The organism is uncultured Turicibacter sp., from assembly GCF_938044715.1.
Lineage (GTDB): Bacteria > Bacillota_I > Bacilli_A > MOL361 > Turicibacteraceae > Turicibacter > Turicibacter sanguinis.
Window position 1 is genome coordinate 1 of the sequence record NZ_CALIOS010000055.1, and the last position, 57,671, is coordinate 57,671.

The following is a 57,671-nucleotide window of genomic DNA, read 5'->3' on the forward strand; positions in this document are numbered from 1 at the left end:
CATAACCCCAAACTTTTTCGCTATAAAATGGATTTAATTTTATAATTTTTGTCATTTCTTCATCCTCCTAGCTCCCATTAGAGTTTCAAAAGGGAGATTTTTATCTCCCTTTAGTTATAACTTATTTTTTCACTAATTCATATAAATTAATGAATTCTTCTGCCATATCTAAAACTGTCATTCCGTTCATTAAATGGTCTTGTGAGTGAATTAATAAAACTGAAATTTCATTTTTTGAACCATTTGCTTCAGCTTGAATTAAATTTGTTTGGAAACGATGAGCTTTATTCACTTCAGCACGAGCTTCCGCTAATAATTCTTTTGCTTCTTCAAATTTTGCTTCTTTAGCTAATGAAATAGATTCCATGGCCATGCTACGTGCATTCCCTGCATACATAATAATTTGAAAACAAACTTCTAAAATTTCTTCTGCATTCATATCTCTTTCTCCTATCTAATCTAATTTATATTGTGTAATAAAATTGCAATAGCTTCCCATTAATCCAGCATCATTTAAAAACTTACATCGATCAATTTTCACATAGTCTGTTAAATCTGATGAGAAACTTGGTGTGTAGGAGCTAACCCTTTTCGTAATTTCTTTAATCAATCCATCTTGTTGAGAAATTGCACCACCAATTAAAACTTTATCTGGATTTAGAATATAACAAATATTATAAATCGCCATTGCTAAACTATCATAAAACTTATCAATGTTATGTTGGCATATTTCATTTCCAAGCGCTGCGCGTTTGAAAAGTTCAACTCCATCAATTTCTTCACCTAACTCATTTACTGTTTTCTCAATTAACGCTCGAGTTGATGCATAGTTACTTAAGATATCATTTTCTGGCATTGAAGATTTGATTCCATGAATAAACATGAAACCAAACTCTCCCGCCATAAAACGATTTCCATTATAAATTTTATTATTAATAATAATTCCGCCGCCAACACCTGTTCCAATTGTTAAACAAACAATATTATCGTATCCTTTTCCATTACCGAGTGTATGTTCCGCAATTGTTGCACAATTTGCATCATTTTCAACTGTTACGAAAAGATTATACTTTTCTTCAAAATATTTCTTTATGTTTAGACCATTGAATCCATCAATAATATTGCCTGACTCGATCACACCTAACTTTGTATTTACAAATCCAGGACTACTAATCGTAACACCTATAATGTCATAACGCATTTTATAATCCTCAATGACACGGCACATTTCCTTCAAAACATCTTGTCCATTATGAATATTTGTTTTAAAGTAACTCTTTTCTAGAATTTGTTTGTCGATACTTAAAACGGCGTATTTAACATTGGTTCCTCCGATATCAAAACAAACAATTGATTTCAAGATTTAGAATCCTCCTTGCTCTGATAATTCTTTAAACCAACGACCACTTTTCTTAATTGTACGTTTTTGTGTTGCTAAATCTAATGCAATTAATCCATAGCGATTTTTGTAAGAATTCGTCCAAGACCAGCAATCAATGAATGTCCATAAATGGTATCCACGGCAGTTAGCCCCTTCTTCAATGCCTTTATGTAACCATGCTAAATGATCTTTAATGAATTCGATACGATAATCATCTTCAATAACACCTTCAGCATTAATATATTGTTCTTCTCCTTCGACACCCATTCCATTTTCTGAAATATAGAATTCAATATTTCCATAATTATCTCTTAAATTGATACAGATATCATAGATTCCTTTTTCGTAAATTTCCCATCCACGGTATGGATTCATTTTACGACCTGGCATTTCATAGTTATCAAAGAACCAGTCTGGCATGAATACATCTTTATTAACTTCTGTTTCTTTTGCTTTAATACGACGTGGTTGATAATAGTTAACACCTAAGAAATCAATGGTATTATTTTTAATGATTTCTAAATCATTTGCTTCGTAAGTTGGTAATACATCATTTTCTTTTAATAACTCAACTAAGTCACTTGGGAATTCACCTTTTACTGAAGGATCTAAGAAGCTACGATTAAAGAATAAATCAGCAATATGAGCTGCTTTTACATCTTCAGCATTTTCAGTTGAACGTGGATAAGATGGCGTTAAGTTTAAGACGATTCCGATTTTTCCATCTTGTCCTAAAGCTTTATACGCTTCAATAGCTTTCGCACTTGCTAACATTGTATTAAATCCAACTTGTGCAGCACGTTTTCCATCGATTACATTTGGATAGTGGAAATCATATAAATATCCACCTTCTACTGGTACGATTGGTTCATTGAATGTTGTCCAATGTTTAACACGGTCTCCAAATAACTCAAAACATTTTTTCGCAAATGCTGCATAAGCATCAACTACTTCACGGCTTTCCCATCCACCAATTTCTTGCATGCACATTGGCATATCAAAATGGAATAAGTTCATAATTGGCATGATTCCTTCTTCTAATAAGGCATCAATCACATTATTATAGAATTCTACTGCTTTTGGATTAACTTCACCTACACCATTTGGAATTAAACGTGCCCATTGAATAGATGTTCTAAATGAATTGTGTCCTGTTTCTTTTAATAATTTGATATCTTCTTTATAGTTTGAATAGAATGTTGATGTATGTTCTGGTCCTACACCATTATGGAAACGTTCTGGTTGAATTTCAAACCAATGATCCCAAATTGTTTTACTCTTTCCATCAACATCTGCACTACCTTCACTTTGTGGTCCTGATGTCGCAGTTCCCCACCAAAATCCTTTTGGAAATTCATATTTTAAAGTCATAATAATACTCCTCTTCCTTATCAATTTTAATCTAATTAAATCAATTAAATCCTTAATCTTAGACTAAGGACTTAATTGATTTTTATTTTTTATTCTTCTGTTTCAAAGCTTTTTTCTTCTATAACATTACGTTTATCTAACGCTTTTAAGAATGGGAACCATACGACACCCACGATAAGCATTTGAACGATTTGTAATAATCCACCACGTAAAGAGTTTGTTGCTAGCATTCCACTGATAAATACTGGTGTTGTCCAAGGAACAGCTACACCTGTTGTCGATGGAACTAATCCACTAGACATTGCAAAGTAAGCAACTGATGTTGCAATAATTGGCGCTAAAATCCAAGGAATTGCAATAATCGGATTTAATACAATAGGTAATCCAAAGATAGTTGGTTCATTAACATTGAAGATTCCTGCTGGTAATGCTAATTTACCTACTTCACGTAACTGGCGGCTCTTCATGAATGCTAAAATCATAATTAATACGATTAATGTCATTCCTGTTCCACCTAAACCAACTGTGAATGTTTCCATGAATTGTTTTGTAACAACATTCGGTACCTCTAATCCCGCTTGGAATGCATTAAAGTTTTCAAGTGATAATGTATTCCAAATTGGGTCGATCACTGAGTTAACAATAATTTGTCCATGTAATCCAAAGAACCATAAAACTTGAATGGCAAATACTGCGATTAAAGTCGCTGCCAATCCTTTACCTAAACTTGTTAAAGGTATTTGAATAATTTCATAAATGAAATCATGCACATTTCCCCATGGTGTAAATGTAAATCCAATACGAATTAATAAGAAAACAGATAACGTCACAACAGCAGGGATTAAAGCAGCAAATGATTTTGAAACGGCTGTCGGTACTGATGGTGGCATTTTAATGATCCAGTTTTTCTTAACGACTTTAGCATATAACCAAGCAGCGAAGAATGAACCGAACATTCCAACGAACATTCCCTTCGCACCAAGGCGATCAATATTGAATACACCATTTAACATTTCACCTGTATCTCCAATTGGAGCATCAAATGGTGTTAATAAGAAGAAGGCTGTTAAAGAAATTGCAGCACCGAAAATCGGATCTACGTCTTCTTCTTTACTAAAGTAATAACCAATACCTAAACAAATGAAGATTGTTGCAATTGACATTGTCGCTGTTGATGCTGGAATTAACGCATTTTGTACAGCGGCTAATCCTGCATCTCCCAATAATTTATTTAAATACGGGAAGTTAGCAATGATTAACATAATTGAACCAAAAATAGTCATAGGAAATGCTAACATGAATGCATCACGTAAAATTTTTAATGCCTTATTGTTATTTAATTTTTCACCTATAACCATAATGGGTTGTTCAATTTTTTCAAAAAGATTCATAGTCTTTCCCCCTATAAGTTATTTCAGATGGTGTTTATTATTTATTATTAATTAAATCCATTGCTTGTTTTAAAACTGCTTTTCCATCGCAACGTCCATAACTTACTGGAGCAATAACTTCAACCGGGATATTTAATTCTTGCCCTTTTGGCGCATATTTAGATTTTAAGAAACGCATTTGAGGACCAAATAATAAAACATCTGCTTTTTGCATTTCAGCATCTACTTCACTTTGTCCAACTGCCCAAATTTCAGCTTCAATTCCTTGTGCTTGCGCAGCTTCTTTCATCTTGTTTACTAAAAGACTAGTTGACATTCCTGATGAACATGCTAATAAAATTTTCATATTTATCTTCCTCTCCTTGATAGGTGGCTATAATTAATATTTGTACCTACCTATTTGTTTTATGTCTATATTATAGCACTTTCATTTTGTTTTGCAAGTGTTTTCTTTTGGTTTTTTTATAAAAATAAAGCTGTTTCATCTTTAGTTTACCCAAATAGGCTTATAACTATATTTATATTTTGTTGTGAACTACTTCTAAAAAATAAAAAAAAACGCTAGTTTAACTAGCGTTTTTCACCTAAAAAAGCTGCACCGATAATTCCCGCATCATTTCCAAGCGTTGCAACTACGATATCTGCAAATTTTTCATTTTTATATAAAATATGTTTTCTAATTTCAGTGTCTAAGCCATCCAAAATAATATCGCTTGATTTAGAAACTCCTCCACCAATTGCAATAATGTGAGGATCAAGGGTATTGATTATACCCGCAATCCCAATAGCTAAATATGACTTAAATCGTTGAATAATTTGTTTAGCTATTTTATCTTCCTCTCGATAAGCATCAAATACCATTTTTGCTGTAATAGTCTCTAGTTTCCCCTCACATTTAGCATAAATTGAGGTATTCTTATTTTCCGCTAATAAATGTTGGGCATATTTAATAATAGCTGTCGCTGAACAGAAAGTTTCAAAGCACCCGTTATTTCCACAATTACAATTAAAATAATTTTCTCCAATCACAACATGCCCAATTTCTGAGGCCATTCCATGAGCTCCTGTAAATGGAATTCCATTAATAATAATTCCTCCACCAACACCAGTTCCAAGTGTTAGCATAACAGCGATAGGATGTCCTTTCATACTTCCAAAATGACTTTCTGCAATAGCTGCTACTGTTGCATCATTTTCAACATAAGTATTAACAGTTGGGAACATTTCTTTTAGCTTATCCACAATATTAACCTGGTGCCATCCAAGGTTAACACATGTTACTTCACCCTTTTGATTGATAAAACTAGGAATTCCAACACCAATCGATCCAATTTCTTGCATCGTTAAATGAGATTCATCTAATAAACTCATGACAAGATTAAAAATATCTTGCATAACCTTATCAAAACCAGCCTCAGAATCTGTCATACAATCTCTTTTCACTATAATTTCGCCAAATTCATTGACGATTCCTGCTTTAATTCCTGTTCCTCCGATATCAATTCCAACAAACTTCATTCTCAAACACACCCCTATTAGAAATTAGCTAATTTTAATAATTTTGTATTTTTATAATTATGAATGACCTTAGATACCTCAAATACAGTTCCATTCGTTAAAAATACTGTATTTTCAATTACTAAAGTCGGATCATTTTCTGATAATTGTAATAACTGTGCCGATTCACTATCCAACTTATCAGCATAAATAATCTTATCTGCAAATCCAATGCTCAATTTTAAATCATTGATAATAAAACTATAAATAGACCTATGAGCAATTTCTTCGCTCATATAAGGAATCACATTTTTATTTAAATAAGTATATTCAACCGCAAATGGCTCCTCGTTAACATATCTTAATCGTTCTAAGAAATAAATATCCGTTCCAACATCACACTTCATCTGTTTAGCTAAATCTTCATCTGCATTAATGACCATGAGATTTATTAATTTGCTTTCAATTTTTTTATCAGGAAAATCTCTCGTAAGTCCTTTTAAATTTTCTAAACTCACATAATCTTGTAATGAAGCCTCTCTAATAAAAATACCACTACCTTGCACTTGGTAAACATAACCTTTATTAACAAGCATCGCAATGGCCTTTCTAATTGTTGTTCGACTTACCTGATATTTTTCAATTAAATCTTCTTCACGAGGTAATTTTTTCACTTCATTATACTTCCCCGAAAGTAAATCCGCTTCAAGTTCTGATACTATTTGCTTATATTTTGTACTCATAAAATAACACCTTCTGCCTCAAATATCTTAAATACATTATAACAAATCAAATATAGGTTTACAAATTATAATCAGAAAACACTTTTAAATTAAATGATATAGATCCTATTTCATCTGTTATAAAACGAAAAGCTGGATAAACTTATCCAGCTTTTCGTTTTATAATAAATCTAGTAAATTATTTTCTAAAATATATTCCTCTAAAATCCAGCCATTCTCATAAATTTCAGTCGCAGCATCAATTCCGACATAGCGTAAATGCCAAGGTTCATATTGATAACCCGTTAATAACGTTTTATCCTCTGGATATCTAATAATAAAACCAAATCGATGTGCATTCTCAGCTACCCATTTCCCTTCTTCTGTTTCACCAAACTCAACCGTTAACTCTTCATTAACAGAATCCGATGTAATATCAACTGCGAGTCCCGTTTGATGTTCACTATGACCGGCTCTTGCACTATAGGTATCAGCTGCTTCTCCACCATCTGTAAAAACATATCGATCATATAAGGCAACTTGAGTTACATATGAACGATATCCACTGCGGGCTGTTAAATTATAACCATATGATTTGGCGACAATAAACATTTGCTTCAGTGCATCCGCTGCAGATTTTCGTAAGTAATTAGACTCATTAGTGCTATCCCTATTATAAAGAGGAACTTCTAGTAACACTAAATCATCTGGTTCATACTCATCAGATAAGCGATAATTCTTATTGACTAAAACCGTTAAATTTTCTGGATTGTTAACCCAGACAATTTTTTCATAGAAATTTCCCATCACAAAGGCATGTAATTCTTCCTTTTTATGATTAAAGTAATTCACAACACTTAATCCTACTACAAAAAATAAGACAGTTGAAATTACCATGAGTCTAAGTTGTTTTTTCGAACAATATTGATAAGCCAATTTAATCACCTACCTCAATTCAAATTTTTTAATTGATTTATTATGGACCATTTATTTACCTTTATTTCAACTTTTTAAAAATTCGTGTCACAAAAATCACCTTTTGAGCGTTATAAGATTGTAAAGAAAATTTATTCATTTAATGCTACACTTAAATTTAACGTATGACGAAAGGGGAATGAATGGTGACTCATGAACAATTAAATGCTTCATTCTCAGATGGGGGAGAAATCGAGTTAAATGAAGCAATCACCCTATATGGCCAAAATCTCATGAGATATTGTCACAATATTTTGTGTGATTATCATGAAGCTGAAGATGTCGTACAAATGACATTTGTTAAAGCTTATCAAAAAAGGCATCAATTTAGGAGCGGTAGTTCATTATCTGCTTGGCTTTATCGTATTGCTTATCATCACTGCATGGATATTCTTAGAAAGCGAAAGCTTCTCTTCTTTCTCCCAAAGCAAGAAAATGATCATCACATGAGTGAAGAAGTTAAAGAGGCATTAGCAAAGTTATCCACAATGGAGCGCGCGTTAATTTTCAACCGCATTATCGAGGAGCGTGACTACAAAGAGCTTGAAGTTATTTACAATCTGCCCGCTGCCACGCTTCGTAAACGATATGAACGTGCAAGGAAAAAGTTATCTGAACAATTAATTGAAACTTTACCAAATGGGAGCGTGATGATGAATGAAATTTAATACCCAAGAACAACAACTAAGACAATTACTTGAGCAGATTGATACACCAAAGGTCGACAACTTACACGAAAAGGTTCACCAAAGACTGACTCAAAAATCACCTTTTTCTAAAGGACTAAAAATGACATTAGCCACTTGTCTTTGTCTATTTTTAGCACTTCCTGTTGCTGCCTCAACTCCAACTTTTCAAAAGCTCGTCTATCTTATCAGCTCTGAAATGATTGATGCCCTTCAACCGATTAATTTAGTGAGCGAAGATAATGACATCAGACTCGAAGTATTAGGCGCGTTAAATGATGAGGAACAAGTCGTTATCTACCTCACACTACAAGATTTAAACGGAGATATCTTAGACGAAACACTCGACATTTACAATTACACACTTGATGGAGTCAGTATTTTAAATATACAAACCATTGATTACAATAAGGAAACAAAAACAGCAACCCTTCGCTTACAAGGTAACGGTGGAAAACACCTAAACGGAAAAAGCATCCGTTTTGGAATTCAATCATTCTTAACCAATAAAAAATTCTATGATAACATGGATGTTCCTTTAGATTGGAATGAACTGTTATCCACAACTCCCGAAATTATCACGTTGGGTGAGCATGATTCCTCAGGTGGTAGTGGTCTGATTACAGTGAATGACACAGCTATTCAAGTGTTAAAACCTAATCAAATGGACATTAAAATTCCAGGTCTTGATTTCGTAACCATTACAAATGTTGGTTATGTCAATAATCGCCTTCATATCCAAACAAGATGGCTAGAAGATAACATCGATGATCATGGTTATTTCTATTTCACTGATTCATCTAATCGTAGAGTCAATAATAAAAGTTGGAGCATTAGCTATGGTGTTAATGAAAACAATGAAACTGAATATGGGCGTATCATGACAGAATATATATTCGAAATCTCTCCAGAAGAACTTTCCACTTTCAATCTCCACGGAGATTTTGTTTCAAATGATACTTATACTGAAGGAAATTGGAATGTGAAATTCAAACTAGACTCAACAACTGAGATGTTTACTCAAAAAACAGATATTAAACAAGGGAGCACCACAGTGGCTGAAGTAAAAATTTCTCCTCTTGGAATCACGTTAAATATCGTAGGAGAATTAATACCTGAAGATTGGCAAGTTTCTTTAATTTTAAAAGATGGCGCTAGAAAAACACTTTCTTCAAGAACTTCGATGACCATTCAAGATGAAACAACATTAAAGTTTTCTGACCCAACCTTATTAAAGCTTGAAAATATTGAAGCTATCCAAATCAATGACACGATAATCCCCCTACCAGAATAGGAGAACATCATGCTAACTATCTTTTATACCTTTATCGGATTATTCATCCCCTGTCTCCTACTTGGAACACTACTCTACTTACTTGTCGTTCTTTGCCTATGGTTCACTAAAAAACGACAATACTTTACCTTCAAAAGATGCCTTATCGAATTTACATTTTGTTGTTATTTGATTGCCCTCGCTAATCTAACTGGACTTTTTAACATTAGACTTTCTTATTTCTTCAGTTTTCATGCCACACCTAACCTAATCCCAATCCTCAATACACTACGTGAAGTTTTTGAGTACGGACCTTACGTTTTAAAACAAGTTTTCTTAAATGTTGCCCTATATGTTCCATTTGGAATATTAGTTTCACTATTACTAAGAAAACCTACATTACTTCAACTCCTACTATTAGCTGGATGCACATCCTTACTAATAGAAACTCTACAATATTTTGGAGGACGATTTGCTGATATCGATGATTTACTTTCTAATATAATAGGAGCCTTACTCGGATATCTTCTGATCAAACTCATCAAAAAAGCCATTGACTAATCAACGGCTTTTTCTTTTAAGCAATATATTGTTCAATATAATTAGGAATCTCTTCAGGATTTAAATCCAAGATAAATCCTAATTCTTCATTCAATAACTTTTCGGCTATTTCAAAAACTTCATCATCACTTTTATTTAATCGTGTTCCTTTAAAATCTTCTAAAGTTCGATATGAGTAAATTGTCTTGACAATCGTGATTAAGTCACTACAATTTCCTTGCTTCACCATACATCGGAATTTCTGGTTTCGTTCTCGATCATCTTTTATCCATAATAATTCTAAATCAGGAATTCCTTGAATTAATTGATTTACTTCATCCTTTGAATGAACCATTCTGATAGTCTCATTACCGTGCGCAACAGAAACTTTAATTGTCATTTCCGGTGAAGAAATAGGACTTAAAATATAAAAGGACTGTGCCGGATAATTTAGAAAACATTCTTCCTTAATTCCTTTTACCTTACATACCCCTGTTAATCCATATACAATATAGTCATCAATTCTGAACATTTTAATCACGTCACCTTTCTCACAACTTATCATTGCTTTAACATTCTTAAAACCGAACTTGACTGTATTTAGTTGGCTATTTCATTACTTTAAAAAAAATAGAATGTAAGAAAAGTTTTCTAAAGTAAATTGCACCTCTTATCTATTATATACCATTGGCTCTATAAAAAATGCCTATTTTCGTAATTACTAGGGAAAAAAAGTTATTATACGTCACATGATTTAATAAATTGTTCTCATAGAAAACTCTAAATAATACATTCTCCAATATAAGTGGGAACATCATCTGGATTTATATTTAAAACAAATCCAAACTCTTCATTTAGTAATTTTTCAGCTATTTTAAAAATTTCATCATCATTTTTATTTAATCTTTTTCCTTTATAGTTATCTAAATATTTATAGGAATAAATGGTTTTAATAACAATAATCCACTCATCACAATTTGCATTTCGTAACATCTGACGAAATAGATTGTTTCGTTCACGTTCATCAAAAATCCATAATAACTCTAAATCAGGTATTTTCTGAATTAACTCTTTAACTTCATCCGTAGAGTGAATAGGTCTAATATTTTTAATCGTATTTAAAACTGGAATCTTAATCGTCATTTGAGGTGAAAAAACAGGCTATAATACATAAAATGATTGCTGAGGATAATCTAAGAATTTTTCTTCTTCAATTCCAATCACTTTACAAACTCCCGTTAGCCCATACATAATATAGTCATTCATTCTAAACATTTTTAATCACGTCTTCCTTTCTGACTGTATCTCGTAATGATGTCACTTCTATTTTATCAGTTTTTCAAAATTGGATGTAAGCAATAAATTTTCTACTCTTCCTCTTTTTCTACTTCATTAGACATCAAACACAATCCAAACAATACATTTTCGACTTTAATTGACAGAAACACTATCATCCTAAATCGAAAAATGTCTGCCGAGATAAATTTCTTAAACATATAAAAAATGAACCCTATGGGATGGGTTCATTTTTTATATGTTTATTTCAGCTTAGGGGAATAAATTTATTCTCTTATCATCAGGATAAGAAGAATTTAGGTCGAGAGTTTTTTCTCAATAGATAGTGTCTTCCTCACAAGGGATGTGAGGAAATAAACGACTTCATTACAAAATTAAACATTTTATCTACTCCAATCATGATTCAAAAAATTGATTAATTCCATTTACCATTCCTGTTACAAGTTTATATTGGTAAGCATCACTTTGAAGAAGTGATAACTCTGATTTATTGGTCATATACCCTAACTCAACTAAGCAAGCCGGCATTTCTGTTTTTCTGGTCACCACTAATTCATCATAAGCACGAATTCCTCTATCTCTTGCACCTGTAGTTTCAACTAATTCAGTTTGAATGAATTGAGCTAATACCTCATCTGACTCTGTTTTAGTACTTTCATTATAATAAACTTCAATTCCACTAACCGTTGAATCATCGATATATGAATTTTGATGGATACTAATAAATAAATCTGCCTCTACTTCATTAGCAAACTCTGCTCTTTCAGTTAGCGTTAAATACGTATCATCACTTCGCGTCATCATCACTTCATATCCTTCTTCTTCTAAAGCACTCTTTAGTTTTAACGCAATCTGTAAGTTAAGATCTTTTTCATCAACATTTGAAATGCTACTCCCTGGATCTTCATCTCCATGACCCGCATCAATGACAATCAATTTTTGTTTCTCTTCTTCTATACTTCGTGCGAAAACTTGTATCTCTGATGTAGCAGGCTCTATCAAGTCTTCCTTTTTTAATTTTATATTCGTCAATACACCTATAGCTGTTAAGAGTAAAATAAATAAACTCATTTTTATATATTTAAATCGGGGTTTTTGTTTGCTATTTCTATATCGCATTTTCATCCCTCTTTTCGTCAATCTCTAACATATTGAGACAATTATGTCGATTGCATCTATGAAAGATTTAAAAAAGTTATATAGAAGTTGTAAAGTTTTAAAAAGATGCATCCTAAGATGCGTCTTTTTTTAATTTAACGTCGACCAAAACCCAAGTGAACATCTCACGATACGTAATGTATAAGGATTTACTTCTAATAAAAAAGATTGTTCTTTTGTTTGCTTATCATAATACGTTAACTCATAATTATTAGAAAAATCAGAGCTTCCAATCTCAAAGCTAAGGGTATCAGGATTAATTCCCATAACCATCTCAATATAATTTTGACACATAGCTATCACTTCCTCTACCTCAACTTTATCACCATCAGAGAATCGAGTTCCTTTTGAACAATCATCAATCTCTAATAGTTGACCACTACTAGCCGTTAAAATGACTTGATAATCATAAGTTTCACCTTTCATTTCAACAATAAAAATTCCTTCACTCAATTCATCATTTAAACTATCAATCACTTCTTCTGAAAAAGAAAAGAGGTACGGCTTATGTTTCCATTCTAAAATGAGATTTTCCATTGTTTCAGATTCATAAAACTGAACAGCGATAGCAACATTATCAAGTTGTAAACTTTTTTGAAGGTAGCTATTCACAGCTTTAATACTAATATCTTTAATCGTATCAACTGAAACAATTCCATTGTAATTAGAACTAATATCTAACGCATTTGTTTCAATCTTTTGACTCATCAAAGTATCAAGTTGAATCGTATTAAAGAGCCGAGAACATCCACTAAGAAATAAACATCCTAAAATAAAGATTATTTTTCTCATAATGCTTCCCCTCCTATCTTTAGAAACTTGACCATTATTTTTGTGCCTTGATCAATCTGACTTTCAATTATTAATTCTCCCTGATGTAACTGAATAATTTTTTTACAAATTGCTAACCCAAGACCTAATCCATTATTTCTCGTCGTTCTGACTTCATCTACCATATAAAAGGGTTGCGTTATTTTATCAAGATGTTGCGGTGAAATCCCGCATCCCTCATCTTCAACGATTAATAAAATTTCATTCTGTAGCGACTCACAACGAATCGAAATGTTATGGTCTTCTTGAGATGCTTTTATCGCATTTTCAACTAAATTAATAATCAGAGATTTCATTAAATCTACATCCATTAAAAACTCACCATCTTCACAATTAACAATCAAATTCAAATGATACGCTGAGGTCTTCATTTCAAGAATAGGTAAAATGGATTCAATGACATCTTTTAAATTTCCTCTTTGAAGTGGAAGATTTTCCTTCTCAAGTAATACTAAATTCATCAATTTAACTGAGATTGTTTCCAATCGTTTTCCTTCATTATAAATAGTATCTAATGCTTCTAAAAATAACTCTTCATTGTATGGCGATTTTCTTAAAAAATCAGTATACCCAAGAATTGAAGTTAATGGTGTTCTCAGTTCATGGGTAAAGTCATTAATAAAATTTTGTTTATCTTCGTTACTTTTAGCAAGCTCGTTAATTTTAATTTCAATTGCTTGAGCCATCTCATTAAAATCGTGAGCTAAACGTCCCATTTCGTCATGAGTACGAATCTGAAGTCGTTCGTTATAATGGCCACTTGCAATAACTTTCGTCGAATGAACCATTCGTTCAATCGGTTTTGTAATAGATTTGCTCACTGCAAACATTGAAATAAAATAGATTACTAACGCTAGGGCATCAAGTAAGATAAAAAACTGATATTCCTGAATTCTATTTATATATAAATGAGTTAAATCTCTTACATAAGAAATTCGATAAATCGTCTGTTCTACTGGAACTGAAATGGATGAAAACAAATAAGTTTTCCCCTCAATTTCCCTTAATATATAATTAATTTCATCTGTCTTAATTTGATCATATTCAATACGTCTATCAGGCAATTTAAAATCAATATTCGTATAAATCATCTCATTACTATCATTAATAATTTCTATGTAATTTATTTCTTTGCCACTCCCATAAACAACATTTTGAGCATATGACTTTAATAACTCTTTGGTATAACTTTCATCATTATAAATCTTAAAAACAGGCCCCATCGCGACAATGCCTTTATAAATAGAATCCGTCTGACTAAGCGTACTTTCAACTTCTTGATTTAGCATATTAGAATGATTCTCTTCAATAATGAGCACCCCAGATATATTAAAAATAATCGTAAAGACAATCATCGAATACAATGTAATCTTAATCCAAATCTTCACGATTAATCCTCCAAACGATATCCAATTTTATAGACTGTTTTAATCTCCTCTTGTAACCCTAACTTTTTACGTAGCGCATTAATATGCATATCAACTGTCCGAGTTTCACCATAATAATCAATTCCCCATACTTTTTCAATTAACTGTTCACGGGATAAGGCAATATTCTTATTTTTTAACAGTGTTAAAAACAAATCATATTCTTTCACTGTGAGATACACGACGTTACCATTTAGCTCAACTTCACGCTTTTCATCATTCACCGTAATATTTTTATATGTTAACAATTTATGAACTTTACCATATCTTCTTAAAACTGCTTCAATACGAGCTAATAACTCTATCGCTTCAAAAGGCTTGACCATATAATCATCTGCCCCTAAACGTAGACCGTCTACCTTATCCATCGTCGACGTCTTTGCTGTTAAAAAAATAACCGGAATATTTAAGGGACGTATTTTTTCCATTAACTTAAATCCATCCATTCCTGGAATCATCACATCAAGTAAAATAAGATCAAACTTTTCTTTTTGAATTCACTCAAAAGCTAATAAACCATCCTCAACTGATTCCGTTAAATAGCCCGCTAAATTCAAATTTAATTTAATTAAACGCGCAATGCTCAAATCATCTTCTACAATTAAAACCTTATGTTCCATATGATTACTCCTTTCTCCTTTGATAATTATACTTCTTTTTGTTACCTGGGAAATAAATTTCCTGTCGAATTTAATCGTAATATGAAGTATACTTTCAGCTAACTCATCAATACTATGAGTAGGCGTATGCCTAATTTTTAAGATGGGGTGAAATACTATGCTCAGAAAACTCGATCATCAGTTCATGGGTGGTGCAGTTTACGATTGGCTTGAGTCAACATACCACTTTTCCTATGCTGATTACTTCGATCAAGCGAATCTTAATTTCGGTGTCTTACGTGTTTTAAATGATAATATGATTGCACCACATAGTGGATTTGAAGCTTGTCCCCATAAAGATATGGAGATTTTAACATACGTCATCTCTGGAACGTTAACTCATACTGATAGTATGGGCAATACCACTCACTTAACTCGTGGACAAATGCAATACTTAAGCGCTGGTACCGGTACAACACATCGTGAGTACAACGATCAAGATGAACCGCTTCGACTTCTTGAAATGTGGATTACTCCAGATAAAAAAGGACATCAACCAACATATGGAGTCTATCACTTTGATTGGGATGCACGTCATAATGAATGGTTACATATGGCATCTGATTTAACAGATGATGCCCCTATTACCCTAAATCAAGACGTTAATATCTATACGATTCTTTTAGACGAACATAATACGGCTGATATAAATGTTGGGGTGAATCGTCAAGCTTACCTTCTTCAAATCGAAGGCTTCTCAGAAGTGAACGGGATTGCATTAAAAGAGAAAGATTCTCTTGAAATTATAGAAGATCATGTTCATATTGAGGCGACACATGACTCACATTTTATTGTCATTGAAATGAAAAAAACAGATCATCCATATATGTAAAAAAGGCTTGAACAAAATGTTCAAGCCTTTTAATTTTTATTACATAAAGATTGAGATTCCAGGTCCTAATGGTAAGTTGAATACGAACCAGATAATTAATAACAGTGTCCATCCAATTAATAAAGAGATTGAATAAGGAACCATTGTTGAAATTAAAGTACCAATTCCTGAATCTTTATCATATTTATGAGCGAATGTTACGATTAATGCGAAGTAGCTCATTAATGGAGAGATTAAGTTAGTTGTAGAATCTCCGATACGATAAGCCATTTGCGTAAATTCTGGTGTGAATCCAACTTTCATTAACATTGGAACGAATACTGGAGCTAAGATAGCCCATTTAGCAGAAGCTGATCCCATGAAGATGTTGATAAATGCTACTACTAAGATAAATAAGATAACTAATGGAATACCTTGTAATCCGATTGCTTGTAACATATCAGCACCTTTAACCGCGATGATTGTTCCTAAGTTAGTATAACTGAAGTAAGCAACGAATTGAGCAGCGAAGAATACTAACACAATGTATGATCCCATTGAAGCCATACTTTTACCCATTAAGTTCATAACGTCTTTATCATTCTTAACTGTTTTAGCACCAACACCATAAGCGATACCAACTAATCCGAAGTATAATGCAATGATGAATACTAATGAATCCATAAATGGTGATTTTAAGATTCCTTGTACACCTGGATCAGTTCCGCGTAATAATCCATTTGCTGGACCCACTAAAGCAATAATTCCTACTAGGATAACTAATGCTGCGATACCAGCGAATTTTAATCCGCGTTTTTCTTCTTTTGTTACAGTCATTGAATTTTCTTCGACTGTTGCATCACCTTTATAAGCTCCTAAACGTGGTTCAACGATTTTCTCAGTCACGAATGTTCCGATAACTGTGATTAATACTGTTGAAGCAATTAAGAACCACCAGTTCGCTTCCATCCCAACTACATAGTTTGGATCAAATAACTTAGCTCCTTCAGTTGTTAATCCTCCAAGTAATGAATCAGTAGGACCAACCATAACGTTAGCACTGAATCCTCCAGATACCCCAGCGAATGCCGCTGCAAGACCTGCCATTGGATGACGTCCAACACTTAAGAAAATAATAGCTCCAAGAGGAATTAATACTACGTATCCAGCATCAGATGCGATACTTGATAAAACCCCTGCAAGTACAACAACTACCGTAATTAAACGTTTTGGTGTACTCATAACTAATTTCTTTAATAAAGCTGAAATGAATCCAGTTCCTTCAGCAAGACCAACCCCAAGTAATGCTACTAAAACTGTACCAAGTGGGGCGAATCCAGTAAAGTTACTTACTGCTGATTTAAATAAATATTGAACACCTTCTTTTGAAAGAAGACTATTTACTGTTACTGTCATTTCCTCAACAACATTCGTTGTACGATTAATCCCCTCGTACGTTACCGAAACTCCTGATGCTGCTAAGATTGCTGATAATACAACGATTACTCCACATAAAATTAAGAAAATTGTTGCTGGATGCGGTAACGCGTTCCCAATTCTCTCTACTCTATCGAGTATTGTTACTTTTTTCTTGCCGTTTTTCTTACTCATATGCTTACCTCCTTGTAAATTTAGCCCTTCTCCCTATGAGGCGAGGTAGTTTAAATGGTTAAACATAATTAATTATACCCAGAAAAGATTACCACATACTAGCGGAAATATATTCCAAAAAAACATCAATTTTACATCATTTTGATACAAAATAAGCAAGAAAATACCACTAAAAGTACACATTTTTTTATTTTTTCAAACTTTTAACAACTAAAAAACAATGATAATAAACTTTAATTTCTAATTTAAGCCTACAGTGTAACCAATTACGCCATCGCCTAATATATTATTAATAATGCTAAATATAAGGAGATGAAGCGATGAGTTATCAAGAGGACTTAGATATCTTTTACGATAAAATCAACGTTGAATATGCTACCTATGTTGCGACTACCCTCGCCAACTTTGGTTCTAATGAAGAACTTGGTTTTAGAACAGCCGGATCTCAGGCAGAAACTGAGGCCAGCAACTTCATATTTCAAGAATTTATAAATATTGGCCTTCAAAACGTCAGAAAAGAACAAGTTAACATTGATTCCTGGGATTTTAAAAATGCCGCTTTATATTATGTCGATAAATTACAACCTAAAAAAATTACATTAAGTTCTTATGCAAATAACTGTATCATTGCCAACAAAGAATTTGAACTTGTTTATGTTGGACGTGGAACTCGATCTGATTATCAAGATCTCGATGTTAAAGATAAGTTGGTATTAATTGATTTAGATGAATATATCGGATGTCAGGTCGGAGTCTCAGCCTATCAAGCTAAAAAAAATGGAGCTTATGGAATCATTGTTGCTCCATTTGAAAATGACGATAAAATTATTACAGAATCTCTTAACTATGATAATTTTATTGCTCCTGCTAACATCCCTACTTTTTCAATGAGCTTAAAAGATGCTAAAGCGTTGAAAAAACGGCTTGGGAAAAGGGAAAGTTTATCTGTGATTTTAAATTGTTATAATACGGTTACTCCTGATCAGCAGTCGTATAATGTGATTGGGGAAATTCCTGGTGAGCAATCGGATGAGTTAATTTTGGTAATGGCTCACTATGATGGAATTTTTCATAGTTTCCATGATGGAGCGAGCGGTTGCGGATTATTGCTCAGTTTAGCGAGAACTTTAAATTTGAGTGATTATAAGCCTAAAAAGACAATTATCTTTATTGCTCATAGCGCCAGAATTTGGGGGATGACGAATTCTTCGTTTAATTGGTCAGTCGGTAGTTATCAGCAAATAAGGTTTAATCATCCGGAATGGGCTGAAAAAGCTTTTATTGCAATTAATTTAGAAGGATTTGTCGCACAAGATGATTGTGATTCCCATATGATGAAAACAACTTATGAATACCAACGGATCATTCAATCTATTGAAAAGCTTGTCCGGGGATGTCCCTATAAAAAAGGAGCACTCGTTGATGCCCCAACGACTATTTTAAGTGATGATTTTCCTTATTCTCAAAGTGGGGTTCCGACCGTGATTAGTTATCGTCCAGATAGTGAGTACGTCAAAACAACGTATCGAACTAATTACGATTTGATTCAAAATCATTTTAGTCCCGCAGCTTATTTATACTGTCACAAGCTTTATGGAACGCTCATTATCCTCTTCGACCAAATGAAGATTAAGCCTTTTAACTTCGAGGCTTTGTTTGAGGCTCTTGAAAATAGTCTTGATTATGAGACATACCATCAGTATAAATCGCTATATCTTGAGATGCATAAAGCGAGATGGAGTGCTAAGAAATTGTATGACTATTTGAATCAGAACGAGTTTAGCAATCAAGAAATCAATTATTTGAATAAGCAACTTCACTATATTTATCTAGAGATTCAGGAATGTTTTGTGCGCCTTTCATGGAACGGATCCAGTATTTTTCCTCATGAGGCTCATCAAGAGAATATTTTTCAACTTCGTGAAGCAATTCGGTTATTGAAAAATCAAAAAGTTCCTGAAGCTATTATCGAACTATGTAAAATTGATTTAAATTTATTTAATTATTATTACGATAAAGACACATTTGATTTTTATGTGAACCAATCGTTATATGAAGACGAGCGTCATCTTGCTTGGGGGAAAAATCTTTTACTTACCCATCTTGATTTATCAGATATTATTGAAACATTACGTCATAAAAGTAATTGGGAGAACCTCTATCCCGTGATTGAACAACTCAATCAAATTTTAGTTAATGAACAAAATCAACAAGCAAAGGTTGTTAACGAAGAAATTCATCATCTTAAAAAATTAAATAGCTGGATTAAATCCTTATATAAAAAATAATGACCATCTCTGAAGAATTTGATATCATTAAAAACGTACTATTAAAGTGAGGTTATAAAGAGATGCAAGCATTTAATGCAAAAATAATAGAAGCAAAAACAAAGGGTGGAGCTTATATCGAGATTCCATTTAATGTTGAAGAAGTTTATGGCGCTAAACGAGTAAAAGTTATTGCATCATTTGATGGAGTCCAATATCGTGGATCACTTGTAAAAATGGGAACTGATTGTCACATCATTGGGATTAAGAAAGAAATTCGTGAACAAATCGGTAAAACAATCGGTGACACTGTTACGGTGACACTAAAAAAAGATGAACTGCCTCGTATTGTCGAACTACCTGATGAGGTCAAATCGTTCTTTGAACAACATCCACAACATCTAGAATTTTGGAATTCTTTATCTTACTCAGTTCAGAAAAAAAACATTGATTCAATCAACTCAGCAAAAAAAGAAGAAACGCGTGCTAAACGATTAGCCACACTACTTCAAAAAATACAAAATAAAGAAAAGTAAGAGAGCAGATTATTCTGCTCTCTTACTTTTTATGAAATTAATTCTTCTATTTTAAAATTTCATCTAATAATGCCGGATAATCAGTGAAGATTCCATCTACGCCTGCTTGAATTAGCTTTCTCATATAGGAAGGTGAATTCACGGTATACACATTCACGAGAATACCATTAGCATGAGCTTCTTTAATTAAATCTTCAGATACCCATCTCAAATTAGGATGAATAGCATCAGCTTTTAAAACTTTCGCAAACTCAATGACATTTTCAATGGGTTCATCATACAACAGGCCTGTTTTAATCCGTTCATCGAGTTCTTTACAAATACGAATCGATTCAGGATTAAAACTTGAAATCAAAATTTGATCGACTAATCCATATTGATGAATTAATGAGATGACATCCTCTTCAATTCCCACATAGTGAATTTCATCTGTTTTTAATTCAATATTTAAAATCACGCTATGTTGCTTGATTAACTTAAAGACTTTCTCAAGCGTTGGGACATTACAGTTATCCACTGTTTGAAATAATAATTTTCTCGTCTTTAGGGCTTGTAATTCTTCTAACGTAAAATCTTGAACAAGACCTTTTCCTCTAAGTGTTCTCTCAACATCCTCATCATGAATAACGACTAATTGATTATCCTTACTTTTATGAACATCAAGCTCAATTCCTGTCGCTCCTGCTTTAATTCCTTCTAAGAAAGCAAGTAACGTATTTTCAGGAAAATCTCCACTCGCTCCTCGGTGAGCAAAATTAATCATAAACACACCTCACATTTTTAAACTTTACGACGATCCCAATTTAAAAACTATCCTTATAAAATAACACATTGTCTCCTGAAATGAAGTCGTTTTTCTAAATTAATTTCAAATTTTTTAAAGCGTTGTAAATACCATTCTCATGGATGCTATCCGTTACGTAAGTTGCTCTTTCCTTTAATAAATCACAACCATTCCCCATCGCAATTGAATAATCCACCTCAGCAAACATCTCTAAATCATTAAATCCATCCCCAAAAGCATAGTACTCCATCTCCTTACCACTTTGATGTGACTTAAGATAACGAATTGCGCTCCCTTTACTACAATGTTTATTGAAAATATCGTATCCGTCCTCAATATCAATAAGCTTTACAAAACTAAACTGTGGATAAGATTGACGCATCATTTCAATTTCACTATCCTTAATATATGCATTAATTTGAAAGACTTCATACTTTTCAATTTGATTTAAAATATCTTCTTCTAAGTATCCTAACGGCATATTGTATTTAATTGAAAACTCTGCTACCCAGGCCTGATTTAGTTTTCCTTTACTCTCATGAAGAAAATGAATACAATAGGGCGTTTGATTTTTTTCAAAAACCGTTAAAAGATCTCTGACTAACCTTTGATTCATGTATTCTTTATAAATCACTTCATCATTCACAGTAATTAAGGAACCATTAGCAGAAATAATCGTTTTAAACATGTCATAAAAAGATTCTTGTTTAACCATAGCCAAAGATCTTCCTGTTGCTATGGCTATATTAATATTTTTCTTTTTTAAAGATTTAATTGCCTGTATGGTACTTTTTGAAATCATATTTTTTTCTCGACAGACGAGTGTATTATCCACATCAAAGAAAATTGATTTATTCATTTACATTCCCTCATTTTTAATTGTTTGCTTTATTATATTTTTCTAACGCCGTATTAATTGTTTTTGCAATGTTAGAAACTGCTGTCTGTGAATCAATTTCATTATTTAAAACTTTTTCAATATTTTCTTCAATTGAAGCACGAGCTTCTGGGAATACGCCTAAAAGGGCTCCTGATTGATTATTAGATTCTCTTAGTTGATTAATCGCTGTTAAAAATTCAGGATTTTTTTCTAAATGTTCTTGCATTGATTCAATGCCATAAGCGTCTTTAGTAACAGAGAAATATCCTGTTGCAGCTGCCCATTTTGCTTGGCTTTCTGCCGACACCATGAATTTAATGAATTCAAAGGCAGCCTCTTGTTTCACATCGCTTCCTTTATCCATGATCCATAATGAGGCCCCACCAATTGAAACACCACCTTCATCAGTTGAAGAAACTGATGGTAAATAAGCAGTCCCTAAATCAAATGATTCACCTACTTTTGATTTAATATCTGTTAAAGAAGCAGTTGATCCAATAATCATCGCAACCTTCCCAGAGCCAAACGCATCTAAAACAGCATCATCACTACGCCCTAAATTTAAAACATATCCTGAATCAATTAAATTTTTCCATCCCTGAATAATATTGAATGCCCCACCATTTTCATCAAAAACAACCGACGTCGCAATCCCATCACGTCCGTTTCCTTCATTCGCATAATCAAGACCTTGTTTAATTAAGAATTGTTCAAAAAACCATCCATATACTCTCATTGAATACCCATAGCGAGTCTCTGTCTTTAACATTTTAGAAAATTCAAGAATTTCATCGAAGTTTGTTGGTGCTACTTCAGGATCTAATCCTACTTCTTCAAATGCCGTTTTATTATAATAAAGAATTGGTGTCGACGTATTAAATGGCATTGAATATAACGTTCCATCAATTTTATAGTAATCTAAAATATTTTCTTCGAGGGAAGAAATATCATATCCATCACGATCAATCAATTCTTGCATTGGCGTTGCATACCCGCTATCGATCATCCATTTTGTCCCAACTTCATATAACTGCATAATATCTGGTCCTGAGTTTCCTAGAGCAGCACTTTTTAATTTATTAATCGAATCATCATATGAGCCTTGATACTCGGCCACTACTTTAATGTTACTTTGAGAACTATTGAATTCAGATACTAAAGTCTCAATCGCTTCTCCACCTTTCCCCCCCATAGAGTGCCAAAACGTCACCTCAGTTACTTTACTGGTCGATTTCGTCGCATCAGTTGAATTTAATACTTCATTTCTTCCACTACACCCTACTAATAATGATGTTGCTAAAATACTAGCCCCTGCTACTGGTAATAATTTACGTTTCATTATCTATTTCCTCCCTTTTTATCCTTTTACTGATCCCGCTGTCATTCCTTGAACAAGTGATTTTTGTCCTAAAATAAACACTAAAATAGATGGGATTAAAATTAAAACTGCCCCTGCTAATACCACACCATAATTGCTCCCTTCAGCAAACTGAAGCATACTGATTCCGATTTGTACGGTTCGATTATTTCCATTATTAATCGTTAACAATGGCCATAAATATTGATTCCATGTACTAATGAATGTATAAATCGATAAAGAAGCAATCGCTGGTTTTGAAATTGGAATTAAGATTTTGATTAAGAACATGAAGTTACTACACCCATCAATTCTTGCTGCCTCAATTAAATCTTTAGGTAACGTTAAGTAGAACTGGCGAATTAAAAAAATTCCCATCGCTGATGTTAAAAATGGAACAATTAACACCTGTAAACTATCTGTCCATCCCCATGAACTTACCGTTAAAAAATTCGAAATAATCGTTGTTTCCCCTGGAATCATCATTGTTGATAAAACCATTAAGAATAATAATTTCTTTCCTTTGAAATCGTAGAAAGCAAAAGCGAATGATGCTAAACTCGCGGTAAAAACTTGGCCGATTGTAACTAAGATTGAAACAACAAAACTGTTTACAATAAATCTAAATAAAGGAACACTATTGATTGCCGTGTGATAATTTTCAAGTGTAACCTTACTTGGTACTAGCTTAGGTGGATACTGTGAAATCTCTCCCGGTGTCATGAAGCTTAATGACACCGCATATAGAAGTGGTCCAATAATAATTACTCCAACCACAAGATTAACAATCGTTAAAATAACTCGATTTTTTTTAGATGTTTTCATTATTGATAATGCACTCCTTTTTTCTCAAATTTGAATTGTATTAAAGTGACAATCATCATGATGAAGAATAAGACAATGGCTTGCGTACAAGCTGTTTCAAATCGTCCGTTAAAGAATGCTTCTCGATAAATGGAATGAACTAAAACATTCGTTGAATCTCCTGGGCCACCTTGTGTTAATAATTTGATTTGGCCAAAAGCCTGAAAAGCATTGATTAAATTCATGAAAATTACTAAGAACATTTGAGGCGATACCATTGGAATAATGATATTTTTTAATTTTTGAAAAAAATTTGCCCCATCAATTGAAGCACTTTCTAATAGTTCTGCTGGAACATTACGGAGGCCTGTCGTTAAGAAAATAAAGTTGAGTCCAAGATTTAACCAAACCGTGACGACGGCAACTGAGAAAAGAGCATACTTCGGATCAATTAACCAACCGATTTCTTGTCCTAACACAAAATTTAAAATGCCGTTGGTAGGATGGAAAATCATCGTCCATATAGCTGCGGCTGGAGCTGATGCAACCGCCATCGGCAATGAAAATAAAAGTTCATAAACTCGATTTCCTTTTAATTGATTGTTTGTGAGTAAAGCAAGAATAAATCCAAGAATAACGGCTGGTGTTGCGACCATTAAGACAAACTTGAATGTTACCAAAATTGAGTTATAAAACTCTGGTGATGTGAATAACTCAATATAATTTTCTAATCCGACAAATGATTTAATTTCTCCTCTTAAGTTAGTCGTGGATAAACTTAACATAATAGTTTTAAGAAATGGATAAAACACGAAAATCAAAAAGATGATAAAGGCTGGTGCTAAGTAAAAAAATGGCTCCATCTTTTTAATAAGATTCCGTTTGTTTTTAGTTACACTAATCCTTTCTTGCCCTCCCGTTTTAATCTTTGTAGAAATAATTGATTCTAAAAGCATTAATCTTCCTCCCTAGTCACTCTTTTCACACGATACTTAAACTATAGCAGTAGAAATTTAAGAGAAGATGAATGAATCGTTAATAAAAATTAATAATATTAATTTTCTGTGAATTAGACTGTTCAGTGTAAACCATTAGTAAAAAATTGTAAAAATACTATTTTTTCTTTATCCTTCATAAATTTAATTCACTCAAAAAAGACGATTAGTTTTATAACTAATCGTCTTTTTTTGACATCTTCAATTGACTCATCATCCAACTTCTTTTCCTAATGAGACTAAATATTAATGATTTACCTTATTTTCATCAGATAACATATCTTCTTCCGTTAAAATAATTAGATTATTGATTTGATTCGCATTTAAAATAGCTATCTCTCCATACTCTTTAACATATGAAATGAGTGCTTCATCTAACGTACCAAATGAATTTAATAGGTTTGAACTTTGACTCATCTGATAATCGTCTCCGCCTGCTACCATGAAATCATTCATGGCAACCACATATGTTTGGGTTAACTCTAAAGGTTGCTGATTAAACTGAACGGATAAAACTTCATAGCGATCAGGACATCCCGCTTCTTGAACTAATTTAGCTTCAACTAAGAGACCTGCAAAATGAAGAAATCTTCCACTACCTATTACTAATCCTTTATTTAGAATTTCAATAAGTTGTTTCCCAGTCATTTCAACCGTTACGATATGATTACTAAAGGGTAAAACCTTCAATACATCACCTTTCGTAATCATTCCAACATCTATTGAATCACGAATTGTTCCACCATTGATGAGTGAAATATCAGCTTGTGTTTCATTTAACATAGCAGCAGTTAATAAATGACCTAAATTCGTATGGCCATTTAAAACAGAAGAACGACCTCCCTCTAATTTAATAGCCGTTGTGCCAATAACTTCTTCCAAAATTGATTTTTGGTTATTTTTTATCCTATCAATGACTGACTTGACTTCAGTATCCTCTTCACATTTTTCAAGTTGTTTCATCGAGATTTGATGTGGTACTAACTTAATTATTTCATCTGCCATCAAATCATACTGGATAGTAACCACGCCAACATTTTTAAAATGTTCACCCGTTGACGTTAATATGGTCCCATTTACGATTTCATATTGATTTAACTCAGAATGACTATGACCATCGATAATCAAATCAATATCATCAACCTGACTGGCGATTGTTGTCGATTTAATCCTACTATCTGTATCAATTCCCATATGCATTAGGCCAATAATCACATCAACTCCCCTCTCTTGTAACACTTGAACCATTAATTTAGCTTCTGCTACAATCTCTTCCTCTGTCCCAAATGTTAAGCCCACTACATTTTCAGGATTCGTTTTAGTCACCGTTTCAGGTGTCGTCAGCCCAAACAATCCAACACTCATTCCTCCAATCTCTTTGACAAAACAATCCCCGTAGCGTAACTTCCCCTCTATCGTTTTTACATTAGCCGCTAATAATTCAACGTCAGCTACTTTTCCAAGCTCAACTAGTCTATCTTGTCCATAGTTGAAATCATGGTTCCCAGGTGACATCGCATCATATCCAACAACCTTTAATACCTGTGCAACACTTTCCCCTAATTCTACTGTAGCAAATGGCGTTCCATGAAATATATCACCGGCATCAAGAACAAGGTATCCTTCTGCTCTTGTATACTCATTAGCTAGATTGATAAAATGTTTAAATTTTGCAAATCCGATATTTTCATCCACACCTCCATGAATATCATTCGTATGGAAAATATTAAGATCTACAATCGTTTCATCATCTGATCCAACTTCTATCCCATCTAAAGCGCCTAAATCTTGTTGCACTAGCGTCAAAATATAAAGCTCATCCTTAGAGCTACTCATCATGATTAATAATAAAAATATGAAGTTTCCTATACTCAAAAGTTGTTTTCCCATCTTCATTCACATCACCTCTCTAAAATAGATGGTCTACTGTATATAAACAAAAATGTTTTTGACAAGCAGCTGGGGATTATTCTATATGCCAAACACTGGATTACCTACATTTTAGAATTAACCTAATTTTATAAAACTTTTTGATACTAGATTCCTTGCGCTGCATCATAAGCTTGCTAATTCGTAGCTTTCTTTCACTGATAAGTAAAAAGTTTCTCAAGTATTAAAAACTTATCTGAACTTATATATATAAATTACCAAATAGTCAAAGAATTATTAATGAAAAAGGCTATCTATATAGATAGCCTTTTTCATTAACGCTCAGAATATTTCATAACTGTATCATTTAAATATTGTCTAAATATTTTAAAGACATGTAATGAAATGCCTTGTGGATAACTTAAAACCTTTAATTCATGCCCCTTATACTCTAAACGATATGCGGGATGGACATGAGGATAATCATTCAACTTGAATCCCACATTTTCATAAAAATGAAGACGCTTAATTGAAATGTTATCCACAGGTGGATCAATTTCAAGAATAAGAGTCTTTTGAAGCTCCCTTAATTCATGTAATACTTTTGTTCCAATTTTTTGACCCCGAACCTCTGGATGTACGGCTAAATGTTCAATATAAATAAACTGTGGATAAATCCAATATCCTACGATTGCAATAACACGCTCTTCTTCTACAATAGCTATAAAATAAAATTCCTCATCTTTCATTGCTGCTTGCTGATCTCTTAGTAAACGTTGTTCAAAAACCGGAAAACTTTGTTCATAAATCGCCCATGCCTGATTAAAATACTTCTCATCAGATGAACGTAATCGAATCCATTTCATGAAATCCCTCCTTATTACTCCTTATTGTAACAAAAAAAGCAGACTATTCTGCTTTCTCTAACTTAAATACTGAAATTTGTGGCACATTAAATAATCGAAACGGTACTTTTGTATTTCCAATCCCGGTATTTACATAAAGTAATGTCTTTCGATTATTTCCAAAATCATAAAGCCCACGCACATAATCCTCTGCCAAAGCTGTCGTTAATAATGGCCCATAAAATGGAATATAAACTTGTCCTCCATGGCTATGACCAGCTGTTGCTAAATCAATGGGGTAACTGAGGAAATCAGAAATTAAATCTGGTTCATGAATCAGTAGCAAATTCAAGTGATCATTACTGATTCCTTGCATCGTTTTATTTGAATTATAGTACCCAATTAAAGCATCATCAGCACCGAATAAACTGATAGTTGTTCCTTTAACTTCTAAAGTCCGACTGGAATTTACAAGCACTTCAAACCCTGCCGACTCCATTAAATCTTCATAAAAGCGTTCTGCACCGCCTCCGTAATCACGATTTCCAAAAACCGCATATTTACCATTTGTTGCTTTTATTTTAGATAAAATCGTCGCAATCTCATCAATTGACCCATCATACTCCGCTGCATTATCCATTAAATCACCTGTGAACAATACAAGATCCGCCTGTTGTTCGTTAATCTTATCTACAACCTTTTTAAGATCTTCTGTTGTAAAAAAATCACCGACATGAGTATCTGAAAATTGCACAACCGTAATAGGATTGCCCGCTACTTGCTCAAATTTCATATCATATTGCTTCACACGTAATAAATGAGGTTCTACATAAGCAGAATAAAAACCAATCAAAATGCCGACAACCATCAAGATACCAAATAGTTTCGCCATTAATCTCATGTATTACCCCTCTTTTTCTAACTATGTTTACTATGTTAAATGACTCTAACAACACTTTATTCTACTCTTTTCACGCTATAAAGACAAACGAAAAGAATGTCTCATTATTAGATTATTTGACATATCAAAAAAACCTCATGTTAATCATGAGGTTTTAATCGCTCTAAACGATGAACTAATACTTTAAATGTATTATCTTCTTTTATAAAATCATAACATCTATCCATATCTAATGACCTTAAAAGTAATATAGGTAACTGAGACGCAGCGGCACTTTCATGTAAATCCAACAGATTAAAAAATTCAGACTTTCCTTTTTTCTCTGTTGATGATAACTTATCGACTAGCATTCCTAAAAACGATAACGTTTTTTCTTTATTTTTCAATCTTGCATAAAAATTAGCAGCCTCTAGAGCATAACCTAATCCTAATTCTCTTTCTAAATCAAATAAATTTACAAGTTCAGGCTGAATAAGTAATAATTTTTCTGCCAACTCCAAGTTGTCTTCCTTAATGGCTAAATTCTCATAATTAGATAAATATAACGTAATAGATTGAAGTGCTCTCATTATATTAGTTTGAATCATCTTTTTAGCTTCATCGTAACGTTTTTGACGGATATATATTGGAATTAATAAATCATCTCTGTTCAATTCAGATTTTGGGATTTTTAATAATACTTCTTCTGCTTTTTTCTCATCTTCCGTCATGCCATAAAGACTAGCTAAAAGAAAATGAGCCTGTTCTTGTACTTTGATATCTGAACTAGTGGCTGCTTCTTCAAACAGGGCAATTGCTTTATTCATCATTTCTAAAAAATCTGACTCTTCTGTTAAAAAACTAAATGACATCATATATAAAGAACCAATATTCAGCTTTAGTTCTAAACTATTTGGGTACTGATGCAAATACGATTCACATTCTTTGACGATCATCTCAAAAGGTTGAGTCTGTAACATACTTTGACATTTTTTTATAAAGACGTCGATTTCCTCCGTCGATAAGGTCATATCATAACTCATCAGTTCGTCAATACTTGTATTAAAATAGCGAGCAATCGCCGGTAATAGCGTAATATCTGGATAACTCGTGTTATTCTCCCACTTTGAAACAGCAGGTACTGAGACTCCCACAGCATTTGCTAATTGTTCTTGTGTGACCTTAGCTTTCTTTCTTAACTCATAAATAACTTTTCCAATATTCAAATTCATCGTTTTGTCTCCTTAAAATCTTACGACTCGGGCCCTTTAAATTTATTATACGTCCTCGATAAGGAGGAAACAATAACGCGATAATTAAACTTGTAAGCATAAAAATTAACCATACGTTAATATACACGAGCATCATTTAAATCAATTATCCTTTCGTATACTAGTAGGTATGAATCATAAATAGAATTCTTTGGATAAGCTCGTTTTATTAATTCATAATCTATTATATCTTGCCAGTTACGACTTCCCTTTGATTTTTTATCTTCTTTTGGGGAATAAATAATTTTTATATCGGTCTCTTTCTTAGTTTTGTAATCTAATAATCTTATTAGAAGTTAATCAACCTTCTACATGAATCATAATCTGAGTCATATAATTTTCATAACCTTTTACAGAGATTTCATCTAACAGCAACTCTTCATATGCATAACCAATAATTTTCAATTGTTTCTCTTCAATAAAATTCAATAATAATTCGTATGTTTTGTGAATCTGCTCATAACTTCCTTTATGATATCCTACTACATACTTTCCTCTAGGTTTTAAAAATAACATTCGAGCCTGAGTTTTATTAGTTATAGGAGAATAAAAATATGTATACTTAGTGTACTCCTGATTCAATAAATTCTCCTTGCTAATCATCGTGCCAATAGAATACAAAGTCGCATGTCCCAGTTCATCATCCTTAAGAAATTCAACTAATGCATTAAAAAACTTTAAATCATCAGAGATATCTAATTTATTACTTAAAATTAAATAATCTTCTTGATATTCTTTTATCTCAATTTTAGTATGATCAATTAAAGTTGCTTTTTTCGTTAGCTCAATTTTAGTTTTCATTACTTGTTGAATCCGTTTCAAATAGTCAATTTCTCGATTGACTTTAATCACCTGATCTTCAAATAATTCAATTAATCCCTCAGGAGTTCGATTATCGAGATAAATTTTAATCTCATTTAAAGACATTCCCATTTCTTTTAAAACAGATATAACAGCAAAAACCTCAAACTGTTGATAAGTATAGTAACGATATCCATTGCTATCCCTCTTAGCCGGTTGAAAAATACCAATGTCGTCATAATGAAATAGAGTTTGTTTTTTAACTCCCCACAACTTTGCAAATTCTCCTGTTGTAAAATACTTCGATGAAATTCCACTCATATTTATGTGCTCCTCTTGACTGTATGGTTACCGTATACTTTATCATAGTATAGCAAGATACAAAATATTTTTTAAAATAAGGTGGGATTAATCTGAATCAATCAACATTATCTTTTAAATCATTTATGAACTTTACGATTCCAACCATGATTATGATGGTCTTTTTATCACTTTATACCATCATTGATGGAATCTTTGTTTCCCGCTTCGTCGGGCAAGCCGCTTTATCAGCTATTAATATTACACTTCCACTATCTACGCTAACTTGGGGAGTTGCTATCATGTTTGCAACTGGTGGGAGTGCCATCGTGGCAAAAAAATTAGGGGAAGGAAAAACATTAGAAGCCAAACAAAATTTCACACTCATTGTTATCTGCTCAACCATTATTGGAATTGTTTTAATGCTAATAGAACTTATCTTCTTAGATCCGATTATTAAATCATTAGGTGCCACTGATACCCTATTTTCATATTGTAAGGAATATATTTCAATCATAACATTCTTTGCCCCAGTCGCTATTTTAAAATCACTATTTGACTACTTTATGGTAACTGCAAATAATCCGAAATTGGGACTCATCAATACACTAATTGGTGGATTTAGCAACATGATTCTCGATTATGTCTTTATTGTAATTTTAAAAATGGGAATTGCCGGAGCTGCCTTAGCAACCGTTATTGGAATGTTAATTCCTTCAATCATCGGAATTATCTACTTTTTAAATAAAAAGAATTACCTTCACTTTGAAAAGCCTGTATTTGATGCCAAAGTACTTCTTCAGAGTGCTTCAAATGGTTCCTCTGAGATGGTTACCAATCTTTCAAGTGGAGTTACAACCTTACTATTTAATCTTATGATGATTAATTACCTAGGTGAAGATGGAGTAGCAGCCATGACTATCGTGTTATACGCCCAATTTCTTCTCATTTCAATCTATCTTGGATTTTCATCAGGAGCTGCACCTCTTATTAGTTACAGCTACGGAGAACAAAATTCTAATGAATTAAAACAACTCATTCGATATAGCTATGGATTTATCCTTGTCGCATCGATTACAACCTTTATTCTTTCCTTTATCTTAGCCCCATCTATTATCCAAATTTTTACTGGGGATACAGGCGACGTCTATCAAATGACTCTTGATGGATTTAACTTATTTTCTATTAGCTTCTTAACCGTTGGAATTAATACCTTTGCATCTGCTATGTTTACTGCTTTTTCAAATGGTAAAATATCTGTTTTAATTTCAACAATGAGAACATTAGTTTTAGTCATCATCGGGATTACCATATTGCCTTTGTTTTTAGAAGTCAATGGCATCTGGTTAACCATTCCATTTGCTGAGATCATAACACTATTTATCTCTATTTTCTTTACGTTAAGATATCGCCATCAATATCAATATGCTTAGAAAACGCCCTTCTTGATAGTTTTCTAAGCACATTGATACAACCATCATCACTTAACAATCCAAATAAAAAGCTAGCACGTGATGTAGTGCTAGCTTTTTTACATTAGTTAAAATCTAAATATTCATGATAAACGTATCCTGTTTGTCCATCGTATGAAACTTGAACCCATTCATCGCTATAATTACGGTTTAATACTGTGATTTTTTCACCTGAAATTAATTGGCCAATAATGGTTGTTCCTGTTTTTGGTTCCTCACGAACATTAACCCCATCAATATTACAAGTTGCTTCAACTGTTTGGGGTACTTCAACCACTGGTTGTTCTGATTGAGGTATTTCTGGTTGTGTTTCTTCGACCGGAGTTTCAGGTTGAGTAACTTCTTCCTGTGTTACATTTTCTTCTGTTGTCGTATTAGTCACCGATTGGTCTTGTTCATTTGCCTCGGGTGCAACATCTGGTGTCACTTCAGTATCTTCTAATGTTAAATATTCTTGTTCTACTTTTGGAGTTTCAAAAGTTACTGCCTTAACACCTGTATAAGTAATTAATCCTACACCTAACACTGTTAATACTCCAATAATTGAAGCCCCGATTCTCTCACTCCAAGAACTTACTTTATCTTCAAATTCATCTTTATTTCGTCGATTCATCTATAGCCCCTCCTAATAAAAAACATTCTACGTTGTCCTAAAAAGTCTAATTTAGGGTTATTTTGTAGTCTTAGACTATCATATCATAAAATTTAAGAATAAATATGTTTTTTTTGGTGACATTATACGGTAGTTTTATACTTTTTTTAATAAAAAACGAGAACCTAAAATTCTCGCTTCACTACTTCTAATCTACTATTTCATTCCCTAAAAACTCTACTTGATCCCGAATTCCACTTCCATCATATGTAATCACATACTCACAACTTTGACCTTCATAAGTTATCACTACTTTCATCGCGGGAATTCCTTCAGGAACTGGACACTTTAAATAAAGAGCCCCATAATTTTGAACATCATTAATCTCAAGCAAGGCATCACCAGTAGCTAGGTGATTTTCCTCCCAATTAACAGGATACACTGTAATCTGACTTCCGATATATTTTGGAATAAATAAAAATGACTCCTCAACTGGTTCTACCCTAAATTTCGTCAAGGTCATTGTGGTTAACTTACTTTCATCTAAGTTATGCACAACTACCCCCAAATCAGTCTCTCCCATCTGAATCGCAAGACTTTCTCCCCCCTGATTTAGAATATTAACCTCTTGTTCCACACCACAAGCTCCCAAACATAAAACCATTACGATAAATAATAAATACTTTTTCAAACTACCCCTCCTAATATTTCCATTTATTACAATTATATTACAATAATTGATTATTTAATCAGTTATCATGACGAATTAATAGATAATTTCATTTATGAAATCGCTTTATTTAGTTATTTAAACATGATATAGTAAAAATAAAACAATTAATTTTAAGGGGGGACCTCTGATGTCAGTTTTAACTGTCAACTTCATGTCTAAATGTTTAAATCGAAATGTAACTTATAAAGCCATTATTCCAATTGAAAGTTCACTTGAAAGTGATACTGTTCCACCATTTAAAACCCTTTATCTTTTACATGGGATGTTAGGAAATTGTGAGGATTGGATTACAAATACACGTATTAAAAAACTGGCTACTGATCATCAATTAGCTGTTATTATGCCCTCAGGAGATAATAGTTTTTATGTTGATCATCAAAAACGTCAAGATTATTATGGCAGATTCATTGGTGAAGAACTCATTAATCATTCTAGAGCAATGTTTCCACTTTCTAAAAACCGAGCAGATACTTTCATCGCTGGACTCTCAATGGGTGGATATGGTGCCATTCGAAATGGTCTAAAATATCATGATACATTTAGTCATATTGGTGGATTTTCTTCAGGTCTTATTTTAGACGAAGCTATAAATGCACCAATAGAACACGAAACTTTCTTTAGAACACGAGATTACTTTGAAAGTATCTTTGGAGATCTAACTCAACTGTCTGGTAGCGATTGTGACTATTATGCCCTTATTAAAAAGCTAAAAACTGAAAACTTAGAAATCCCAAAACTATATCTTTCTTGCGGGACTGAAGATTATTTATTAGTTAATAATCGAGAGTATAGAGATTTCTTAACTTCAGAAAACATCGAATTTACTTATATAGAAAGTAAAGGAGAACATGATTGGTGCTTCTGGGATGAATACATTGAGAAATTCTTAGAATGGCTTCCAATTCATTCTAAATAATTTCAAAAAACGATTTTGTTCGATAGAATGAAATCGTTTTTTATTTATCTTCTCTTTAAAAAACATATTTATTATTACTAAACTTATAGATTAAAAAAATTAAATTTAAAAAAATGACTTCTAACCTATAAAACTAATTGATAAAAACTATTAAATTTTACCTAATATATATCTTGTCTAGGACTTGTTTTAACAAAAAGAATTGACATCGTTCTATTCCTATAAATTTCTACTTTTTTTATATATTAATAGTAGTACTTGAACATTAGCTTTATGATATTCTATATTTAACAAACACTATATCTAAACTCAGCCATAGACTCAATCTGATAGAATGGAGTGCTTGAATGTGATAAAACATCAATCATTATTAAAATTATGTTTTTCATTTATCGCCTGTACCAGTTTTACAACTTTATCTGCCTGTAATCGTAAACAATCAATCAACAATCTCTCAGTAACTTCTTTAGATCCTTCAAACATCTCACTTGAAGTTACAATTCTTGATACCGGAAAATCAGACTGTATTTTTATAGAAATTGGTGATAAAACTATCATGATTGATACTGGTTTAGATCGAAATGGCGAACAAATTCTTGCTTCCCTTCATGAAAAAGGAATTGATCATATCGATTATTTAATTTTAACCCATCTAGATAAAGATCATATCGGTGGTGCCGATATCATTTTAGATGAAATTCCTGTTGATCAAGTCATTCAAGCCAATTATTCAAAAGATTCAACCCAGTACCAAGAATATATCGATGCATTATCTCGTCACGATATAACGCCACTCCTTTTAACACAAACCATGAACTTAACAATAAATGATGCTCAACTAACACTGTATCCAGCACAACAAACAGAATACGAACAATCAAACGACTATTCCATTATAACTAGCCTCATCTATGGAGAAAACAGTTTTTTATTTGCAGGAGATGCAGAATCACAACGTTTAACAGAGTTTTTAACTATTTATCCATCTACCTATAAATTTTTAAAAATTCCGCATCATGGAAAAGATAATGATGTCCTCCCACTCTTTTTAAATACAATTAAACCTGATTATGCTGTTATCACTTGTTCAGAAGATAACGCTCCAGATCAAAAAGTTATCTCAATACTCAATCAGCTAGGAACTCAAACACTCTTAACAAGCGATGGTGCTATCAGCATCAAATGTACCGAAAATCAAATGTCCGTAAATCAGCAATTAACTCAATATATTAGTTTTGAAAGTAATTAAAAAAGATTTACCTTGGTAATTCAAGGTAAATCTTTTTTTGTTATTTTATCAAAAATGTAAAAAACTCAATTTTTCAACACAAAAAAATAAGAGTATAGAATAGTATAATCATTCTTAATATATAAAGATGAATAACAAAAAGTTGATTGGAGTGTTTATTTTATTATCATTAGTTATTGATAATACCTTTATTTTCGTATTCGTATGCTATTAGTTCATAGCTAGACTATATGATTATATTAAGCCAACAGATATTGATAATGTAGAATTGATACTAGTTTCAGGAGAATCATTCAATTCATTGCAAGGTGTAATGGTCTATGATAAGGAAGCTGGACCTTTATCCAACATTAAAGTATTAGAAACTTATGCCCCATATGAAGAAGAAGATATTGATAATACTGTAACGACAGTCACTCATATCTTTTAGGTAAACTATCAAGTATAAACATTAAGTGACGCAGATGTTTCATCGCTAATTGTTCCACATCCAGATGATCAATTAACACAGATAGTTCAGGAACAACTATTATATAGATAAAAGAAGAAATAAATTACACCTTCTATAAAATAAAAATTTTTATGTCGTTTTGAAAACTTCAGATATAAATACTTTAAAAGGAAATTTCATTGAATTAAAAGTAACTAAATCAATTCAAGCTAGTATTGATTTACCTGTAGTTCTGCCAGTGTACCCGATTAGGCTCCACAGGAAAAATCACAAAATCTAGATTAACGAAGTGTATCCAATCAAAATTCAGATGAAAACCACTTACAGGATATAATAATATTACCTTATTATAATAATTGAATTATCATCATTCAATCGTAATAAAAATTGTGGATAAATTTATCGATTCGGCTATTTAAGAATATTTTTATCTTATAAAATTAATTAGCTATATAAGTATGAAAACCTTAGAAAAATGACAATTTTGTTCATTTCTCTAAGGTTTTTTCTTTAAAAAAATTTAAATTAATTATTGAATCATACTATTTCGTGATTTCTAACAATGTATTAAGTTTCCCGAGATTGTTTTCTTCATCAGTAATAATTTTTTGAGCTAATTTAATAATTTCTTCATGATTGGTATTCGCCAAAATCAAATTAGCAAATTTTTGTTCATAGTCTAAATAAACCACCATTTTATCTAAATAATCCTTATCGACAGTACCGGGTACATTTTCTCTATCTATCTTTAAACTAATAATCATCTCATTATAGAGTTGATTGAACTGTTCAAGATATGCTGTTTCTTTTGTTTCATCAATCACAGGATCCTTTTCCATAGATTTTAATAATTTTTCAATTGCTTTTATATGGTCTTTACTCGTTTTTACAACTATATTTACAACATCTTTTATTTTCTGGTTACTTCCATAACGAAGTTCAGACTTAGAAATCTCAACTCCAAATTGTTCATAAGGTAATATGTAAAATAAGAAATCTATATTTAAATCACCTGTTTTTTCTGTGTATTTAATTTTTTCCATCATATTTTGATGAATAACCTCATATTTATCCAAGTAATCTATTTCTTTTAAATTCTTTACCTCGGTTGCATGACAATGCACCGTTGCTATAAACATCGTCATGATTACTACGAATATCCATTGAAATCTTTTTTTCATTTTTAAATCCTCCTACACAAATAACAAAATAAATTTTTTTGTCTGGGTTTCTTTTTTACCACAATAATCAAAATCTAATGCTAGCTTTTGTGACCTCTCAACTTTCATCTTATTTATTATTTAAACTCGAAATAAAAACTATGCTATCCAATATTAAGTAAGAAAAAGATGTCGAACTTCTCTTTCAGATTCCTACAAATTTATCATTTCAAAAAAGCTATACTATATTTAATATTTTCACAAAATTATTTCCCAAAATATTTTTTTCTTTTATAATACAACTTAAATACAAGTGTAAAACAAAACCATAGAATAAATCTATGAATGTTTTCTATAGTTTCGATGGTGTTTGAAGAATTTTTTCTCTGAAGTTGTTTAAAAATACTGTTTAATATGTTTAAGTATAGTGGTAGTATAGAAGAAAAAAATGAAGAAAAAATAAAAAAAGCAGCCTGGAAGGATAAATGATAAAAAGTAAAAGAACTATCAAAGAAAAAAGATAGAAAAAGAAGGTTAGAAGAAAGATTCTATAAATAATGCTCCAGAAAGCATAAAAATAAAGAAAAATGAAGATTTTTATAAAAAATAGAGTTTATGTAAATTTCTAAAAATGATAGAAGAAACTAGTTCTGTTGAAGTAATAAATAAGAGTCAAAAATAAAAACTTAATGATACGTAATGAAAGTAATTCACCTATTTTAAATCAAACTTAATAATTAGGATCTTTTAAGACTAATTATCTTATAGTAAAAATAACTGTTTTTTCCTCATAAAAAATTATCGCTAATCGTATATAAATAATTAAAAAATAGTTTCATAAACGCCATAATAAAAAGAAGCATTCAATTTACTGAATGCTTCTTTTTATTGCAAATAGTCATTTTTATCCCGTATCAACGATTATCTTAGAATCATAACTTAAATAACTACTATATAAGATATTCTTAATTACTTTAATTTTACAGTCTATCTACCTGTTAAAAGAATAAAACACATTAATTTCTAGCTCTTAAATATGTCTCAATTAGTTTAAGATCTTTCTTATTTAAACGTATATTATTTACAGTATTTTTGCTTCTCTTGTCTTTATTTACTACAGAATTCATTAAATTTAGCTATTTTCTATAAATCCCCATTGGTTCACTTTTCAATCTTATTTATATACTTATACACATCTTTTTATAGTTATCAGTTTAATTATTTCGTTTTTTTTCAATTTTTCTTCATTAAATATTATTAATTTAAAATATATCTATTTGATATTTACAATCTACTAATATAAAACTAATTTGTGGATAAATATTCTTTAAAAGATTTTATACTAAATCTTCTCTTCTAGACTGTAAAATACAGATTATACTAATCTCAATGATACCTGCTATGATAACAATTTTAATAAAAAAGGCTACTTTTTCCTTTAAATAATCACTTTAAGAATACTCATAAAAATAACTTTGTGACCTTATCAAATAATCAGTTACCAAGTTATTTTAATCCATTAACTAACATTAAATTTAAGTTGTATATTGTCGAAAATAGTATATAATAGTATCCATTACATGGTCTTAAGGGAGGGCATATGATGGAACAAAAAGTGAAAATTACAAAAAAACGTGGATTCGCAGCCCTATTAATTACCGGAGCTATTGTTGGAATCGGCGTTGGATCTACTCGTGTTGTTAAAAAAATGGCTGAGAAAAAAGCAAAATCAAATGAAATGAAACGATTAAAAGAACTTGAAGACGAAGTCTTTGATGATCTATTTGAATAATAATACACAAAAAAACACTCTATCCACAGAGTGTTTTTTTGTATCTTAAAGAATATATTCTGGAATAATACCACTCGGAATTTCACCCTCTAAATTCAAATAATAATGTCTTATTGGCTTTAATTGATCATCTAATTCATATACCAGTGGCATCCCAGTTGGAATATTTAAATTCGCCACCCCATCATTCGATAATTCATCTAAATACTTTACTAAAGCTCTCAACGTATTACCATGGGCTGCAATGATTACTTTTTTTTCTGCTAACAAATCAGGCACAATTTTCTCATGCCACTCCTCTAAAACTCGTTTTTCAGTGTCTGCAAGATTTTCCGTTAACGGTAACTCATTCTCCTTCAAATTATGATATTTATATTCATAACCTGGATATCTAGGATCGTCTTTTGTTAGCTCAGGTGGACGGATATCCACATATCTCCGCCATTTATGAACTTGCTCTTCACCATATTTTTTTGCCGTTTCCTCCTTATTTAATCCCTGTAAAGCACCATAATGTCGCTCATTTAACCTCCATGATTTATAGACAGGAATCCACATTAAATCCATCTCATGAAGAATAATCCACAATGTTCTAATAGCTCGTTTTAAACACGAAGTATAAGCTACATCAAATTCAAATCCATGTTTATTTAAAACTTTAGCAGCTAACCTAGCTTCATTTAATCCATTATCAGATAACTCTACATCAGTCCATCCTGTAAACTTATTTTCTAAATTCCAGATACTTTGACCATGACGAATTAAAACTAATTTAATCATATCTCCACTCCTTTCATTACATTATATGCACTGCGACAAAAAATCATTTTCATCATATTTAGAACATTCATCAACACAATAAACTTTATTAGACATTTATCCACAATTTTCGGGAATTGTTCCACATGGAACTTTGTGGAACTGTGGATAAACTGTTATTTTTTTGATTTTTTGAAAGTTTTTTTCCTTATTGATGATGAAAAGAGATGATTTGGTAAATAATAAAAGTAATTTTTGAAGGAATTTGGAAAGGATTGAGTTTATGGCTTTCGATAAGTTAGTTTTTAAAAATTTATTAAAAAATTTTGACAGCGTTCCATTTACAGTTGAATTTTGGGATCATGAAATATTTTCTGTAGGACAAGGAGAGCCCAAGTTTAAAGTTTATATTAATGGCCCTATAAGCAAAAAAGATTTAGTGACTAGTACCTCTTTAGCACTTGGGGAAGCTTATATGGATAAAACTATTGAAATTGAGGGAGATTTGTATGAAGCATTAGATGCTATTTTAAGTCATATTGAACACTTCACAACAGATTTTAAAGCTTTACCTAAAATCTTTAACAACCCTACCTCAAAGTCAAAACAAAAAGAAGAAGTCTCTTCTCATTATGATATTGGAAATAAATTTTATAAATTGTGGTTAGATGATACTCTTTGCTACTCTTGTGCCTACTTTAAAAGCGAAGATGAGTCATTGCACCAAGCACAACTTAATAAAGTTGATCACTTACTAAATAAACTGGAATTAAAAGAAAATGAAACACTACTTGATATTGGATGTGGTTGGGGTTGCTTGTTAATTTCAGCTGCTAAAAAATATAAAGTTAAAGGAACTGGAATCACATTAAGTCAAGAGCAATATAATGAATTCTCACGACGTATCAAAGAAGAAAATCTTGAAAATTATCTGTCAGTTAAACTAATGGATTACAGAGATTTAGAAAAATCTGATTTAATTTTCGATAAAATCGTCAGTGTCGGAATGCTTGAACATGTAGAGCGTCCAAACTACGATTTATTCTTCAAAAATGTCAATGCCGTATTAAAGCCAGGTGGAATCTTCGTTCTTCATTACATTAGCAGTTTAAAAGAAAGTGAAGGAGATGCATGGATTAAAAAATATATCTTCCCTGGTGGTGTCATCCCATCTTTACGTGAAATTGTTTCAATTTCAGCAGACTATAAATTCCACGTTATCGATATCGAAAACTTACGCCCTCACTACCGTATGACATTATTACATTGGTATAAAAACTTCGAAGATAACATTGATGAAATTAGTAAAATGTTTGACGAGCGTTTCATTCGTATGTGGCGTATGTATTTATGCTCATGTGCTGCCTCATTTAACAATGGTGTCATTGATTTACACCAAATTGTCTTTACCAAAGGTGTGAATAACTCTTTACCATTAACAAGAGATTACATGTACAAAGAATAATGAAAAAGGCGAGGATCCTCATCATCCTCGCCTTTTTCATTATTCTTGAACAAATTCAATAACACCCGCATCTAACTTGCTAACTCGTGCTAAGGAATATACCTCATATCCTTTTTCAATTAACATCTTACGTCCTGGTTGGAACGATTTTTCAATGACAATTCCAATTCCCGCTACTTTTGCTCCTGCTTCTTCAACTAAACGAATAGCTCCAAGAGCGGCTTCTCCATTAGCTAGGAAATCATCAATAATTAAGATACGATCATCTTGTGAAATATATTTTTTAGATAACGTTAATTCGTAATCTGTTGCTTTTGTAAACGAATGAACTGTTGTTTGATAAACATCACCATTCAAAATTTTAGATGATTGTTTCTTTAAAGTGACCATCGGTAAATTCATTTGCATCGCTGTCATAACCGTTGGAGCAATTCCTGAACTTTCAATCGTAAAAATTTTAGTTACTCCGTGATTTTCAAAATATTTTTTAAACTCTGTCCCAATCTCATACATTAAATGAGCATCAACTCCATGATTTAAAAATGAATCCACTTTTAAAACTGTTTCATTCAATGCTACTCCATCTTTTAAAATACGTTCTTGTAAAGCCTTCATTAAACTACAACCTCCGTTTTAGCCGCTTTTGTAGCAACTACTTTATCCTCTTTTAACAATAAATTTAAAATCAATGCCACAATAGTTCCTGTTGAAATTCCTGATGAAAAGATCATCTGTAAAGCTTCAGGTAATTGACCAATAAAATCAGGGCGGAATGTTACACCAAGACCTAATGCCATAGATGTTGCGATGATTACAAGGTTACGGTCAGTTAATTCAACACGACTTAACGTCTTAATTCCTGCTGCTGCAACCATTCCAAACATCACAAGTCCAACTCCACCTAAAACTGGTTGTGGAATACCATTAATCACACCTGCTAATTTTGGGAATAACCCTAAACATACTAATAAAATACCTGCCATCACAGCAACATGTTTACTTGCTACCTTTGTTAACGAAATTAATCCGACATTTTGACTAAACGAAGTATTAGAGAAGGATCCAACTAATCCACCTACAATACTTCCAACTCCATCAGCTAAAATTCCTGATCCAATTTTCTTATCATCCATTTCAATTTGAGATGTTTCTCCAACAGCCTTTAAGCATCCTACCGTTTCAATCGTTGTAACAAAATATGCTGGAATAAACGCTAAAATAGCCTTCCAATCAAAAACCACACCGTATTCTAAAATATTTGGCATCGCAAACCAGCTTGCTTCTGCAACTGGCGTAAAATCAACCATTCCAAGAGGAATACACACTAGATATCCAACAAGCATCCCAATTAAAATAGAAGCACTACTTACTAACCCTTTGCCATAGCGGTTTAAAATTAGCGTCACAATCATTACAAGCATTGCAATTGAAACATTTAATAAACTTCCATAATCCAAAGCACCACTACCACCTGCTGCCCAGTCAATTGAAACTGGCAATAACGTTAAACCAATTAAACAAACAACCGTTCCTGTTACAAGGGGGGGGAATAATTTCATCAGTGGTTTAATGAAGAAACTTAAAATAATTTCAAAAAATGATCCTAGAATCGTTGCCCCTACAATCCCTGGCATTCCAAGTGTTGACCCAACTGAAATGGCAGGTGATACAAACGTAAAATCAGTTCCCATAATACAAGCAACACGTGATCCAACTCGGCCAATCCCACGTGCTTGAATAATTGTTGCAATCCCCGCTGCTAAAATCGAAGCACTAATTAAAGATGTCGTCATCTTACTATCAAAACCTAATGATCCTGAAATCACTAATGGTACAACGACAATTCCTGAGAAAGCAGCAAAAATATGCTGTAATCCAAATAAAAACTTCTTCCCGATTGATGGATTATCATTTACATCATAAATTAATCCTGTTTCGACTTGCTGTTCTTTCCTCATTTCGTAATCTTCTCCTTTTTACTAACTCCAATTAGTATTTAGATAACAAAAAAGACAGCCCCCATTATAAAAACGAGGTGCTGTCTTTTTCCTATATAATAAAAAATTATATATTAAAATCATACAACTCCTCGTAGTCCGCACTTTTACGGTTTGCAGGTAGAGACGCCCAGTCCATATCACCGGGCATATACGAGAATTTATTCAATTAAGATATCCGTATTATATTATGAACTCGATTAAAATACAACAAATTTTCATATCTTACAAACATTTATGAAAACTTAGACTCTCATTTTCACAAAAAAGCACCTTCTAATGCCCTAAACTCAAAATTACATCCAACGTAATCCCTTTGGATAATGATTTTTTAATGTTCCATTAACTAGTTTTGCCCATCCCAGAGAATAACCATCAACACAAACTAGATACCATCCTTTATCTCCCTCATGAGATAATGTCTCACCTTTTAAATACGATTTAATCTCATTAGAATCTTGTGGATAAGAAACATAATGCTTAACATCTTCAGGGAGAAGTGATAAAGCTAAGGCATGTGATGGTTCAAAACGATTCTTTTTAAATGTTCCTAAATGCCATCCTGCACGAACAACTTTTAATTTATCAAACGTTAACATACCTTCTGGTACTAAATAAAGCTCTGATCCAAATAACACAAAGTCTCCATGTGGAACATCTTTTAACGTATCTTTAGCAAAATCAAAGAAATCATTTAAAGACTTATCCTTCTTCAATGGCTTCACGTACTCACGTTTTAAATCTGCATCTTCCCCACAAACTTTACGCAATACCGCTAAGTAATGACCTTCTCCATTAATATAATGGGGCCATAAACGATAGGTTTTTTCAATCCCTTCCACAGCGATTTGAGACCACTCGCCACGTCCTGGTTTAAATGATTCATACGCATTAACCGATTCAATTTCAAACTCAGGATGATGACTTATAAACTGCGCAATCGCTTGTTCATTCTCTTCAGGTGCAAATGTACACGTCGAATAAACTAAGCGACCACCAGGTTTTAGCATCTTAGCTGCTTCTTCTAAAATCTCATTCTGACGCGTAGCACAAAGCTTCACATTCTCTAAACTCCACTCTTCTTGTGCCACTACATCTTTTCTAAACATTCCTTCACCTGAACATGGAGCATCGACTACAATACGATCAAAATATAGTGGAAAATGCTTTGCTAAACGAGCTGGTGTTTCATTTAACACAATCGCATTCTTAACCCCCATACGCTCAATATTTTGAGATAAGATTTTCGCACGTTGTGGATAAATTTCATTGGCTACTAAAAGACCTTTTTGCCCAAGTTGAGAAGCAACATGTGTACTCTTCCCACCAGGAGCTGCACATAAATCTAGTACTTTCTCCCCTGGTTTTGCTTCAACAAACGCCCCAACAGACATAGCACTTGGTTCTTGAATATAGTAGACTCCCGCTTCATGATAAGGATGTTTTCCTGGTCGTTCCTCACCCTTATAGAAAAATCCTTCCTCCACCCACGGAATAGAATCTAACGTCAATTTATTCTTCTCTTTAAATGACTCCATTGATGTCTTTAATAAATTTAATCGCAATCCATGAGATTTCTCATGATCATAACTTTTAATAAATTCATCAAATTCTTCACCTAATAATTGTTGCATTTTATCTAAAAAGTCTTGTGGTAATGACATCATACTCATCCTTTCAACTATGACCAAATTATTATCACATTTTTATACTTATTCATGATAAAACACCTGAAAGTTAGATTGCAAGAATTAAAATACAAAAAAGATACACAGAGTAGCTCATTATTTTAAACTCTGATACGTCTTTAAAAAATATAACTTAAATTTAACATCTTTAACTTTTTTATCAATTATTTTCCTAATTGGTTATTAGAATTTTTCAAACTGTGGATACTAGTATTATCTATAAAAATAGGAGGTTCATATTTTCAATGAAAATTCTAAAATATTTGCTTATCTTTGTTCCGATAAGCTTCATTGCTAAATTTATGGGCGTTTCAGATTCTTGGATGTTTATCTTATCTTGCTTATCAATTATTCCATTAGCTGGTCTCATGGGAGAAGGAACTGAAGAAATTTCATTTTATTCGGGGCCTAAAATTGGTGGATTTTTAAATGGGACGTTTGGAAATGCGACAGAACTTATTATCTCATTCTTTGCTTTAAAACAAGGATTATTCGAAGTTGTAAAATCTTCAATTGCAGGAGCCGTCATTGGAAATATCTTATTAGTTGTCGGAGCTAGTATGCTCGCAGGTGGATTAAAATACAAATCACAAAAATTTAATGTAAAAGTCTCTGATGTCTCATCAAGCATGTTATTATTTGCCGTGATTGGACTCTGTATTCCAGCACTTTTCACCCACACAGTTGATCCGGCACTACTCAATACCCGCTACGAAGGATTAAGTATTTTTGTTGCTATCGTGATGTTTATTATTTATGTTTTAAGTTTATTCTTTTCCTTTAGTACACACAAACATATCTATACCGAGACGGATAGTGGTGAAGAACATAAAGCAAAATGGTCGTTGCCAAAAGCTATTTTAATTTTAGTCATTGCAACTGTATTCATTGCAATAGAAAGTGAATTTTTAGTTAGTGGTATCGAAGCCATTACCCAAACACTTGGATGGAGTGAGTTTTTCGTCGGTATTATCTTAATCCCGATTATCGGAAATGCAGCTGAACATAGTACAGCCGTCGTTATGGCTAGAAAAGATAAAATGGACGTTGCTCTTGAAATTGCAATTGGTTCAAGCTTACAAATTATTTTATTCGTCGCTCCTATCCTAATTTTTATTAGCCAATTCTTCATCCCTATGAGTATCGTCTTCAATCAATTTGAACTTATTGCTCTGATTGCTTCAATTCTTATCGTCAACAAAGTAGCCCATGATGGAGAATCAAACTGGCTTGAAGGAGTTCAGCTACTCTCTGTTTATCTCATTATTGCCGCTTCATTCTTCATTCTATAAAAAATAGCTAGTGTCTAAAGACACTAGCTATTTTTTGTGGATAATAAAATCCCATCACTTATCCACAATTTCTGATTTTCAGATAAACATGACACTTTCATGATTACCTTTAAGTTGTAATTGTATTTTTACCCTGAGCTTTCGAATGATATAAATTTTCATCTGCGGTTTTTAAACTAAATTCATGCTGCCTAGAGTGTGCAATTCCTAAACTAATCGTAAACTGAATATTGGGACTCACAATCGTTTTGGCCACCTTTTCACGAATAGACTCTGCTAAAGCAAGAACATGTTCTTCAGATTTATCAACAGATAAAATGACAAACTCCTCGCCGCCATACCTAAATCCATATTCTCGTTTTCCAAGTTCCCCTTTAACCGTCTTAGCCAAACTCATTAATACCGCATCACCAACATCATGACCATAACGATCATTAATTTTTTTAAAATCATCAATATCAAATAAAATGATAGAATAATGACCTTTTTTTCTTTTTTTCAAAGCAAGATAAATTTTATCAAAGTATCGACGATTATATAGATTAGTAAGATGGTCCTTTCTATTTTGTGACACTAATCTAACAAATTTAAGAATACCGTAAATGATAATACTCCCTAATACCATAAAAATGCTCATATTGATTATTCTATATTGTATCGTTCTTTGTAAAATAAGGTCATTTTGATGAGACTGAATCGCATAAAAAATGTACTCATTTCCTATTCGATTTTGTTGAACGTCTGAAAAAGCAATTAATTTATCTGTCAACAGTTGATACTCATCTATGCGCCCTAACTCTTGATAAATAGCCAATAATTTGGCTATACTCTCTTTTTGAAATCCTAGAGACTCTCTTTTTTCAGATAACTCTAATAGTTCATGATATGTTTTAATTGCTTCATCATAATTTTCCTGATGATAATATAATTGACCTAACGTATTTAAATAATATAAATCTTTTTCAAATACGGTATAATTTTCATCTTGTTTAAATAATTCAGTCGCCTTTAGGAGGCTTTGATACGCATAATCTATATGCCCATAATAAATATCAACTTGTGCATAAATTAAATATCTTAATATCTCATACTCAATCGCAATTTCAGATTTAACCTTAGATTCATATTCTTTCATCAATCCAGTGTAAGCTATGACCTGTTCATAATCTTCCTGCATCAAACTGATTTGTGCCAAATTCTTATAAGCATATAATTTAAGATTATCACTTAAATCTGTATCCTTGACTACCATTTTTAATGCTTCTTGTATAACTTGTTTGGCTGCATCGTAATTTTCTAATATTTTAAAAACATTGCCAAGTTCTATTAAAATTTTCATTTTCGTTGCCTGGTCATGTTGCTGCTCTGCTAATTTAATTCCTTTTAATGCAGCATTAATTGCATCAGCATATTGATGACGTAAACAGTATAATGGTGTTTGTTTGGAAATCAAATACAGTAATGTTTCTTCATTTAACTTCTTTTCATACTTCAACACCTCTTCAAGCGTTTGTGTAGTAAAATGCTCACCTCTATCATTATTTATCGTTATCAATAACAACTCCCATACAGACTTAGCATGGTCATTATAATCTTCGATTTCAATATTATTAACACCAATCATGACATAATCTAAGGCTTGTTGATACCGCTTTGTATCCATCATTTGCTTCGCTAAATAGGTCGTCGTATATAATATTACAAAGGGATCTGTTTTTTCACTAATCAACTCAGTAACCTGATGATAATTCGCGATAGCGGACTCTTCATTACCTTCTACCTCATTCATATATCCCAAAGTGAAATAGTCCATTTCATCTTTACTTAATTTAACTTCTATCTTTTCCGAGTATTGTCTAAGTTGTTCTACGTCTAATACAACATTCTCTTTAATTGCTCGCTTAATAATCTCTAAATGATAATTCGTTTTTTCTCTTCCTATTATAAATAGAGTGATGATTCCAATGGATATAGCTAGTAAGAGAAATCCTAATTTCTTCTTAATATAGTCCACCTTCCCCTATCCCTAAAAAAATAACTATCTTTTCCATTGTTACACTTAATTTTACTATAAATCCCAACTATTTCAAAGTAAAGTTCTAACAATAAAAGCATCCTAGTTAATTAGGATGCTTCATCATTCTAAAAAATAATTAGATTTTTTTTACGAATTCAGATTTTAAACTCATTGCTCCAAATCCATCAATTTTACAGTCAATATCATGACCATTAGATGAATCATGAACTAAACGGATTCCTTTTACTTTAGTTCCTTGTTTAATCGCTGAAGAACTACCTTTTACCTTTAAATCTTTAATAACTGTTACAGTATCTCCATCCGATAAAACATTTCCGTTTGCATCACGAATCACGTTAGCTTCCGCTGCTTCAGCTTCTGCTTCTGGACTCCACTCATAAGCACACATTGGGCACACTAACATTCCTGCATCTTCATATGTATATTCTGAATTACATTTTGGGCAATTTGGTAACATAAAATCCATTCCTCCAGTTAATGTTGTAGCATCTGACTTTTCTTACAATAAAAAGCCAAATATATTCTTATATACTATCATATTCTGTACATATTGACAAACGGTGATTTGAACTGGAATCTGGTATCCTTCTCAATTAGTATGCGCCAAAAATTCGCTATTGATAGGGAACTTAAATGACCATTAAATCATTTTTAAATATTTACTAGAAATTCTTATAAAATAACTCTAGCAATCCCTTATAGCCGTCTGTTAAGTTATCTAGATTAATTTCCTGTATACCATTCGCTAGTGTATCACAAGTCGTATCATTTGCTACGTTATTCTCTCCAGTGGCAGAATAATTAACAACTGAAGTCAATGGAGTATTGCATCGTAATGTATTGGAGAATCCATTAACTAATATCCCTACATCATGAAATTGGCTTACCGTATTCTGTCTGGCATAATTTCTATTTCCCTGAATTAAAATCGCAGTATTATTTATATGTTCCACAACATTCTCTATAATTGAGCTATCGTTAGCTTTTAACATTATCCCATTCTTTGAATTAATCAATGTATTTTTAAATATAATTGAGTAATTTCCCTCGATCATTATTCCGATCTGATTAATGTTCGTAATCGTATTTAAACCAATAAAAAAACGACCTCTTTTCACTATAATACCATTAGATGAATTTTGAATAAGATTAGTATAAACAATATTTTTATCGGAATAAGTTGTGTTAATGTTAATGGCAAAGTTTCCATTACCGTCAAAGTAATTATTAGCTATAATATTTTCCCTAAAATCTCCGGGTCCCGCTAAAAAGCCACCTCTTCTATTTCCTTCTAAACTATTTTCATAAAATAAATTTTCTCTTCCAGACAATATAATCCCTTTATCTTGATTATTGTTTATCTGACATTGCCTTACAGTATTAAGATGCCCACTGATTTTAAATCCACTTCCTACATTACTATCAGATTTAACATGATGGAAGACATTCTTATCCCCAATTGATAAAATTCCTATTGTAAAGTTTTGAAAAGTCAAATTGGCTAATATAACCTCATTAGCATCAATAGTTATTCCGACTAACCCCTGATCAGTTCCATCAAGAATAACTTCTCCGTCACCAAAAATGGTAAGGTTGTCCACATTAATGAATAAATTCTCTCTATAAATCCCTGATTGAACTTGAATCTTATCTCCTGGACTAGCATTATTAATTGCTTCTTGAATAGTCATATCTGAGCCTGTAACCTCTATAGTTGCCATCACATTCCCTCCTTATAAACTTTTCCCTAGGACGAATTCAATACAGGTACAACACTTTCTCCTCAAATAGTTCGAATGAAAATTTCCCACCTAAACATTTTCATAGGCGTTGATGAATAAGCATCTACAAAATAAATAGGTATCTTTAATTCTGATTCAAGTTGTGAGTAACAAGCAACCCCTTCCCTCAATCACTATGTCGGTTTTAAAGATTTATAGATGATAGTTTTCATTTAATTGACTTAGCGCTTTGTACATTTCCATTTCTGAGAAATTTTATATTTTAATAGCGATGTAATAATGGATTTGGTGTTCTACAAATGATGATAAACAACCTTTACTTTAAATACGACTTGAAATAATCGTATCTATTGCCCATCACCATCAAAGGAGGATACTTGCTTCACACTATTCCTAAATCTTTTATGTTTTTCACTTCTTTAGAACGTTGATAAATCGACGTTCTAAAGTTAGTTTCTCATAATTTTCAAGGCTTTCCTGTTTATTTTAAACAACTTAAATCTTCTAACAAAATGCTCCATCATCAACGATAAATGGCATAAAATGAAATAATCCCTTTTAAAACTGTATTAAAAATCTGGTCTAGCGACTGAGTTAATGTTAAATAATATAGGGAAATGACTTCTTTGGATTTCTTCTCTGAACGATAATGAATTAAGTGTCTTTTCTTGCTTAATTCATCTGTGGACTCAGCCTGATACATCTCCTGAGTGTTTCGTTTTAATTCAGGAGAAATCATTGAGTCATTTATCTCACTAAATATCTCATTTTCGAAAGCACCTCTATAGGGGTCCCCTCGAATGTCTTAAGATGTCTATAACTTATCAATAAATTTCCTTGTTAAGAATTTGGTGTGGTAACTCATTCTATAACAATAATCTTATTTATGAGTTTTTTTTATGTTGCACTTAATATTAAAATCTGTCCTATAGTATCCTATGTCTAAATTCAAAATTAGACACTCTGTATCAGATTAAATATTCTTAGTTCTTTATTGGAATACCCTTCATTAAAATAGCAAATAATATTAAATATGAAATAGAAAGAAGGTTATATTAATGCCTAATCAAGATTCAATTAAACTATTAAATGAATGTAATTCTGGAACTAAAATGGCAGTTGAGAGTTTAAATGAGGTTCTAGAAAAAGTTAAAAATGAGAACCTACGTAATACTTTAACTACTTCTCTTGAAGAACATAAAAAATTCGGTGACTTAACACACCAAAAACTAATGGAAGCTCACGATTCTGATAAAGAACCCAACCCTATTGCAAAAGCAATGTCTTGGATGAGTACAAATGTTAAACTACTAACAGGTGATGTTGATGAAAAAATAGCCGATATCGTAACAGATGGATGCAACATGGGAATTAAATCTATTGCTAAATATCTTAACCAATATCCCGCTGCAACAAGCGATATCAAAGATCTTGCTAATCAACTCATTAAAATAGAAGAAAAACTACTACATGAATTAAGACCTTACTTATAAAAAAGAGCTAGTAACTGTACTATAACGCAGCATACAAAAATAAAAACAGTCATTTTAAGATGACTGTTTTTATTTTTATAAAGTTTTATTTAATCTAAAGTTACTACCCTAAAGAGTTAATATCTAGTTTGATTTTTTCAATTTTCTCGTTAAGCAAATAATTGAGAATAACATCACGATAAAGGCGATAAATAAAGTTAATGGAAATAAATTCAATCCAAATAATTCAGCTATCAGACCAAAGAATGGTGGTGTTAGTATAGTAGCTGCATAACAAGCCGCTATTTGTGTTCCCATAACAGATTGAGAAAGATTTTTCCCAAAGTTTTCAGGTGTTAAATGAATTAGGTTTGGAAAAATAGGGCTAATCCCCAGTCCAATCAGAAATAATCCTAAAATTGAGCTTTCTAAAGATAAAGGTAATAGTAATAATAAAATTGCTAATATGGTAATAAATTGACCAATTTTTATTAACTTCCAGCTTGATAATTTATCGGCTAAAATTCCTGATAATAAACGTCCTAGTGTCATCCCAATATAATATATCATAATTACTTTTGCAGCATGATAAGAAGCCATTCCTTTTGCATTTACGAGAAATGTACTTGTCCAGACAGCACATAATGATTCCATTGCACCTAATCCAATAAACGCGCCCCATACCCAACGTACTGATGGAATTTTAACTAATTCAGATAGTTTCAAGGGATGAGTCTTTTCTTCCTGAACATGTACTGATTCTTTGACCCTATTCCAAAGAGGAAGTGATATGATACAAATCATTGAAATAGCTAACTGAAAATAGAAAACATTCTGATAGCCGTTACGCCAGTCAGATTGATTAGATAAGGCCATAGACATCAAATAAGGACTAAACGAAACTCCTATTCCGTAAAAACAGTGTAAGAAATTCATGTGTTTAGATGAATAATGAAGAGCAACATAGTTATTCATAGCAGCATCAATTGCACCTGCACCTAATCCAAGTGGAATAGCTGATAAACATAACCATAGCAAATTATTTGATAAAGAAAACCCTAGTAATGCAATAGCTGTCATGGATGTACTAACCGCTGCTACCTTCCCTGTCCCAAACTTATTGATTACTCTTGCGCTTAATAAGCTTGAAATAACCGTTCCTACTGAAATTAATAATGAAATACAACTAACAGTAGAAACAGGTAATCCAAACTCACGATAAATGGCTGGCCATGCTACCCCGAGTAATGAATCAGGAATTCCAAGTCCAATATAAGCAATATAAATAATAATTAATAATATTGTTGTCATCATTATGTCCTCCCTATTTTGCTACTATACAACAGATTAATATTTAAAAAAATAAAATAATTTAGGATACCCATTTCAACTTTAGCCAATTCTTACTATAATCCGTAAAGCTATCTTTACTTGTTGAGAAATTTATTTTTTCATCGGTCATTATTCTTTAATTTGAACATCTTGCCAATTATCTAAATTAGTTAAGATTTCAGGGACATCACCAGAAAAAGCTTGACCAGCTTCTTCATCATTCATTAATGTGTACCTAAACCAAGCTGTCATATAACCATCAGCATGAGTTAGCATTTGGTCATGCTCAACATTCTTTCGTCTTCCCATAATGGTAAGTTGTTCACTTTCTACTCTGTTATAATTATCTATTAAAGATAAAAGAGGTGCTATTAACTCAGCATCAGACTTTCCTGTAGCTGCTACTTTAAAATAAGGGATTTTATTTTTGATACATCGTAGTCCCATTCAAGTGCTTGAGCGAGCTCTAAAGCTGTGGTACTTGCTGTATAGAGCGACGTAAATATGTTGCTATTATCAAAGCTTGTTACAGCATTAATTGCACCCACACCTCCTTGTGAATGCCCTGATATTCCAATATTACCCAAATCTATTTTGCCAAAAAAAATACTTTCGTTATCTTCATTTAAAGAAAGGATGTAGTTCAACATAATAGATGACGACTTACCACTTGCTGAATTTTTATCATCGTTTCCTACCACAATAAATCCCCACGAAGCCAAATGTTCAAATATTGCACCATACTTTGTATAGGGAACCCCTGTCCCATTTACTAACAAAACAACTGGATATGTTTTATCAGCCTTTTCCTCTAATTCTAACGGATACCATATTTTGTACTCCTTAAATAATTCTTCATTGCTATTAGCTTTAATAGACTCAACTTCATACTCCCCACGATTAGTATATTTCTTTTCAATCATGCCCACTGCATCAACTTGATTATAGTAGTTACTTTTAATCGGTCTTGAGCCTATGAACATAGCAATGATTAAAAAGACAACTATTAATAACAAGATAATTGTGACAACAATAAAAGTGTTTTTCATTAACCTAAAAACCATCGACAAACCTCCTTGACAATTCATTTATACATAGGTATCCTCTAACGGAGACAAATGTATCATCTACTAAAATAGAAAACAAGATATCTGGAAAAAATGAGACAAATTGGAGGTTTTGTATCACATGAAAAAAGAACAAAATAATTCATTTGTTAAAGAGCAAATTACTCATGCACTTTTAAGTTTAATGAAACATCACCCCTTTGAAGACATTACAATTACAGAGATTGTAAAACATGCACTGGTTAGTAGAGCTTCTTTTTATAGAAATTTTATAAATAAAGAAGATATTTTAAAACAACATTTGGTGAAATTAATTCAAGAATGGGGAACTGAGTTTGAGCAAAGTAAAAATCCTAATTTTGTCGAAAGTCTATTTGGTCATTATCTAAAATATGCTGAAACCTATCAATTACTTTATAAATGTGGCTTATCTTATTTAGTTTTAGATACGATTAAATCTGTATGTGGACCCAAGCCTGAACAAGAAAATATCCAGGCTTATACAAATGCATGGCTAGCTTGTGGCCTGTTTGGATGGATTGATGAATGGATCATAAGAGGAATGCAAGAATCTCCAATAGAGATGGCAAGATTAGTTGAATGGTCACAACAATCTAACAATAGTTCACCTATTAATTAAAAGAAAAAAGAGCTAGTTAACTAGCTCTTTTTTCTTATTTTTCATCACTCTGAACTTGAATCAATTGCTTAAATAACTGATGAACCCCCGTACTCGAAAGTCCTGAAAACATTCCCCCAAGAACAATATCAGGTGAAATTCCTTTATTAATCCAAACATTTAGTATCAACCCTAAAATAGCCATAATTAATGGAATATATTTATTCTGTACAAGAGTTAAACTATTTTTGATAACATCCCCCACACACAAACAAATTCCTACAATGACAGGAATACAGTAAGTTTGTAAAAAAGATAAATCCATCTTTAATCTCCCTCATATTTTACTTAATTTTGTTTCTGTACTACCAGTTTATCTTGATAAGGAAACACTTTAACTTCAGAGGCATCTAAATTCTCGTCAAATAAATGAATAGCATTAATTTGATTATTATTATAAGTGTTATAGTAATAAACGCCTGTCTCTAAACACATACAACTAGTACACTGCGTTTTCAAATATTGTTGGTGGCAAGTAACAGCAGTTCCTTTGATAACAGCCACATTACTTAAAATATGAAAAGTACTTGTTATTAAAGCATCTTCTCCTTTTTCTACTCTAATATGATTTCTTAGAAAAGCTGCTTTTACAAAACGAGATGAAGATGAAACATCTCCTGGTAGTCCGATTCCCCCAAAACCTTCTGAGTCAAAACTTAACTCCTGATGTCCCCACTTCACCTTATGCGGATTCGTCACTTGTATATTCATATACCGATTTAAATTTATGAGATGCCAATCGAATGTTGGAGCATTAGTTAAAACTCCCACCTTATTATTATAAATTCGAAAATTCCCCTTCGTTTTTTCTATTACAATAGACTGTCCTGTACGATCAGTTACAATCCAATGAACATCTACTGATACCTCTTTCCCTTCAAGCGACTCATTAACTAGATTTACATTTTTTAATCCGTCTTTTACTTCCTCAAGAGATTGAAAATTTGCTAAGATCCAATAAACAAAATCATAAGGAGCCACATTTATTTTATCTTTATCCAATACTTTACTCCATGAAGCATATTTAGGTAACTCTAATACAGCGCAAGCTAATCCCTTTTCATTCATCCCGTCAACTAATAAGACATGATTTTCAAACGTCGTAGACATTCCAACCATCGCGTATTTATTTTTCTTTTTTAGACTCATGATAGTATGAGTAAATGCATATGACCTCGGAATCAAAATAACAGCAACATCTAATAAAGCCACAATATCTAAATTTCTCCCTAATGCATGCAATCCATCTTGTGTCTTTAATGTAATAGCTGTACACATCTCTATCCTCTCCCTATATTCATTCAAAAAAAGAAGAAGCAACTTAAAAAGTACCTCTCCTTATCATATTATGAAAGCTATTAGTATTTTAGACTAACTGAAAAGTCAATTCAAAACCAAAGTCTAGCGAAAAATTATATTACCAGTGCGCAGGACGTGATAGCCAATTTGGAATTTTTGTCTGCTGATCTCCTTTGGCCACATTAATCTGGGATTGCGTTAAAAATAAACATTTATCAAGTTTAGCCCCCCTAATATCTGCATCTCTAAAATCTGCCGCAATAACATTAGCTCCACTTAAATCCTGATTCTTCAAATTAGCTGCAATTAATAATGCCCCTCTTAAATCCGAGTTAATTAGATTCTTTTTCGTTAAATTTTTTCCCATCAAATCTTTGCCAAGTTTCTCACCTGATAACGTTCCAATCTGACGAAGAATTTTATTGACCTCATCACGATATGATTCAATATCTAAAACTAATAATGAAGCGAGATCAAGATACGTTAACTGAACAATCTTCAGTCTCATCTCTTCAACCTCTTTCTTAAGTGAAATCGATACCTCTTGTAAGCTCGCATCTGTTAAATACCATAACATCTCGTGTAACTGACGCATCACAACAAAGACATCAAACATCTCAGTCTTAGATGATTGCTTCCAATCAATTCCCTTATACGTGACCTGTGCGACCTTTTGGCCCGCCCCAAAGCAATCATAAGCAGTGCATCCTTTTAAACCTTTATCACTTAACGACTCGTGAATTTTACAACTAAAGTCATCACTTAAATGAGAACACGGCTTCCCTGCAACCTTATCACTTGGAAAACCCTCAAACTTCGAAAAATAAAGTGCCACACAACAAAGACCGAAACAATTTTTACAATCAATTTTTAAATCCTTAAATTTATCACACATCCTAAACAACTCCTTAATCCTCTCACATAACCTACTTTTATTTTAACGTGACCTAGTTATAAATCCTAGTACTTTAAGCAAAACTATAATGAACACCTAATCTGAAAGGATGATTTCAAATGACTGATAAATACGATTACGTCTTTAAATGGATTAAAAACGCAACAAAGCCAGAACGTCATATTGATGAAGTTGAAGCTTTTGCTAAAAAACACCCTGTATTATTTATGAAATACCACAAGTTATTTAATCCTATTGTAAATCATAGCGAAACCGACCCTGAATACATTGAAGCTAAAGAAAAACTCATTAAATTATTCTCGGAAAACGAAGAAGATTTTAAACCAGTCTTAGATGCAGTAA

General features: G+C 32.2%; 60 protein-coding genes and 1 riboswitch (1 of these 61 running past the window's edge). Of the genes, 16 read left to right on the forward strand and 44 right to left on the reverse strand.

The window, feature by feature from the left end; translation table 11 throughout:
• Positions 1-121: 121 nt before the first annotated feature.
• From QWC74_RS05985 to QWC74_RS06020, 8 genes are all read right to left on the reverse strand, one after another.
• A complete protein-coding gene (locus QWC74_RS05985; RefSeq protein ID WP_006783849.1) occupies positions 122-439 on the reverse strand; it encodes a PTS lactose/cellobiose transporter subunit IIA in 318 nt (105 codons plus the stop codon).
• A gap of 15 nt (positions 440-454) precedes the next feature.
• A complete protein-coding gene (locus tag QWC74_RS05990; RefSeq protein WP_006783850.1) occupies positions 455-1,360 on the reverse strand; it encodes an ROK family protein in 906 nt (301 codons plus the stop codon).
• 3 nt (positions 1,361-1,363) lie between these two features.
• A complete protein-coding gene (locus QWC74_RS05995; protein WP_006783851.1) occupies positions 1,364-2,752 on the reverse strand; it encodes a glycoside hydrolase family 1 protein in 1,389 nt (462 codons plus the stop codon).
• Between the two features lie 89 nt (positions 2,753-2,841).
• Positions 2,842-4,143 carry a PTS cellobiose transporter subunit IIC gene (celB, locus tag QWC74_RS06000; protein ID WP_006783852.1) on the reverse strand — a complete coding sequence of 434 codons (1,302 nt, stop codon included), beginning with the start codon at positions 4,141-4,143 and terminating at the stop codon, positions 2,842-2,844.
• Positions 4,144-4,180: 37 nt separating this feature from the next.
• Positions 4,181-4,489 (reverse strand): PTS sugar transporter subunit IIB, encoded by a 309-nt coding sequence (locus QWC74_RS06005; protein ID WP_006783853.1) that lies wholly within the window; start codon positions 4,487-4,489, stop codon positions 4,181-4,183.
• 224 nt (positions 4,490-4,713) lie between these two features.
• The gene (locus QWC74_RS06010) at positions 4,714-5,661 is read right to left on the reverse strand and encodes an ROK family protein (protein ID WP_006783854.1); all 948 of its coding nucleotides are present in this window, start codon (positions 5,659-5,661) and stop codon (positions 4,714-4,716) included.
• A gap of 17 nt (positions 5,662-5,678) precedes the next feature.
• A complete protein-coding gene (locus QWC74_RS06015; RefSeq protein ID WP_006783855.1) occupies positions 5,679-6,383 on the reverse strand; it encodes a GntR family transcriptional regulator in 705 nt (234 codons plus the stop codon).
• A 159-nt stretch (positions 6,384-6,542) separates the two neighbouring features.
• Entirely contained in the window at positions 6,543-7,298 is a 756-nt protein-coding gene (locus tag QWC74_RS06020) for a M15 family metallopeptidase (RefSeq protein ID WP_006783856.1), read from the reverse strand.
• 182 nt (positions 7,299-7,480) lie between these two features.
• Here QWC74_RS06020 and QWC74_RS06025 point away from each other — a divergent pair, with 182 nt between their 5' ends.
• The 3 genes from QWC74_RS06025 to QWC74_RS06035 are packed head-to-tail and all read left to right on the forward strand — an operon-like array spanning position 7,481 to position 9,857.
• Complete coding sequence (locus QWC74_RS06025) at positions 7,481-8,005, forward strand: RNA polymerase sigma factor (RefSeq protein WP_006783857.1); 525 nt, start codon at positions 7,481-7,483, stop codon at positions 8,003-8,005.
• On the forward strand, positions 7,995-9,317 hold the full coding sequence (locus QWC74_RS06030) for a DUF4179 domain-containing protein (protein ID WP_006783858.1): 1,323 nt from the start codon (positions 7,995-7,997) through the stop codon (positions 9,315-9,317). The genes QWC74_RS06025 and QWC74_RS06030 overlap by 11 nt, the downstream gene beginning before the upstream one ends.
• Before the next feature lie 9 nt (positions 9,318-9,326).
• On the forward strand, positions 9,327-9,857 hold the full coding sequence (locus QWC74_RS06035) for a VanZ family protein (protein WP_006783859.1): 531 nt from the start codon (positions 9,327-9,329) through the stop codon (positions 9,855-9,857).
• Between the two features lie 16 nt (positions 9,858-9,873).
• On the opposite strand, the gene QWC74_RS06040 is transcribed toward QWC74_RS06035, so the two are convergent.
• From QWC74_RS06040 to QWC74_RS14815, 8 genes are all read right to left on the reverse strand, one after another.
• Positions 9,874-10,368, reverse strand: coding sequence for a CarD family transcriptional regulator (locus QWC74_RS06040; RefSeq protein WP_006783860.1), 495 nt, complete (start codon positions 10,366-10,368; stop codon positions 9,874-9,876).
• A 248-nt stretch (positions 10,369-10,616) separates the two neighbouring features.
• Positions 10,617-10,979: a hypothetical protein gene (locus tag QWC74_RS06045; protein WP_006783861.1), complete on the reverse strand. Its 363-nt coding sequence runs from the start codon at positions 10,977-10,979 to the stop codon at positions 10,617-10,619.
• 18 nt (positions 10,980-10,997) lie between these two features.
• The gene (locus tag QWC74_RS14810) at positions 10,998-11,111 is read right to left on the reverse strand and encodes a CarD family transcriptional regulator (protein WP_006783862.1); all 114 of its coding nucleotides are present in this window, start codon (positions 11,109-11,111) and stop codon (positions 10,998-11,000) included.
• A gap of 417 nt (positions 11,112-11,528) precedes the next feature.
• A complete protein-coding gene (locus QWC74_RS06050; protein ID WP_006783934.1) occupies positions 11,529-12,251 on the reverse strand; it encodes an N-acetylmuramoyl-L-alanine amidase in 723 nt (240 codons plus the stop codon).
• Between the two features lie 129 nt (positions 12,252-12,380).
• Positions 12,381-13,082: a hypothetical protein gene (locus QWC74_RS06055; protein ID WP_006783933.1), complete on the reverse strand. Its 702-nt coding sequence runs from the start codon at positions 13,080-13,082 to the stop codon at positions 12,381-12,383.
• Positions 13,079-14,509, reverse strand: a complete 1,431-nt coding sequence (locus QWC74_RS06060) for a cell wall metabolism sensor histidine kinase WalK (RefSeq protein WP_006783932.1) — start codon at positions 14,507-14,509, stop codon at positions 13,079-13,081. Before QWC74_RS06060 ends, QWC74_RS06055 begins: the two co-directional genes overlap by 4 nt.
• A 2-nt stretch (positions 14,510-14,511) precedes the next feature.
• Entirely contained in the window at positions 14,512-15,045 is a 534-nt protein-coding gene (locus QWC74_RS06065) for a response regulator transcription factor (protein ID WP_330938294.1), read from the reverse strand.
• Complete coding sequence (locus QWC74_RS14815; protein WP_006783930.1) at positions 15,046-15,168, reverse strand: response regulator transcription factor; 123 nt, start codon at positions 15,166-15,168, stop codon at positions 15,046-15,048.
• A gap of 157 nt (positions 15,169-15,325) precedes the next feature.
• Between QWC74_RS14815 and QWC74_RS06070 the strand changes: the two genes are divergently transcribed.
• A complete protein-coding gene (locus QWC74_RS06070; RefSeq protein WP_006783929.1) occupies positions 15,326-16,039 on the forward strand; it encodes a pirin-like bicupin family protein in 714 nt (237 codons plus the stop codon).
• Between the two features lie 39 nt (positions 16,040-16,078).
• On the opposite strand, the gene QWC74_RS06075 is transcribed toward QWC74_RS06070, so the two are convergent.
• Positions 16,079-17,629, reverse strand: coding sequence for an AbgT family transporter (locus QWC74_RS06075; RefSeq protein ID WP_006783928.1), 1,551 nt, complete (start codon positions 17,627-17,629; stop codon positions 16,079-16,081).
• Positions 17,630-17,949: 320 nt separating this feature from the next.
• Here QWC74_RS06075 and QWC74_RS06080 point away from each other — a divergent pair, with 320 nt between their 5' ends.
• Positions 17,950-19,917, forward strand: a complete 1,968-nt coding sequence (locus tag QWC74_RS06080) for a M28 family peptidase (RefSeq protein ID WP_006783927.1) — start codon at positions 17,950-17,952, stop codon at positions 19,915-19,917.
• A 62-nt stretch (positions 19,918-19,979) separates the two neighbouring features.
• The gene (locus tag QWC74_RS06085) at positions 19,980-20,432 is read left to right on the forward strand and encodes a YdeI/OmpD-associated family protein (RefSeq protein ID WP_006783926.1); all 453 of its coding nucleotides are present in this window, start codon (positions 19,980-19,982) and stop codon (positions 20,430-20,432) included.
• 46 nt (positions 20,433-20,478) lie between these two features.
• On the opposite strand, the gene QWC74_RS06090 is transcribed toward QWC74_RS06085, so the two are convergent.
• The 10 genes from QWC74_RS06090 to QWC74_RS06135 all read right to left on the reverse strand — a co-directional run bounded on the left by QWC74_RS06090 (position 20,479) and on the right by QWC74_RS06135 (position 31,239).
• Positions 20,479-21,195 carry a glycerophosphodiester phosphodiesterase gene (locus tag QWC74_RS06090; RefSeq protein WP_006783925.1) on the reverse strand — a complete coding sequence of 239 codons (717 nt, stop codon included), beginning with the start codon at positions 21,193-21,195 and terminating at the stop codon, positions 20,479-20,481.
• Between the two features lie 94 nt (positions 21,196-21,289).
• Positions 21,290-22,075 carry a Cof-type HAD-IIB family hydrolase gene (locus QWC74_RS06095; RefSeq protein WP_006783924.1) on the reverse strand — a complete coding sequence of 262 codons (786 nt, stop codon included), beginning with the start codon at positions 22,073-22,075 and terminating at the stop codon, positions 21,290-21,292.
• Positions 22,076-22,091: 16 nt separating this feature from the next.
• A complete protein-coding gene (locus QWC74_RS06100; RefSeq protein WP_006783923.1) occupies positions 22,092-23,435 on the reverse strand; it encodes an ABC transporter substrate-binding protein in 1,344 nt (447 codons plus the stop codon).
• A gap of 18 nt (positions 23,436-23,453) precedes the next feature.
• The gene (locus tag QWC74_RS06105; RefSeq protein WP_006783922.1) at positions 23,454-24,278 is read right to left on the reverse strand and encodes a carbohydrate ABC transporter permease; all 825 of its coding nucleotides are present in this window, start codon (positions 24,276-24,278) and stop codon (positions 23,454-23,456) included.
• A complete protein-coding gene (locus tag QWC74_RS06110; protein ID WP_006783921.1) occupies positions 24,278-25,213 on the reverse strand; it encodes a carbohydrate ABC transporter permease in 936 nt (311 codons plus the stop codon). Before QWC74_RS06110 ends, QWC74_RS06105 begins: the two co-directional genes overlap by 1 nt.
• Before the next feature lie 285 nt (positions 25,214-25,498).
• Positions 25,499-27,142 (reverse strand): bifunctional UDP-sugar hydrolase/5'-nucleotidase, encoded by a 1,644-nt coding sequence (locus QWC74_RS06115; protein WP_229040157.1) that lies wholly within the window; start codon positions 27,140-27,142, stop codon positions 25,499-25,501.
• Positions 27,143-27,456: 314 nt separating this feature from the next.
• On the reverse strand, positions 27,457-27,987 hold the full coding sequence (locus tag QWC74_RS06120) for a GNAT family N-acetyltransferase (protein ID WP_006783919.1): 531 nt from the start codon (positions 27,985-27,987) through the stop codon (positions 27,457-27,459).
• 43 nt (positions 27,988-28,030) lie between these two features.
• Positions 28,031-28,867, reverse strand: a complete 837-nt coding sequence (locus tag QWC74_RS06125) for a metallophosphoesterase (protein ID WP_006783918.1) — start codon at positions 28,865-28,867, stop codon at positions 28,031-28,033.
• A 140-nt stretch (positions 28,868-29,007) separates the two neighbouring features.
• On the reverse strand, positions 29,008-30,078 hold the full coding sequence (locus QWC74_RS06130) for a helix-turn-helix domain-containing protein (protein WP_006783917.1): 1,071 nt from the start codon (positions 30,076-30,078) through the stop codon (positions 29,008-29,010).
• A 339-nt stretch (positions 30,079-30,417) separates the two neighbouring features.
• The gene (locus QWC74_RS06135) at positions 30,418-31,239 is read right to left on the reverse strand and encodes a MerR family transcriptional regulator (RefSeq protein WP_006783916.1); all 822 of its coding nucleotides are present in this window, start codon (positions 31,237-31,239) and stop codon (positions 30,418-30,420) included.
• A gap of 146 nt (positions 31,240-31,385) precedes the next feature.
• On the opposite strand from QWC74_RS06135, the gene QWC74_RS06140 reads away from it, so the two are divergent.
• Entirely contained in the window at positions 31,386-32,651 is a 1,266-nt protein-coding gene (locus tag QWC74_RS06140) for an MATE family efflux transporter (protein ID WP_229040155.1), read from the forward strand.
• A gap of 103 nt (positions 32,652-32,754) precedes the next feature.
• On the opposite strand, the gene QWC74_RS06145 is transcribed toward QWC74_RS06140, so the two are convergent.
• Both QWC74_RS06145 and QWC74_RS06150 read right to left on the reverse strand, forming a co-directional pair.
• On the reverse strand, positions 32,755-33,303 hold the full coding sequence (locus QWC74_RS06145; protein ID WP_006783914.1) for an SH3 domain-containing protein: 549 nt from the start codon (positions 33,301-33,303) through the stop codon (positions 32,755-32,757).
• A gap of 187 nt (positions 33,304-33,490) precedes the next feature.
• A complete protein-coding gene (locus QWC74_RS06150) occupies positions 33,491-33,973 on the reverse strand; it encodes a hypothetical protein (protein ID WP_006783913.1) in 483 nt (160 codons plus the stop codon).
• A gap of 169 nt (positions 33,974-34,142) precedes the next feature.
• On the opposite strand from QWC74_RS06150, the gene QWC74_RS06155 reads away from it, so the two are divergent.
• From QWC74_RS06155 to QWC74_RS06165, 3 genes are all read left to right on the forward strand, one after another.
• The gene (locus QWC74_RS06155) at positions 34,143-34,931 is read left to right on the forward strand and encodes an alpha/beta hydrolase family protein (RefSeq protein WP_006783912.1); all 789 of its coding nucleotides are present in this window, start codon (positions 34,143-34,145) and stop codon (positions 34,929-34,931) included.
• A 349-nt stretch (positions 34,932-35,280) separates the two neighbouring features.
• A complete protein-coding gene (locus tag QWC74_RS06160; RefSeq protein ID WP_237701257.1) occupies positions 35,281-36,180 on the forward strand; it encodes a ComEC/Rec2 family competence protein in 900 nt (299 codons plus the stop codon).
• A gap of 301 nt (positions 36,181-36,481) precedes the next feature.
• Positions 36,482-36,610 carry a hypothetical protein gene (locus QWC74_RS06165; protein ID WP_262942095.1) on the forward strand — a complete coding sequence of 43 codons (129 nt, stop codon included), beginning with the start codon at positions 36,482-36,484 and terminating at the stop codon, positions 36,608-36,610.
• A 563-nt stretch (positions 36,611-37,173) separates the two neighbouring features.
• Here the strand turns inward: QWC74_RS06165 and QWC74_RS06170 are convergent.
• A complete protein-coding gene (locus tag QWC74_RS06170) occupies positions 37,174-37,812 on the reverse strand; it encodes a DUF305 domain-containing protein (RefSeq protein ID WP_006783909.1) in 639 nt (212 codons plus the stop codon).
• A gap of 1,582 nt (positions 37,813-39,394) precedes the next feature.
• Between QWC74_RS06170 and QWC74_RS06175 the strand changes: the two genes are divergently transcribed.
• Entirely contained in the window at positions 39,395-39,583 is a 189-nt protein-coding gene (locus QWC74_RS06175) for a hypothetical protein (RefSeq protein ID WP_229040154.1), read from the forward strand.
• Between the two features lie 45 nt (positions 39,584-39,628).
• On the opposite strand, the gene gpmA is transcribed toward QWC74_RS06175, so the two are convergent.
• Positions 39,629-40,363, reverse strand: coding sequence for a 2,3-diphosphoglycerate-dependent phosphoglycerate mutase (gpmA, locus tag QWC74_RS06180; RefSeq protein ID WP_006783907.1), 735 nt, complete (start codon positions 40,361-40,363; stop codon positions 39,629-39,631).
• A gap of 262 nt (positions 40,364-40,625) precedes the next feature.
• Here gpmA and QWC74_RS06185 point away from each other — a divergent pair, with 262 nt between their 5' ends.
• Positions 40,626-41,807, forward strand: a complete 1,182-nt coding sequence (locus tag QWC74_RS06185) for a cyclopropane-fatty-acyl-phospholipid synthase family protein (RefSeq protein WP_006783906.1) — start codon at positions 40,626-40,628, stop codon at positions 41,805-41,807.
• 39 nt (positions 41,808-41,846) lie between these two features.
• Here QWC74_RS06185 and QWC74_RS06190 read toward each other — a convergent pair whose 3' ends face one another.
• The 3 genes from QWC74_RS06190 to QWC74_RS06200 all read right to left on the reverse strand — a co-directional run bounded on the left by QWC74_RS06190 (position 41,847) and on the right by QWC74_RS06200 (position 45,468).
• Positions 41,847-42,422 (reverse strand): xanthine phosphoribosyltransferase, encoded by a 576-nt coding sequence (locus tag QWC74_RS06190; protein ID WP_006783905.1) that lies wholly within the window; start codon positions 42,420-42,422, stop codon positions 41,847-41,849.
• Positions 42,422-43,765: a uracil-xanthine permease family protein gene (locus QWC74_RS06195; protein WP_155222816.1), complete on the reverse strand. Its 1,344-nt coding sequence runs from the start codon at positions 43,763-43,765 to the stop codon at positions 42,422-42,424. Before QWC74_RS06195 ends, QWC74_RS06190 begins: the two co-directional genes overlap by 1 nt.
• 114 nt (positions 43,766-43,879) lie before the next feature.
• A riboswitch (purine riboswitch) is annotated at positions 43,880-43,981 on the reverse strand.
• Positions 43,982-44,100: 119 nt separating this feature from the next.
• The gene (locus QWC74_RS06200; protein WP_055164351.1) at positions 44,101-45,468 is read right to left on the reverse strand and encodes an RsmF rRNA methyltransferase first C-terminal domain-containing protein; all 1,368 of its coding nucleotides are present in this window, start codon (positions 45,466-45,468) and stop codon (positions 44,101-44,103) included.
• A gap of 224 nt (positions 45,469-45,692) precedes the next feature.
• On the opposite strand from QWC74_RS06200, the gene cax reads away from it, so the two are divergent.
• Positions 45,693-46,784 carry a calcium/proton exchanger gene (cax, locus tag QWC74_RS06205; protein WP_262942017.1) on the forward strand — a complete coding sequence of 364 codons (1,092 nt, stop codon included), beginning with the start codon at positions 45,693-45,695 and terminating at the stop codon, positions 46,782-46,784.
• A gap of 109 nt (positions 46,785-46,893) precedes the next feature.
• On the opposite strand, the gene QWC74_RS06210 is transcribed toward cax, so the two are convergent.
• The 4 genes from QWC74_RS06210 to QWC74_RS06225 form a co-directional block, all read right to left on the reverse strand.
• Positions 46,894-48,798, reverse strand: a complete 1,905-nt coding sequence (locus tag QWC74_RS06210; protein WP_006783901.1) for a diguanylate cyclase — start codon at positions 48,796-48,798, stop codon at positions 46,894-46,896.
• A gap of 139 nt (positions 48,799-48,937) precedes the next feature.
• Complete coding sequence (locus tag QWC74_RS06215) at positions 48,938-49,279, reverse strand: zinc ribbon domain-containing protein YjdM (RefSeq protein ID WP_006783900.1); 342 nt, start codon at positions 49,277-49,279, stop codon at positions 48,938-48,940.
• Between the two features lie 205 nt (positions 49,280-49,484).
• On the reverse strand, positions 49,485-50,543 hold the full coding sequence (locus QWC74_RS06220) for a nitrous oxide reductase family maturation protein NosD (RefSeq protein ID WP_006783899.1): 1,059 nt from the start codon (positions 50,541-50,543) through the stop codon (positions 49,485-49,487).
• A gap of 544 nt (positions 50,544-51,087) precedes the next feature.
• Positions 51,088-51,303: a hypothetical protein gene (locus QWC74_RS06225; protein ID WP_006783898.1), complete on the reverse strand. Its 216-nt coding sequence runs from the start codon at positions 51,301-51,303 to the stop codon at positions 51,088-51,090.
• A 319-nt stretch (positions 51,304-51,622) separates the two neighbouring features.
• On the opposite strand from QWC74_RS06225, the gene QWC74_RS06230 reads away from it, so the two are divergent.
• Complete coding sequence (locus QWC74_RS06230) at positions 51,623-52,057, forward strand: hypothetical protein (protein WP_006783897.1); 435 nt, start codon at positions 51,623-51,625, stop codon at positions 52,055-52,057.
• Between the two features lie 123 nt (positions 52,058-52,180).
• Here the strand turns inward: QWC74_RS06230 and QWC74_RS06235 are convergent, their stop codons facing one another.
• The 3 genes from QWC74_RS06235 to QWC74_RS06245 all read right to left on the reverse strand — a co-directional run bounded on the left by QWC74_RS06235 (position 52,181) and on the right by QWC74_RS06245 (position 54,432).
• Positions 52,181-53,347 (reverse strand): sugar MFS transporter, encoded by a 1,167-nt coding sequence (locus tag QWC74_RS06235; RefSeq protein WP_229059698.1) that lies wholly within the window; start codon positions 53,345-53,347, stop codon positions 52,181-52,183.
• Positions 53,348-53,497: 150 nt separating this feature from the next.
• Positions 53,498-53,815 (reverse strand): hypothetical protein, encoded by a 318-nt coding sequence (locus tag QWC74_RS06240; protein WP_006785381.1) that lies wholly within the window; start codon positions 53,813-53,815, stop codon positions 53,498-53,500.
• Complete coding sequence (locus QWC74_RS06245) at positions 53,770-54,432, reverse strand: conserved domain protein (protein WP_006785382.1); 663 nt, start codon at positions 54,430-54,432, stop codon at positions 53,770-53,772. Before QWC74_RS06245 ends, QWC74_RS06240 begins: the two co-directional genes overlap by 46 nt.
• 124 nt (positions 54,433-54,556) lie before the next feature.
• On the opposite strand from QWC74_RS06245, the gene QWC74_RS06250 reads away from it, so the two are divergent.
• Entirely contained in the window at positions 54,557-55,075 is a 519-nt protein-coding gene (locus tag QWC74_RS06250) for a TetR/AcrR family transcriptional regulator (protein WP_006785383.1), read from the forward strand.
• Positions 55,076-55,109: 34 nt separating this feature from the next.
• Here QWC74_RS06250 and QWC74_RS06255 read toward each other — a convergent pair whose 3' ends face one another.
• The 3 genes from QWC74_RS06255 to QWC74_RS06265 all read right to left on the reverse strand — a co-directional run bounded on the left by QWC74_RS06255 (position 55,110) and on the right by QWC74_RS06265 (position 57,308).
• Positions 55,110-55,379 (reverse strand): phage holin family protein, encoded by a 270-nt coding sequence (locus QWC74_RS06255; RefSeq protein ID WP_006785384.1) that lies wholly within the window; start codon positions 55,377-55,379, stop codon positions 55,110-55,112.
• A gap of 23 nt (positions 55,380-55,402) precedes the next feature.
• Entirely contained in the window at positions 55,403-56,392 is a 990-nt protein-coding gene (gene bsh / locus QWC74_RS06260) for a choloylglycine hydrolase (protein WP_006785385.1), read from the reverse strand.
• 139 nt (positions 56,393-56,531) lie between these two features.
• Positions 56,532-57,308: a pentapeptide repeat-containing protein gene (locus tag QWC74_RS06265; protein WP_006785386.1), complete on the reverse strand. Its 777-nt coding sequence runs from the start codon at positions 57,306-57,308 to the stop codon at positions 56,532-56,534.
• 119 nt (positions 57,309-57,427) lie between these two features.
• Between QWC74_RS06265 and QWC74_RS06270 the strand changes: the two genes are divergently transcribed.
• Positions 57,428-57,671, forward strand: partial view of a hypothetical protein gene (locus tag QWC74_RS06270; protein ID WP_009606618.1) — the 5' portion only. Its footprint extends 29 nt past the window's final position; only the first 244 of its 273 coding nucleotides appear in the window; its start codon is at positions 57,428-57,430; its stop codon lies off the right edge, out of view.

Excerpts from the sequence above, each read along its gene's own strand:
- QWC74_RS06200 (WP_055164351.1), bottom strand. The coding sequence starts at position 45,468 with ATGTCATTACCACAAGACTTTTTAGATAAAATGCAACAATTATTAGGT.
- QWC74_RS06010 (WP_006783854.1), bottom strand. The coding sequence starts at position 5,661 with ATGAAGTTTGTTGGAATTGATATCGGAGGAACAGGAATTAAAGCAGGA.
- QWC74_RS06115 (WP_229040157.1), bottom strand. The coding sequence starts at position 27,142 with ATGGGAAAACAACTTTTGAGTATAGGAAACTTCATATTTTTATTATTA.
- bsh (WP_006785385.1), bottom strand. The coding sequence starts at position 56,392 with ATGTGTACAGCTATTACATTAAAGACACAAGATGGATTGCATGCATTA.
- gpmA (WP_006783907.1), bottom strand. The coding sequence starts at position 40,363 with ATGATTAAATTAGTTTTAATTCGTCATGGTCAAAGTATCTGGAATTTA.
- QWC74_RS06215 (WP_006783900.1), bottom strand. The coding sequence starts at position 49,279 with ATGTTACCAAATTGCCCAAAATGTAATTCAGAATATACATATGAAGAT.
- QWC74_RS06090 (WP_006783925.1), bottom strand. The coding sequence starts at position 21,195 with ATGATTAATTTTGCTCACCGAGGAGCGAGTGGAGATTTTCCTGAAAAT.
- QWC74_RS06185 (WP_006783906.1), top strand. The coding sequence starts at position 40,626 with ATGGCTTTCGATAAGTTAGTTTTTAAAAATTTATTAAAAAATTTTGAC.
- QWC74_RS06080 (WP_006783927.1), top strand. The coding sequence starts at position 17,950 with ATGAGTTATCAAGAGGACTTAGATATCTTTTACGATAAAATCAACGTT.
- QWC74_RS06255 (WP_006785384.1), bottom strand. The coding sequence starts at position 55,379 with ATGGATTTATCTTTTTTACAAACTTACTGTATTCCTGTCATTGTAGGA.
- QWC74_RS06190 (WP_006783905.1), bottom strand. The coding sequence starts at position 42,422 with ATGAAGGCTTTACAAGAACGTATTTTAAAAGATGGAGTAGCATTGAAT.
- QWC74_RS06025 (WP_006783857.1), top strand. The coding sequence starts at position 7,481 with ATGGTGACTCATGAACAATTAAATGCTTCATTCTCAGATGGGGGAGAA.
- QWC74_RS06240 (WP_006785381.1), bottom strand. The coding sequence starts at position 53,815 with ATGGGACTACGATGTATCAAAAATAAAATCCCTTATTTTAAAGTAGCA.
- QWC74_RS06030 (WP_006783858.1), top strand. The coding sequence starts at position 7,995 with ATGAAATTTAATACCCAAGAACAACAACTAAGACAATTACTTGAGCAG.
- QWC74_RS06195 (WP_155222816.1), bottom strand. The coding sequence starts at position 43,765 with ATGAGGAAAGAACAGCAAGTCGAAACAGGATTAATTTATGATGTAAAT.
- QWC74_RS06045 (WP_006783861.1), bottom strand. The coding sequence starts at position 10,979 with ATGACGATTAAGATTCCAGTTTTAAATACGATTAAAAATATTAGACCT.
- QWC74_RS06170 (WP_006783909.1), bottom strand. The coding sequence starts at position 37,812 with ATGAAAAAAAGATTTCAATGGATATTCGTAGTAATCATGACGATGTTT.
- QWC74_RS06140 (WP_229040155.1), top strand. The coding sequence starts at position 31,386 with ATGATTATGATGGTCTTTTTATCACTTTATACCATCATTGATGGAATC.
- QWC74_RS06100 (WP_006783923.1), bottom strand. The coding sequence starts at position 23,435 with ATGAAACGTAAATTATTACCAGTAGCAGGGGCTAGTATTTTAGCAACA.
- QWC74_RS06105 (WP_006783922.1), bottom strand. The coding sequence starts at position 24,278 with ATGAAAACATCTAAAAAAAATCGAGTTATTTTAACGATTGTTAATCTT.
- QWC74_RS06220 (WP_006783899.1), bottom strand. The coding sequence starts at position 50,543 with ATGGCAACTATAGAGGTTACAGGCTCAGATATGACTATTCAAGAAGCA.
- QWC74_RS06035 (WP_006783859.1), top strand. The coding sequence starts at position 9,327 with ATGCTAACTATCTTTTATACCTTTATCGGATTATTCATCCCCTGTCTC.
- QWC74_RS05995 (WP_006783851.1), bottom strand. The coding sequence starts at position 2,752 with ATGACTTTAAAATATGAATTTCCAAAAGGATTTTGGTGGGGAACTGCG.
- QWC74_RS06070 (WP_006783929.1), top strand. The coding sequence starts at position 15,326 with ATGCTCAGAAAACTCGATCATCAGTTCATGGGTGGTGCAGTTTACGAT.
- QWC74_RS06125 (WP_006783918.1), bottom strand. The coding sequence starts at position 28,867 with ATGAGATTAATGGCGAAACTATTTGGTATCTTGATGGTTGTCGGCATT.
- QWC74_RS06120 (WP_006783919.1), bottom strand. The coding sequence starts at position 27,987 with ATGAAATGGATTCGATTACGTTCATCTGATGAGAAGTATTTTAATCAG.
- QWC74_RS06225 (WP_006783898.1), bottom strand. The coding sequence starts at position 51,303 with ATGATTTCTCCTGAATTAAAACGAAACACTCAGGAGATGTATCAGGCT.
- celB (WP_006783852.1), bottom strand. The coding sequence starts at position 4,143 with ATGAATCTTTTTGAAAAAATTGAACAACCCATTATGGTTATAGGTGAA.
- QWC74_RS06085 (WP_006783926.1), top strand. The coding sequence starts at position 19,980 with ATGCAAGCATTTAATGCAAAAATAATAGAAGCAAAAACAAAGGGTGGA.
- QWC74_RS06130 (WP_006783917.1), bottom strand. The coding sequence starts at position 30,078 with ATGAATTTGAATATTGGAAAAGTTATTTATGAGTTAAGAAAGAAAGCT.
- QWC74_RS14810 (WP_006783862.1), bottom strand. The coding sequence starts at position 11,111 with ATGTTTAGAATGAATGACTATATTATGTATGGGCTAACGGGAGTTTGT.
- QWC74_RS06155 (WP_006783912.1), top strand. The coding sequence starts at position 34,143 with ATGTCAGTTTTAACTGTCAACTTCATGTCTAAATGTTTAAATCGAAAT.
- QWC74_RS06050 (WP_006783934.1), bottom strand. The coding sequence starts at position 12,251 with ATGCGATATAGAAATAGCAAACAAAAACCCCGATTTAAATATATAAAA.
- QWC74_RS06230 (WP_006783897.1), top strand. The coding sequence starts at position 51,623 with ATGCCTAATCAAGATTCAATTAAACTATTAAATGAATGTAATTCTGGA.
- QWC74_RS06015 (WP_006783855.1), bottom strand. The coding sequence starts at position 6,383 with ATGAGTACAAAATATAAGCAAATAGTATCAGAACTTGAAGCGGATTTA.
- QWC74_RS06135 (WP_006783916.1), bottom strand. The coding sequence starts at position 31,239 with ATGAGTGGAATTTCATCGAAGTATTTTACAACAGGAGAATTTGCAAAG.
- QWC74_RS06175 (WP_229040154.1), top strand. The coding sequence starts at position 39,395 with ATGGAACAAAAAGTGAAAATTACAAAAAAACGTGGATTCGCAGCCCTA.
- QWC74_RS06265 (WP_006785386.1), bottom strand. The coding sequence starts at position 57,308 with ATGTGTGATAAATTTAAGGATTTAAAAATTGATTGTAAAAATTGTTTC.
- QWC74_RS06040 (WP_006783860.1), bottom strand. The coding sequence starts at position 10,368 with ATGTTCAGAATTGATGACTATATTGTATATGGATTAACAGGGGTATGT.
- QWC74_RS06245 (WP_006785382.1), bottom strand. The coding sequence starts at position 54,432 with ATGGTTTTTAGGTTAATGAAAAACACTTTTATTGTTGTCACAATTATC.
- QWC74_RS06110 (WP_006783921.1), bottom strand. The coding sequence starts at position 25,213 with ATGCTTTTAGAATCAATTATTTCTACAAAGATTAAAACGGGAGGGCAA.
- QWC74_RS06005 (WP_006783853.1), bottom strand. The coding sequence starts at position 4,489 with ATGAAAATTTTATTAGCATGTTCATCAGGAATGTCAACTAGTCTTTTA.
- QWC74_RS06250 (WP_006785383.1), top strand. The coding sequence starts at position 54,557 with ATGAAAAAAGAACAAAATAATTCATTTGTTAAAGAGCAAATTACTCAT.
- QWC74_RS06095 (WP_006783924.1), bottom strand. The coding sequence starts at position 22,075 with ATGAATAAATCAATTTTCTTTGATGTGGATAATACACTCGTCTGTCGA.
- QWC74_RS14815 (WP_006783930.1), bottom strand. The coding sequence starts at position 15,168 with ATGGAACATAAGGTTTTAATTGTAGAAGATGATTTGAGCATTGCGCGT.
- QWC74_RS06055 (WP_006783933.1), bottom strand. The coding sequence starts at position 13,082 with ATGAGAAAAATAATCTTTATTTTAGGATGTTTATTTCTTAGTGGATGT.
- QWC74_RS05985 (WP_006783849.1), bottom strand. The coding sequence starts at position 439 with ATGAATGCAGAAGAAATTTTAGAAGTTTGTTTTCAAATTATTATGTAT.
- QWC74_RS06235 (WP_229059698.1), bottom strand. The coding sequence starts at position 53,347 with ATGACAACAATATTATTAATTATTATTTATATTGCTTATATTGGACTT.
- QWC74_RS06075 (WP_006783928.1), bottom strand. The coding sequence starts at position 17,629 with ATGAGTAAGAAAAACGGCAAGAAAAAAGTAACAATACTCGATAGAGTA.
- QWC74_RS06145 (WP_006783914.1), bottom strand. The coding sequence starts at position 33,303 with ATGAATCGACGAAATAAAGATGAATTTGAAGATAAAGTAAGTTCTTGG.